The 57671-nt window shown below is 44.8% G+C and carries 51 protein-coding genes and 1 tRNA gene (1 of these 52 running past the window's edge); 10 read left to right on the top strand and 42 right to left on the bottom strand.

Features of this window, described 5'->3' with window-relative positions; all coding sequences use genetic code 11:
- From lpdA to EYO21_04545, 32 genes are all read right to left on the bottom strand, one after another.
- On the bottom strand, positions 1-505 hold the 5' portion of the coding sequence (lpdA, locus tag EYO21_04700; protein ID HIB03109.1) for a dihydrolipoyl dehydrogenase. Its footprint begins 893 nt before the window's first position; 505 of the gene's 1398 nt are visible here — the first part of the coding sequence; the start codon lies at positions 503-505; its stop codon lies beyond the left edge, outside the window.
- Positions 506-507: 2 nt separating this feature from the next.
- The gene (locus tag EYO21_04695; GenBank protein HIB03108.1) at positions 508-1371 is read right to left on the bottom strand and encodes a deoxyribonuclease IV; all 864 of its coding nucleotides are present in this window, start codon (positions 1369-1371) and stop codon (positions 508-510) included.
- Positions 1371-1946, bottom strand: a complete 576-nt coding sequence (gene folE / locus EYO21_04690) for a GTP cyclohydrolase I FolE (GenBank protein ID HIB03107.1) — start codon at positions 1944-1946, stop codon at positions 1371-1373. Before folE ends, EYO21_04695 begins: the two co-directional genes overlap by 1 nt.
- 23 nt (positions 1947-1969) lie before the next feature.
- Positions 1970-2641 (bottom strand): VUT family protein, encoded by a 672-nt coding sequence (locus EYO21_04685; protein ID HIB03106.1) that lies wholly within the window; start codon positions 2639-2641, stop codon positions 1970-1972.
- Positions 2638-3048, bottom strand: a complete 411-nt coding sequence (locus EYO21_04680; protein ID HIB03105.1) for a 6-carboxytetrahydropterin synthase — start codon at positions 3046-3048, stop codon at positions 2638-2640. The genes EYO21_04685 and EYO21_04680 overlap by 4 nt, the downstream gene beginning before the upstream one ends.
- 103 nt (positions 3049-3151) lie before the next feature.
- Positions 3152-3796, bottom strand: a complete 645-nt coding sequence (gene nth / locus EYO21_04675; protein HIB03104.1) for an endonuclease III — start codon at positions 3794-3796, stop codon at positions 3152-3154.
- Positions 3797-3798: 2 nt separating this feature from the next.
- A complete protein-coding gene (locus EYO21_04670; protein HIB03103.1) occupies positions 3799-4137 on the bottom strand; it encodes a hypothetical protein in 339 nt (112 codons plus the stop codon).
- Positions 4134-4988 carry an MBL fold metallo-hydrolase gene (locus EYO21_04665; protein HIB03102.1) on the bottom strand — a complete coding sequence of 285 codons (855 nt, stop codon included), beginning with the start codon at positions 4986-4988 and terminating at the stop codon, positions 4134-4136. The genes EYO21_04670 and EYO21_04665 overlap by 4 nt, the downstream gene beginning before the upstream one ends.
- Positions 4985-6082 carry a hypothetical protein gene (locus tag EYO21_04660; protein ID HIB03101.1) on the bottom strand — a complete coding sequence of 366 codons (1098 nt, stop codon included), beginning with the start codon at positions 6080-6082 and terminating at the stop codon, positions 4985-4987. The genes EYO21_04665 and EYO21_04660 overlap by 4 nt, the downstream gene beginning before the upstream one ends.
- Before the next feature lie 45 nt (positions 6083-6127).
- On the bottom strand, positions 6128-6835 hold the full coding sequence (locus EYO21_04655) for a hypothetical protein (GenBank protein ID HIB03100.1): 708 nt from the start codon (positions 6833-6835) through the stop codon (positions 6128-6130).
- A 17-nt stretch (positions 6836-6852) separates the two neighbouring features.
- A complete protein-coding gene (locus EYO21_04650) occupies positions 6853-7383 on the bottom strand; it encodes a CBS domain-containing protein (protein ID HIB03099.1) in 531 nt (176 codons plus the stop codon).
- Between the two features lie 78 nt (positions 7384-7461).
- The gene (locus tag EYO21_04645) at positions 7462-9735 is read right to left on the bottom strand and encodes a hypothetical protein (GenBank protein HIB03098.1); all 2274 of its coding nucleotides are present in this window, start codon (positions 9733-9735) and stop codon (positions 7462-7464) included.
- 110 nt (positions 9736-9845) lie between these two features.
- Positions 9846-10379, bottom strand: coding sequence for a DUF420 domain-containing protein (locus EYO21_04640; GenBank protein HIB03097.1), 534 nt, complete (start codon positions 10377-10379; stop codon positions 9846-9848).
- The gene (locus EYO21_04635) at positions 10376-10966 is read right to left on the bottom strand and encodes an SCO family protein (protein ID HIB03096.1); all 591 of its coding nucleotides are present in this window, start codon (positions 10964-10966) and stop codon (positions 10376-10378) included. The genes EYO21_04640 and EYO21_04635 overlap by 4 nt, the downstream gene beginning before the upstream one ends.
- 42 nt (positions 10967-11008) lie before the next feature.
- Complete coding sequence (gene cyoE, locus EYO21_04630; GenBank protein ID HIB03095.1) at positions 11009-12946, bottom strand: protoheme IX farnesyltransferase; 1938 nt, start codon at positions 12944-12946, stop codon at positions 11009-11011.
- A 32-nt stretch (positions 12947-12978) separates the two neighbouring features.
- Positions 12979-13923 (bottom strand): hypothetical protein, encoded by a 945-nt coding sequence (locus tag EYO21_04625; protein ID HIB03094.1) that lies wholly within the window; start codon positions 13921-13923, stop codon positions 12979-12981.
- Between the two features lie 428 nt (positions 13924-14351).
- Positions 14352-14684, bottom strand: coding sequence for a hypothetical protein (locus EYO21_04620; protein ID HIB03093.1), 333 nt, complete (start codon positions 14682-14684; stop codon positions 14352-14354).
- An 8-nt stretch (positions 14685-14692) separates the two neighbouring features.
- On the bottom strand, positions 14693-15286 hold the full coding sequence (locus EYO21_04615) for a heme-copper oxidase subunit III (protein ID HIB03092.1): 594 nt from the start codon (positions 15284-15286) through the stop codon (positions 14693-14695).
- A 4-nt stretch (positions 15287-15290) separates the two neighbouring features.
- Complete coding sequence (locus tag EYO21_04610; protein HIB03091.1) at positions 15291-16928, bottom strand: cytochrome C oxidase subunit I; 1638 nt, start codon at positions 16926-16928, stop codon at positions 15291-15293.
- 146 nt (positions 16929-17074) lie between these two features.
- On the bottom strand, positions 17075-17800 hold the full coding sequence (locus tag EYO21_04605) for a hypothetical protein (GenBank protein HIB03090.1): 726 nt from the start codon (positions 17798-17800) through the stop codon (positions 17075-17077).
- A gap of 39 nt (positions 17801-17839) precedes the next feature.
- A complete protein-coding gene (locus tag EYO21_04600) occupies positions 17840-20824 on the bottom strand; it encodes a c-type cytochrome (GenBank protein ID HIB03089.1) in 2985 nt (994 codons plus the stop codon).
- 9 nt (positions 20825-20833) lie between these two features.
- A complete protein-coding gene (locus tag EYO21_04595) occupies positions 20834-21781 on the bottom strand; it encodes a cytochrome C (protein HIB03088.1) in 948 nt (315 codons plus the stop codon).
- 191 nt (positions 21782-21972) lie between these two features.
- Positions 21973-22758 (bottom strand): DUF4405 domain-containing protein, encoded by a 786-nt coding sequence (locus EYO21_04590; GenBank protein HIB03087.1) that lies wholly within the window; start codon positions 22756-22758, stop codon positions 21973-21975.
- Between the two features lie 38 nt (positions 22759-22796).
- Positions 22797-23201 (bottom strand): ubiquinol-cytochrome c reductase iron-sulfur subunit, encoded by a 405-nt coding sequence (locus tag EYO21_04585; GenBank protein HIB03086.1) that lies wholly within the window; start codon positions 23199-23201, stop codon positions 22797-22799.
- 168 nt (positions 23202-23369) lie between these two features.
- Positions 23370-24212 (bottom strand): HEAT repeat domain-containing protein, encoded by an 843-nt coding sequence (locus EYO21_04580; GenBank protein HIB03085.1) that lies wholly within the window; start codon positions 24210-24212, stop codon positions 23370-23372.
- Between the two features lie 179 nt (positions 24213-24391).
- A tRNA-Leu gene (locus EYO21_04575) sits at positions 24392-24475 on the bottom strand.
- Positions 24476-24489: 14 nt separating this feature from the next.
- Entirely contained in the window at positions 24490-27507 is a 3018-nt protein-coding gene (secA, locus tag EYO21_04570) for a preprotein translocase subunit SecA (GenBank protein HIB03084.1), read from the bottom strand.
- A gap of 43 nt (positions 27508-27550) precedes the next feature.
- Complete coding sequence (nusB, locus tag EYO21_04565; protein HIB03083.1) at positions 27551-27985, bottom strand: transcription antitermination factor NusB; 435 nt, start codon at positions 27983-27985, stop codon at positions 27551-27553.
- The gene (locus tag EYO21_04560; protein HIB03082.1) at positions 27985-29025 is read right to left on the bottom strand and encodes a branched-chain amino acid aminotransferase; all 1041 of its coding nucleotides are present in this window, start codon (positions 29023-29025) and stop codon (positions 27985-27987) included. Before EYO21_04560 ends, nusB begins: the two co-directional genes overlap by 1 nt.
- Complete coding sequence (locus tag EYO21_04555) at positions 29022-30167, bottom strand: acyl-CoA dehydrogenase (GenBank protein ID HIB03081.1); 1146 nt, start codon at positions 30165-30167, stop codon at positions 29022-29024. Before EYO21_04555 ends, EYO21_04560 begins: the two co-directional genes overlap by 4 nt.
- A 1-nt stretch (position 30168) precedes the next feature.
- Positions 30169-31356 carry a thiolase family protein gene (locus tag EYO21_04550; protein HIB03080.1) on the bottom strand — a complete coding sequence of 396 codons (1188 nt, stop codon included), beginning with the start codon at positions 31354-31356 and terminating at the stop codon, positions 30169-30171.
- Positions 31346-32494, bottom strand: a complete 1149-nt coding sequence (locus EYO21_04545; GenBank protein HIB03079.1) for a PhoH family protein — start codon at positions 32492-32494, stop codon at positions 31346-31348. Before EYO21_04545 ends, EYO21_04550 begins: the two co-directional genes overlap by 11 nt.
- Here EYO21_04545 and EYO21_04540 point away from each other — a divergent pair.
- The 5 genes from EYO21_04540 to EYO21_04520 all read left to right on the top strand — a co-directional run bounded on the left by EYO21_04540 (position 32493) and on the right by EYO21_04520 (position 39161).
- Positions 32493-33065: a DUF2953 domain-containing protein gene (locus EYO21_04540; GenBank protein ID HIB03078.1), complete on the top strand. Its 573-nt coding sequence runs from the start codon at positions 32493-32495 to the stop codon at positions 33063-33065. The genes EYO21_04545 and EYO21_04540 overlap by 2 nt on opposite strands.
- Positions 33066-33076: 11 nt before the next feature.
- Positions 33077-33478, top strand: coding sequence for a sporulation protein (locus tag EYO21_04535; GenBank protein HIB03077.1), 402 nt, complete (start codon positions 33077-33079; stop codon positions 33476-33478).
- A gap of 115 nt (positions 33479-33593) precedes the next feature.
- Entirely contained in the window at positions 33594-36878 is a 3285-nt protein-coding gene (locus EYO21_04530) for a CPBP family intramembrane metalloprotease (protein ID HIB03076.1), read from the top strand.
- A 386-nt stretch (positions 36879-37264) separates the two neighbouring features.
- Complete coding sequence (locus tag EYO21_04525) at positions 37265-38353, top strand: hypothetical protein (protein ID HIB03075.1); 1089 nt, start codon at positions 37265-37267, stop codon at positions 38351-38353.
- A gap of 133 nt (positions 38354-38486) precedes the next feature.
- Positions 38487-39161 carry a hypothetical protein gene (locus EYO21_04520; protein HIB03074.1) on the top strand — a complete coding sequence of 225 codons (675 nt, stop codon included), beginning with the start codon at positions 38487-38489 and terminating at the stop codon, positions 39159-39161.
- A 286-nt stretch (positions 39162-39447) separates the two neighbouring features.
- Here the strand turns inward: EYO21_04520 and EYO21_04515 are convergent, their stop codons facing one another.
- From EYO21_04515 to EYO21_04500, 4 genes are all read right to left on the bottom strand, one after another.
- Positions 39448-40224 carry an outer membrane lipoprotein-sorting protein gene (locus tag EYO21_04515; protein HIB03073.1) on the bottom strand — a complete coding sequence of 259 codons (777 nt, stop codon included), beginning with the start codon at positions 40222-40224 and terminating at the stop codon, positions 39448-39450.
- Positions 40225-40254: 30 nt separating this feature from the next.
- Positions 40255-41523, bottom strand: coding sequence for a hypothetical protein (locus EYO21_04510; protein ID HIB03072.1), 1269 nt, complete (start codon positions 41521-41523; stop codon positions 40255-40257).
- A gap of 94 nt (positions 41524-41617) precedes the next feature.
- Positions 41618-42370, bottom strand: a complete 753-nt coding sequence (locus tag EYO21_04505; GenBank protein HIB03071.1) for an outer membrane lipoprotein-sorting protein — start codon at positions 42368-42370, stop codon at positions 41618-41620.
- Between the two features lie 4 nt (positions 42371-42374).
- Positions 42375-44798, bottom strand: a complete 2424-nt coding sequence (locus EYO21_04500) for a hypothetical protein (GenBank protein HIB03070.1) — start codon at positions 44796-44798, stop codon at positions 42375-42377.
- 189 nt (positions 44799-44987) lie between these two features.
- On the opposite strand from EYO21_04500, the gene EYO21_04495 reads away from it, so the two are divergent.
- From EYO21_04495 to EYO21_04485, 3 genes are read left to right on the top strand one after another with little or no spacing between them, the layout of a single operon-like run.
- Positions 44988-46814 (top strand): M61 family peptidase, encoded by a 1827-nt coding sequence (locus EYO21_04495; GenBank protein ID HIB03069.1) that lies wholly within the window; start codon positions 44988-44990, stop codon positions 46812-46814.
- Positions 46787-47443: a thiamine diphosphokinase gene (locus EYO21_04490; GenBank protein ID HIB03068.1), complete on the top strand. Its 657-nt coding sequence runs from the start codon at positions 46787-46789 to the stop codon at positions 47441-47443. The genes EYO21_04495 and EYO21_04490 overlap by 28 nt, the downstream gene beginning before the upstream one ends.
- Complete coding sequence (locus tag EYO21_04485; GenBank protein HIB03067.1) at positions 47440-48819, top strand: sodium:solute symporter family protein; 1380 nt, start codon at positions 47440-47442, stop codon at positions 48817-48819. Before EYO21_04490 ends, EYO21_04485 begins: the two co-directional genes overlap by 4 nt.
- Here EYO21_04485 and EYO21_04480 read toward each other — a convergent pair.
- Both EYO21_04480 and EYO21_04475 read right to left on the bottom strand, forming a co-directional pair.
- Positions 48811-49836, bottom strand: a complete 1026-nt coding sequence (locus EYO21_04480; GenBank protein HIB03066.1) for a fructose-bisphosphate aldolase class I — start codon at positions 49834-49836, stop codon at positions 48811-48813. The genes EYO21_04485 and EYO21_04480 overlap by 9 nt on opposite strands.
- Before the next feature lie 23 nt (positions 49837-49859).
- Positions 49860-51068 carry a pyrophosphate--fructose-6-phosphate 1-phosphotransferase gene (locus tag EYO21_04475; protein HIB03065.1) on the bottom strand — a complete coding sequence of 403 codons (1209 nt, stop codon included), beginning with the start codon at positions 51066-51068 and terminating at the stop codon, positions 49860-49862.
- Positions 51069-51218: 150 nt separating this feature from the next.
- Between EYO21_04475 and EYO21_04470 the strand changes: the two genes are divergently transcribed.
- Positions 51219-52463 carry a glutamate dehydrogenase gene (locus tag EYO21_04470; protein HIB03064.1) on the top strand — a complete coding sequence of 415 codons (1245 nt, stop codon included), beginning with the start codon at positions 51219-51221 and terminating at the stop codon, positions 52461-52463.
- On the opposite strand, the gene EYO21_04465 is transcribed toward EYO21_04470, so the two are convergent.
- The gene (locus EYO21_04465; GenBank protein HIB03063.1) at positions 52460-53725 is read right to left on the bottom strand and encodes a citrate synthase; all 1266 of its coding nucleotides are present in this window, start codon (positions 53723-53725) and stop codon (positions 52460-52462) included. The genes EYO21_04470 and EYO21_04465 overlap by 4 nt on opposite strands.
- Positions 53726-53855: 130 nt before the next feature.
- On the opposite strand from EYO21_04465, the gene EYO21_04460 reads away from it, so the two are divergent.
- Positions 53856-54812 (top strand): hypothetical protein, encoded by a 957-nt coding sequence (locus tag EYO21_04460; protein ID HIB03062.1) that lies wholly within the window; start codon positions 53856-53858, stop codon positions 54810-54812.
- Here EYO21_04460 and EYO21_04455 read toward each other — a convergent pair.
- From EYO21_04455 to EYO21_04445, 3 genes are all read right to left on the bottom strand, one after another.
- Entirely contained in the window at positions 54809-55546 is a 738-nt protein-coding gene (locus tag EYO21_04455) for a phosphocholine cytidylyltransferase family protein (GenBank protein HIB03061.1), read from the bottom strand. The genes EYO21_04460 and EYO21_04455 overlap by 4 nt on opposite strands.
- A 34-nt stretch (positions 55547-55580) precedes the next feature.
- On the bottom strand, positions 55581-56591 hold the full coding sequence (gene waaF, locus EYO21_04450) for a lipopolysaccharide heptosyltransferase II (protein ID HIB03060.1): 1011 nt from the start codon (positions 56589-56591) through the stop codon (positions 55581-55583).
- Positions 56588-57671: hypothetical protein (locus tag EYO21_04445; GenBank protein HIB03059.1), on the bottom strand; the 1084-nt coding region annotated here is incomplete at its 5' end. The genes EYO21_04445 and waaF, both read right to left, overlap by 4 nt.

Genomic DNA, 57671 nt, shown 5'->3' with positions numbered 1-57671 from the left:
CCATGGCCTTTTTGGATGAAATCACACGTTTCCCGTCTGGTTCAAGCCCCGGAAGCTCCAGATCGCGAGCCCCTGAAGCGATGATCACATTATCGCTCCGAATAACTGTCTTCTTCTTGCCTTTGGCGCCTGCGACTTCCACTTCTGCGGCCGACTTTAATGATGCTGTCCCGATCATTAATTCAACCTTGTTTTTCTTGAGCAGATATTCGACCCCTTTGGAAAGGCGCTTGGCAGCTCTCCGGCTTCGTTTCACGGAAGTGCCGAAATTGACAGAATAACCGTTAACATTAATGCCGTATTTGTCGGCATTCTTTATTAAATAAAGCACTTCTGAATCTTTAAGCAGGGACTTTGTTGGAATACATCCCCAGTTCAGACAGATGCCACCAAGGGCATCCTTTTCCACCACTGCCACCGATTTACCCAGTTGCGCCGCCCGGATGGCGGCCACATAGCCGCCGGGACCGCCACCCACAACCACGATGTCAAACTTGTTGCTCATAACTACCTTGCCGGCTTCTTCGATCCTTCCAGTTTTCGCAAAAGTTCCAGTTCCACCGCATAGCCAGAAGGATCTTCAACGGGTGTTTCCAAAAGCATGGGTAACGCTGAAAACCTTTCATCGTTAACAAGACACCAAAACGTTTCCATGGTAAGAAGCCCTTTCCCGATATTCTCGTGCCGGTCCACTCGAGAACCAAACTCTTTCTTAGAATCATTAATATGGAACACTTTGAGCCACTCCAAACCCACCGTTTTATCGAATTCCTTAAAGGTCTCTTTCCATCTTTCTTCAGTCCTGATATCATAACCAGAGGCAAAACCGTGCTGAGTATCGAAGCAAACGCCAACACGGTCTTTCAGGTCTACATTTTCTATGATTTCGATGAGGTGTTCAAACCTATAACCAACATTCGTCCCTTGACCAGCAGTATTCTCGATTAGAACAATCACTTTTCCATCGGGTCTTTTACCCATACAGTAATTGAGGCTCTCTGCAATTCGTGAAAGGCATTCCATTTCATCAGTCTTCATGTGAGAACCGGGATGAAAGACTACATATTCAACACCGCAGGCATCGCATCGATTCAGCTCACTGAGGAACGCCTGCCGTGACATATTCAATTTTTTTTCTTCAGGAGAACCCATGTTTAATAGATAAGACGCGTGACTAACAGTCATCTGCGGGCGCTCCTTCTCCATCGCCTGCTGGTACCTTTTTGAGTTCTCTTCATCAGGTTCTTTGGGGAACCACTGGTTCTGATTGGCGGTAAAGATCTGAATAGCGTCAGCATTAATGGCTGTACCTCTTGCTGGTGCGTTTTCAACGCCTCCCGCCGCACTCACATGTGCACCCAGTAGGCCCATCAGGTACTTCCTTTTCCAATGATTGAAAGAAATTCTTCTCGAGTCTTATTGTTTTTGCGAAAGGCACCGCGAACAGCAGATGTAATCATAAATGAAGCCTTCTTTTCCACACCTCTCATTTGCATGCAAAGATGTTCAGCCTCAATAACTACTGCCACACCTTTGGGGCTCAATACATTCTGCAGTGCGTCAGCCACTTGCTGAGTCAATCTTTCCTGAACCTGAAGCCTTCGGGCATAGACGTCCACGATCCGGGGAATTTTTGACAAACCTATAATCTTATCTTTGGGCAGATAGCCCACATGGGCGACCCCTTTGAATGGAAGTAAATGGTGTTCGCAAAGTGAGAAAAAATCGATGTCTTTGACTATGATAATCTCATCACATTTCTCATTGAACACAGCATCACCCACAATTTCTTCAGCTGTCTGATTATAACCTTTTGCAAATGTGACCCACGATTTTGCTACCCTGTGCGGCGTCTTTATAAGCCCTTCACGTTCGGTATTTTCACCTATCTCTTTCAGCAAATCCGAAATGATCGATTCAATTTTTTCCAGATTATCACCTTTCATATGGCTTCCTCACCAAAACGTTTTTAACTCCATACCTCTTCCGGATCTTCATGGACTTTCGGCTTCAAGGCCCAGACCCCAAGGTAAAACAGTGGTGTATCAAAAAGAGCAAAAAAGAACTTGAACAAGTAGGAATAATAGATGAGTGGCAGGAGATCGCCAAGGGTATTTACATTGTTTCCCAAATTATTTGCATAATACAAGATTGTTAGTATTGCGGTAGTATCAACCAGCTGACTGGCCGTCGTGGAAAGATTGTTTCTCAGCCAGAGATGCTTCCCTTTGGTCAATTTTTTCCAAAAATGAAACATATGCACATCCACTGTCTGCGCCACAAGATAAGCGATCATGGAAGCAATCACATTCCCCACCATAAACTGATAAACCGATTCAAAAGTGGACGTAGCACCGGAGACGCCCCCGGCATCTGGAAAAAAATGTCCTAAGGTCATGAGGCCCAGCATGAAAAAGTTCATGGCAAATCCTGTCCAGACAAGTGTCTGGGCACGCTTCTTGCCGTAAAGCTCACAGATGAGATCAGTGGCGAGGAAGGTAAATGGATAGGCCAGTACCCCAGCGGGAACAGTGAGCCCAAAAACGTTTACAAATTTGGTTGTACCGATAACATTACCTAAAATCAGCGCAGTGAGAAATACTCCACTGAGGAATAAAAAAAGTCTCTCTTTAAAACTCATTCAGAGGCGGGGCCGTAGTAATCAGTGTATATGGTAGGTGTTTCCCGAACCCGTATCCGATGAAGTTTCGTATCCTCAAGTTCCGGCTCTATCTGCTCCCACATCCAAATGACCATATGTTCTGTGGAAGGTTGTTTATTCCGAAACCAGGGAATATCTTTTTCGATGGTTGAGTGATCAATAACATCGATCACTTTTTTGTTAACAATTTTCTTTAGTGCAACAAGGTCAGCTAGAAAGCCTGTATCTTCATTGATCTTACCTGTAACGGTCACTTCAAGTTCGTAATTGTGACCATGCAATCGCGCATCTTCCCCGAAAACTTCTCTGTTTTTTTCGTTACTCCAATCAGAATGGCCATATTGGTGAGCAGCGCAATATTTGAATTTTTTTGTCAGGTAGGGCATTGATAACCCGATTTCTATAATTTAATCCTTGAAATATGCTTCCGTGAATTTACAGTCAGCGGCCAGTATGGGGGAAAGAATTCCACGTTAAATAAACGCTAATCTATACCAGTGACGACGGGCAAATATCACTTAAACAACAATCGGAGCACTGAGGCCGTCTGGCTATACAGACATTGCGGCCGTGTTCAATGATAAGATGAGTCAGAATAACCCAATTTTTTTCCTCTGCGATATCAACAATTTCAAACTCAATATTGACAGGATTTTTCTTTTGGGTGAACCCCAGCAGATTCATGATTCTGACCATATGTGTATCAATGACCATGGAAGGGACATTAAACACTGTCCCAAGGACACAGTTGGCTGTTTTGCGCCCCACGCCGGGCAACTGAAGCAAATCTTCCATGGTACTGGGCACCTCACCTTCATACTCCTCCTGGATCATGAGGCTGGTACCTTGAATAGATTTCGCCTTTTGATTGTGATAGCCTGTAGAGCGGATATCTTCAGACAGTTCATTGACGTCGCAGTAAGCAAAGGCCGCCACTGTCTTATATTTTTTGAACAGACCGGGTGTCACCATATTTACTCGCTTGTCTGTGCACTGTGCCGAAAGGATGGTCGACACCAATAACTGGTGGGCATCCCTGTAATCGAGGCTGCACTTGGCTGAAGGATACTCTTTTTTCAATCGGTCAATGACTTGAACCATGCGCTCCCGCTTTGACTGTTGTGATTCTTTCAGCATCAGGCTCCGCTTTCCAGCACTGCAGGTAGGTTCCTCACCAGGGAAGATTTTGGAAACACCCATCGGCACCCGGCCTCTTTCGCTTCATACATTAACCTTTTCGATACTCGGATGGCGCACCCTACCACCGACAATTCAGGCGATTCACCTGTCAGTTTGTAAACCAGATTCAGCGGTTTCAGATCAACATCATCAAGATCGATAATCACCACCCTGGCGTCTTGTGTGTCGTCAGATTCTGCATCGGGGAAAACGCATGCCTCACCTAATAACGTAAGGGTGTCGGCAATTCGTGTCCCCAGTTCAAAGTCCCGGACAAATACAGCTACTTTGCTCACTTTTCTCTACCGCCTAATGTCATTTGTTCAATGTTATGCTTTTCCCCGTCACGATTCACCCGAATACTTTCAGTACTCTGATCATGTGCTAAAATGATCCCCCAATCTTCATCTGCGGCCTGATTCAGAAACAATTTTTTTTCTTCCAGCGTCCTGAGAGGTTCGTTATCAAATGCCATGATACAAGGGATTCGAAAATGGAGTCGTGTTGGAAAAAGATCGCCGCCAAAGAAAATGGTAGTATTTCCGTCCGAAATGAGAGGATGCATCTGCCCGGGAGTGTGACCGTGGGACATTCTAATCTGAATGCCGGCGATAAATTCCTCTTCACCGTCCAGAAAAGTGAACATATCATTTGCGGCTAACACTTCCCAGTTTTCTGAACGGTAGCTACCCTGGTCTTTTTCTGTCGGTGCGTTGGCCCACTCCCAGTTCGAGCGTTGGAGCCAGTAGGTGGCGTTAGGGAAAGCGGGCACAATCTCCTGGCCATCCAACCGCGTGTTCCCGCCGGCGTGATCAAAATGGAGATGAGTACAGATGATGTCAGTAATGTCATCGGGTTTTACAGATAATTCGCTCAAAGCTGCTTGAAGGTTCACTGCGAAAGGATCCGTGGCTAGGATGTCCTTCATTTTTGAATCCCACTTATCGCCATTGCCTGTATCCACCAGAATGGTCTTCCCTTCTCCTTGTAGAAAAAGAGATCGCGTCACCATCGGAACCCTATTTTTTTCATCCGGGGTGATCTCCTTTTCCCACATGCTTTTAGGAATTACTCCGAACATTGAGCCGCCGTCTAGGCCGAAACGGCTAGTTACGAGAGAAGTAACTTTATAGTTTCCTAGTTTCATCTATCACTGATTGTTTCATTCACTTTGAGAAGTCTCACCGCCAGTAAAGGCATAAATTGTTCAGGAACAACTCTGGTAAAAGATTGAAGTGAATCAAGCATCAGAAAATCTGATTCTTCGGTCTCGAATGATTCGATCCACTTTTCAGCCAGATCTGTGGCCCAAGACCAATCATCTGTGGAACGGACCCGGAGAAGAGTGTGAGCCAACTGAGATAGATTATTGCCTTCGATAGCTGTGACCACAGAATCGGCGGGTGAACCTTTCCATGAGACTCCATTATCTTCTGTGAAAGATTTAGGCTTGAACTTCCTGTCAGCCCACACCTTTAGCCCTTTCCGGTAGCCGCTTTGCCGGACGCTGTCCATGTCCCACAGCCGTAAAGCCGTGGAGAAAAGAGAGACAATCCTGTCATCGCCATTTCTCAAAACATCATCCAAAAATGGGTGCAAACTGTCGTATTGAAGTGAATCCGATACTTCCATGGGTCGAGTCCGCTTCGTCACTTCTGTCAGAACTAAATCCAAAAAAGGTTCCAGTTTTTTCCCTCCGCAAAAAACCGCCGAACGGTAGACACCATATACAAAGGCGCCTAGTTCGTCCATATGATGGGCTGTCACTTCCATAACCATTTCCATGACAGCAGAAGGATTGTCCGAAACAACCACTATCTTGGCAGCCTCATGCCTCGCTTTTTCAGTCTCACCTTCAGTCAACGCCCATAGAAAATCCTGGGTGAAGAGCGGCTGTTGCAGCTCTTCTTCTTTCAACTCAGGCTTCACCGGCCTGTCACCACTTCTCTCAAATTGGTGGCAGATCTCTATTGACTTCTCTACGATGGGTCTGGAAGGAGATTCCAGTCTAAGAGCCGCCAAGTTCTTGAGAGAATTGAATGTTCTGAGGGGGTGTGCACTATTATCATCCGGCGCCGTATAAGTGCGGTGATTGGATGCGGAAAATTGAAAAAGATCCAAAAAAAAGTGTTTAAGAGCGGTTTTGCTGGATACAGTTTTATCTATCTCATTTTTCAGCCCGTTTAGGTCGTTGTCTTGGAAGAGTGGACTGAGGGCCGGTTTTTCAGATGTAGTGTTCATTGAGCCAGTTATAATCTAAAACCGGGACGGACGGGGATAAGTCTGCTATTGCTCTTTTTCTTCCGCTTCTTTCTGTGCCTTATAACCCAGAGGGAAAGTGACCCTCAAAGAGAACCCTACCAGACGCGAATGTTGCGTCGGCCAACCGCCAGGAGATACGTGGGGAACATCAAATCTACCATACTTGGCCTTATTCTTATCCTTATTGATATATTCATCCCACGAAGACACATAAATTTTTGAAAGAGGCATACTAGCAAAATCGTGAAAATAGCCAGCCTCTATTCCAAATCTACTCTTCCGATAGAGGCCCATGAGAAAACCTATACGCGTACTCTGACCACTTTCAGCATAGGAACCATCTGGTATGATCATACTCCGAAAAGCCCAGTAGATTGTGTCTCCTTCTTTCTTTCCGTCCCGGAATTTAAAATAGGTGAAGTCATAGCTCGAATTTGGTGATAAACTCCAACCCACATTAAGAACATCTCGTTTCTTACCTTTTTCAAACAGCGTCCTCGAATAATCAATACCTGAACCATAGATGGGCACACCAACGCGAAGACCAAGATCACTCACATCTGAAAGGCCGAAACGATAAAACATTACAGGGAAAATATTTTCCGTCGACAGCGTATAACCATAATACTTCTCACCTTTTTTCAATGTATGGTCTGCGATGGTAGGATGAGCAGCGCATCCTAAATAAAGTGAAACAAGAGTGAGTGAAAGAATAGGCGCGAGACGGCGCAATTTTAGTTAACGGAAGTTTATCCGCCCTCCGCGCTTTTCTGCTCTCTCAGTGGTGTTGGGGGAAGGTTAAGTACATCCGCTGAGAAAAATTCAGCAAGATGGCGCACAATATCTAAAACACTAACAATAGCAACAGGTTTTCCTTCATCATCTATTACTGGAACATGTCGGAAACCACCCTCTGTCATCCTGTTTAAGGCAAAGGCTATAGAGTCACGTCCGCGCAAACTTTCCGGAGAATGTGTCATATAATCGTCAACAATCTCCTTATTGTAGTCAAACCCTTTACCCGCCAGCTTCATAATGACATCTCTCTCAGTAAAAATACCCTGGAGTTTTTCGTCACCAACCAGAACGCAGGTTACCCTCTTTGACTGAAATAGTTCAATGACAGACTGAATCGTAGTTCCACTCTTGGCCAAAACCATTTTTCGGAGACTAAGAGTATTAATCGAATCATGGATTGAGATGCCTTCTCCCAATTCTTTTTCTACTTTAAACTCTTGTTCATCCATTTGCTGAGATTCTTCATCAAGAAATTCACTCATTATTACCTACTCCTCAATAATAGTAATCCATTGTTTTCAAATCTACATCCAGACAATATGATTCCCAAACAGGAGCGGTCATGACCCCAGAACTTTGTCTACTAGCTTGACGATGTCGAGAACATTCAAGAGTGAATCGTGATTCATATCAGCTCTGGACCTTTCATTATCTGATGCGGAACTAGGCCACATCACCAGATCCACCAATTTCAACAAATCAGCAACATCGATGAGGCAATCACCCGTTAGATCACCTGAAGCCACATCAAGAGCAGGATAGGTCAAAAGTTGAAGATCATCAAAATAGAAACCGTCCTCTTCCGTGTATTCGTCAGATCTGAAGACAAAACGGATGAGAACTTCACCGAATCCTTCGATGGCATCAAGATCAATGGATTCTTTGACCCAATCTATCTGCTTTCCGTCATAAACAAAACTACCTTTGGGCTGCCCACTACCTGAACCTGAGGATTTCTTGGTGTATTTACCCGGTAAGGAAATCCAAGGACCGCCATTTGCCTGCACTTCAATGGAGACACCATCGTAATCATCTTCAATGTCCCATTTTGCCCAGAAAACCAGTCGGCTGTTGGAGACGTTAGTCAGATCGATGGGTGAATCGATCACCAGACTCTTGACACTGTTGGCACTGTAGTTACCATCGGGGCTGTCCGTGATGGATGCTGAGCCACTGTATGCCTCATTCGAGGAACCCCACGACGACTGACGCCATTGATTCATATCCGACTCACCATCTTCATTAAAACTGATGTCAGGCGCTCCGATGACAAAACCTATAGTATCAATCTGCACTTCTCTGTTGTCATCAATAAAATGAAAAACCAGTCCACTTGAACAGCCGCGTGGAACGTCGGCGGTCACACTTATTGGCACAGTCGACGTATCAGCTAAAAATTGACGCCTTTCAACAAGACCTAGATTAATGGATATGGCATCGATTCTCACAGCGCTGTCAAGAGGATTGACAGTAGCAGTGACATTGCCCAGACTTTTTCTGAGACCTGCATTTCGGAAGGACACTTTCCTTGACGTCGTCTCACCAGACTGAAAATAGACACCATCTATTCCAATAAGGTTGGCCTGCATAACCGTTCCTGCCATCTTTGCAAAATAGCTGTTTGGCCAGAGATTTTCTTGGCACAATGGGCCAATTCTATTGCTGGACGGCCAAAAACCATCTTCCCAGTCACCTACCTCAGGTGTAAAAGCGACCATCTGTTCTTTCACGTAGGAGTAGTCCACAGCGTCGCCATTAACAGTATAGCCGACTGTCTCAATACCTGTACCCACATGGTATTGATTGAACATTGTCATCTCTCTGCCAAACGCCCTGAACATTGACAGGTCCGGTTCAGGAGGATAAGAGCCGTCGCCGTACGGATGAATCAACAGATTACTGTACGAGTGATAATGAAGTACATTCCTGAATCTCATGGATGCCATGAAATCTCTTAGAACAGACGATTCCGGTTCAGAGAAGGCTTCACTGCCCCGATATGATGGAGAGCACGGATCGGGACTCGATCCTTCGTTGTCGGTGCCCCACCTATAGCTGAAGTTCCGATTCAGGTCAACTCCGCGGGTTGTCCCTTCTCCACAGTTAGTATCCTTTCTGTTTTTTCTGTGCATTCCACCCCCTTCTGGTGCTATAGTCTGGTTATAGACGTAACCATCAGGATTAACGCAAGGTACGAACCATAACTCGCGGTTATTGAGAATATCAGTAGGTAATTTTTCTATACCGTAGTTTTTGCAAAGGTGATGAATAAAATAGATAAGATTCATCATACCTAATGGTTCACGGGCATGGGTAAGTCCCGTGTAAAGAATGCGCGATTCCAACTCCTCGTTGCTGTTTTCATCAAGATCAACGTTATCAGAAACTTTCACGGTCCAGATGTCCCTGCCCTCTACTGATTTTCCGATACTCATCTTCTCGGAGACAAGATTGGGATAGAGAAAATGAAGTGTGTCGAGTTCGGCCTCCATTTCCGCAAAGGTGTAATTCCCACCCATGGATCCCAGTTTGAAATCGTCATAAGCCCGAAATCTTCGGTCAAAACGGGACTGATAGAATTCAAGAAGATTTGGCTCCATCACCTCTACCTCAAAACCTTGCGATTCCAGCCTGGCCACTTCCACCTCACTGGCTGTCAATTCTACGTAAACACCCCTCTTGTGTCGGATATGATCCATGGGAATGCCCGTTTCAGCAATTGTCCTCAACTGTTGAGGTCCAGTATAATAAACTCGCACCAGTTGATAAACATCTTCAGCAAGAGCAATCTGCGGGAAAAATAGAAGTGCGGTGGTAAAGATAAGAGTCTTCATGCAGAGGGAAATTAGTCAACTCCCTACTGAAATCAAATCGAGCCACCTAGTAGAATTGTCACAAAATAGCGAAAGAAATAGATTTCTTAACGTGTGAGCCAGAGCTCAACCTAAAGGTAGAGCATCGAATAGATTATAACGCCTGTAACACTAACGTAGAGCCAGATCGGTAGGGTTATTTTGGCAATCTTACGGTGCTTCCGGACATTCATTGTCCAGCCGCGATACAGAGTAACCATGGCCAGAGGCAAGATAACCGCCGCAAGAATGATGTGCGTAAAAAGGATAAAGAAATATACCGTATGCCACTCTCCGGCATAATGGGCTGGGCCACTCTTGAACCAGTGGTAGATCACATAAGTCACTAGGAAAAGAGCTGAAGTGCCAAAAGCGGTCAACATCGTATTTTTGTGAAGAGAAATCTTTTTCTGCCGGATAAAAACGTAGGCTACCACCAGGAGAACTGTCGTTGTCAGATTCAAAATAGCATTGATTGTAGGAAGCCCGGAAACATCAACGGCCGCTTCCATACCATCCGGCCGCGGCCCGAGAATGAGGAAAGCGACTGCAAAAGCGAGAACGGCTGAAAAGATGTAGATAATCCTGAGCCAAAACTTCTCGCCGAGAACGGGAAGTGTTGTCAAGGTGTTACTACCGCCAGAAGTTCAACATCGCGCCATAACTGTTGCATCTCCTCAAGCTCTGAACTGATGTAATAACCTCTGATCCTCGCTTTGTCATCGAGAAGGATGAATCGGGTGCTGTGAAAGATGGGATCCTCAACCGAACCAACTTTGAATCCGTCAACAGCAAGTTCGTGTATTGCTTCTCTGTCCCCTGTGAGGAAACGCCACTTGTTGTAGTTTGCTCCGTACCGGCCGCCGTATTCACGGAGGATCTCCGGTGAATCATAATCTGGATTCACAGAAATCGATAGAAGATTTAAATCTGGTGCATTTGAAAACCGTGACTGAAGCTCGGCGAACTGGCCTGACATAACGGGGCACGGCCCAGCACAGGTGGTGAAGATGAAGTCAGCCACCCAAACTTTCCCTAATAAATCTTCCTTACTGAAAATCTCTCCATTTTGATCCGTCAATTGGAAATCAATGAGCTTTCCAAGAATGGGCAACTCACTCTTTTTGCTGTCTTGGCGTCTCAGACTCACCACAAGGATAATGACACCAAAAGTGACGAAAAGCCAGAAACGTTTATCTTTCAATAAAGACATGTCATTCCTCCTAAACTCCAAAGAAGCACATTGGATCTTCCATTACAATAAACTTTGGTCAATTACCATGATTACGAGTAAAAGCGGGAGATAGATGATGGATCCCGCCAGAAGGCGGCGTGCTCTCACCTCTGTCCACCCTCTGGAAGCATCTATGGCTAGCGCAAGAAAGGTGAAGCCAAGCAATAGCGATCCCCACATAAAAACCTTGCCGGCACTACCATTCAAATGCAATAATGTTGTACAAAGAATCAATAGTACGCAGAATAAAACAGAAAAAGCGGACGTTTTTCTCATTGAAGGATCTACCGAAGGAAGCATTTTAAAACCGACCCGCCCGTAGTCATGTCTGTATAACCAGGCAATGGCAAAAAAATGGGGTATCTGCCAAAGGAAAAGAATCCCGAAAAGAATCCATCCGCCAGTTTCAAGACTCCCACTGGCAGCAAGCCAACCACCCAGAGTTGGCAATGCGCCGGGAATGGCACCTATTAACGTGTTCCAAGTGGTCTTCATTTTCAGTGGCGTATAAATGATTAAATAGAGAAAAAGTGTGAGAAAGGCCACAGCTGCCGTAGGGATATTGACGACTGAAAACAGATAGATAATTCCCATAACAGATATGTAAATCCCGAACCTCCTTGCTGCATTGGGCTTAACTCTGCCGGAAGGTATGGGCCGTTTCATTGTCCTTTTCATCTGCCTGTCCAGGTCTCGCTCAAGATAATGATTGAGAACACCAGCGCCTCCCGCCACAAAAGCTGTCCCTATTAGAGTATGAATTAACATCCACGGCTCAGTCAAGATCGACTTTCCCGATTCCACGGCACCGAGGTAATACCCAATTACAGTTGACACCAAAACCAATGAAACAATTCTCGGTTTCATCATTTCCCAAAGACTTAAGAGATAACCCTTTAACCCGTTGGATTTTTCTACTGTTAAAGGTTGACGTTGAAAAATCAATTGCAATCTTCCTTCGGGGATGAGTACCCGCAAAGAACGGAGGGTAAGGAAAAATGATGTTCCAAGAAGCAGAGCACCTGTCCAGACGTGGAAGGTGGTAATGATGGGCGCCTTGATGCTCCAAATAACAAAAGCAGCCAGCGCTATTTGAGTCAGCAGTAGAAGATCGAAGAACAGTACAGGCAAAAAGATTTTATCTTCCCCGCGCTGATGTCTTATTGTCTGAACTGTCAGTCCCGCAGCTGTAACCAATACCAAAACCGCCCCTAACCGATGAAGCATATGAACTATAATTTGACCCATTGTGACGGGCTCCAGCCCCAGATCAAAACGAGCATAGTTTATGTTTAAGAGCAGTAGGTCGCTAAGTATTGGGATTACTTTCCCGTTTGCAAAAGGAAAATCAAGCACTGCCAGCCCCGAACCTGTATGGCGCATGAGAGCACCTAAAATCAGCTGAGCATAAATCAACCCTGTCAGAGTTATGCTCCACCAAACAAACGATTCATTTTCAACTCTGGCCAAGGATGAACGAGAGGAGTTCCACTCTTTTGAAAGAGAATAGGCGATAAAGATGGTGATACAGAAAAATGTCTGTGCTAGGATACCGTGTGTCATGGATATGGCCGTGGGGAGTAGAAATAACACTGTAAGTCCACCCAGAATTCCCTGTGCAATGACCGCCCCAAGAGCAAACAAACCGAGCTTTTTCATCCACGGCCGCGGCTCAGTTCTCCAAAGCCAAATTGAAAGAACAAGCGTTAAAAAACCGACAAAAGACGCGAGTAGTCTATGGAGGTGTTCGTAGAATATTCCACCCACCCATTTTGAATAAGGAAAGGTGAAAATGAATTCACCATAAGTATTGGGCCAATCTGGTACGGCGAGTCCCGAACCTGTACTTGTAACCAAACCACCTGCAAAGATGAGCCCTAAAGTGGAAAAGGCGGTGAACTTAGAGTACCGCCTTAACCAAGTCTGTGAGTTTTTAATGTAAGAAAAAGTAGAAGCCACCTTGAAATTGAGGTGGGTGTGTCAGGTAAAAGTTACCACTCTTCTCCCCAATCATCATCTTCGTCGTCCCCAGCTGCCTCCTTCTCTACTTTGGCTTCTTCAGCCTGCGACAATGCTTGTAATGCCAGATCTTCAGCCTGCCCTGCGTTACCTTCCTTTAGAGCATTGATGGCTTTACTTAGTGTGCTTTCCGCTTCAAAAGTATAGTCGTAGTCATCCACATCCCTTACGACGGCCAATGTTTTCATATATGCATCATATCCCTGCTGGGTGTGGACGTGAACATACCCTTTCATTTCATAATGGCTGTTTCCGCAAAGTTGGGCACAGGCAATCTCCCATGAACCTGTTCTTATAGGGGTAAACCATGTTGGGATTCGAATCCCTGGAATGGCATCCTGCTTCACACGCATGACAGGGATAGAAAAGCTGTGGATAACATCTCTTGTAGAAATCTCTATCAGGATATCTTTATTCACAGGCAAGTGAAGATGCCCCTGCGTTGGGATAATGTCATCCTGACCTGCCTCATCTTTTTTATCAAAACCGATAAAGTTCAGTGCCTGATCATCAATAAGATGAGCCGACGTTCGGCCAAAAACACCATCATCACCTGGGTAGTGAATATTCCATTTGAACTGCTGTCCCACAACCCTAATGACTTCTGCCTCAGCTCTGTCAGGCACTTCCTCTACACGGCTTGCCCAAACCGGAAAAGAAAAAATAATGAGAAGGACAATTTCAAACACTGCTACACCGACTTCTGCATACGTGGAATAATGATTTGTAACACCTACTGGATCAGCTTCAGGATTCTTTTTCTGTCGAAATCGGATTAATGTATAGATGAAAAAAGATCCCCATCCGACAAATAAAATTAACATCAGAATGTGACTCCATGAAATGACACTATCCACGGCTGGCGACTGCGCTGAATAACCTTCAGCCAACCCAAGATTGCGGAGCAAATCAAGCATTAATGTGCTCTCCCATTTCCATTATGTGAATCATATATTTCCATGATCTCGCTAAACTTTTTCCCACGACGTGCCAAGAAGATAAAAAAGGTGGAAATTCCACCGAGAACGGTTCCCGTAACACCTATGAGAGCAATGATTGCCAAATTAAGACTTTCAGTCATGGGGTGGTCTGCAGGTGCACCAAAACAGACCGAACATGCTGATGCAATTCCAGGAATCAGACAAAAAATTGAAGCAAAGACAAATGCAAGTCTAGAGATTTTTTTCATAAATAACTTACGTCACGAAACTTTTTCAGAAATTTGACTCCATAAACTATTAAAGCCACTCCGAAAAGGAAAGAGAGCAACCCGTACACAGTAAAGTTTCCACTACCTTCAATGAAGGTCCAAACTCCAAACCCAAAAGTCAGTGCTGTGGAAAGACTAATGAACGCCAGATGAAATGCTTTCAGGGACAATTTTCACTCCAACTTGATCGCCTATTGTTCCAAATGTTATGAACAATAGCGACATCAAAAAAACAAGCGTGATAAAGAGCAATAGATAAATCAATTTTTTTTCGTGAGCCAAATGCATAAAAAAACTTGCTACAAGCGAGCCTTTTACCGTGGCGATCACCATGGCAACAAGTACAGCCAAACCAATACTGAACTTAAGCGAAGCCACAGCTACAGTTACTACCGTCAAAACGGCCAAGGCACCGAACACTTTTATGTAACTATTAATCTCGTTCTTGATATCTTGTGTCGCGTTCATACCTCACCTTATAAGAGATAGATTGTAGGAAAAAGAAAAATCCATACAATGTCAACAAAATGCCAGTAAAGACCAGCAATCTCAATGCGGTTAGTAAACTGCTCCGGGGCTGTCTCCCACATTTTGGCACCTGGGCCCCAGAAATAAGCGTTAACAATGAGGCCTCCAACCACGTGGAGAGCATGAAGACCCGTCAACACAAAGTAGGTAGCATAAAAATTATGGGTACTTGGTATATGATGATGTTCAATTTTTGGCATATACTCAAACATAATCTTTACAACCAGAAAAGTCAGTCCAAGAAGTATGGTGAGACCCATGTAAAGTCTATATTTCTTGAAGTCGTCCATTCTAAGGGAAGCCCACGCCATCACCACAGTTACACTTGAAACAATAAGTACCATTGTATTGAAAGTACCTATAGGAACACTGAGTTCCTCCGATCCCACAAACCAAGTAGTGGCTCCAGTCCGCAAAAGAATGTATGATGAGAACAATGCACCAAATAGCATCACTTCTGATGCCAGGAAAAGCCATATACCGATCTTGGCGTTGTAAAGTCCTGTATCTGGTCGAGCCTTGACAGTGTACGGAATCTGCATCAGTCTAACCCTTTACAGCTTCATGTTGTGGAGTAAAGTCACGATTTTGACCGTTAGCTCCATCCGTGTTGTACTCATAAGGTCCACGGTAGACATCCGGTACTTTCTCAAAGTTGACATGAGGCAGCGGTGGAGATGGCGCAGCAGCCCATTCCAATGTGGTAGCGTCCCATGCATTGCTGGAGACTTTCTCACCCTTAGCAAGACTGATAAACAGATTCGCAATAAAGAAAAACTGGAATAACCCTAGCCCCAATGCTGCCATGGTCATGAATTCATTCCATTGGAGAACAGGTTGAGCATGTAGATAAGTGGTTCCACCATCATACAATCGTCTTGAGACACCAGCCAGACCTTGGATGAACATGGGACTGAAAACTCCATTCATACAGATGAAAGAACCATAGAAGTGGATCTTGCCGAGTCCTTCGTTCATCCGTTTTCCAGTTACCTTTGGGAACCAGTAATAAATTCCGGCAAAGAGAGCAAAGATGGTTCCCGGTGCTACAACATAATGGAAATGGCCAATAACATAATATGTATCATGAAGATGAATATCGGCTGAAGCTAATCCCAAAGGGAGACCCGTCAGTCCGCCTATCCCAAACATGGGCAGAAACCCCAGGGCAAACAACATGGGTGTGTTAAACCTGATGGAACCGCCCCAGAGTGAAATGAAAAATGCCGACAGAATAATGATAGAGGGGATGGAGATAATCATGGTAGTCGTCTGAAAGAATGCAGCCATGGTAGTTCCCATTCCTGTGAGAAACATGTGATGGGCCCAGACAACAAATGACATAAAGCCGAGGAAAATCAACGAATAGACCATGGAACGATAACCCCAAAGAGGCTTCCTGGTGTTATTTGCGAGCACCTCTGCCACTATCCCCATGGCTGGGAGAACCAGAACATAAACCTCGGGATGAGCAAGAAACCAGAAAAGATGTTGCCATAAAAGAGGGCTTCCACCTCCTGCTACATTCAGCACTTCAGTCCCCACGTAGAGCCCCGATGGAAGGAAAAAACTTGTACCAGCCAATCTATCCATCAATTGAAAAACTGCCGCTACCTCCAAAGGAGGGAATGCAAGCAGGAGTAAAAATGCTGTAACAAACTGAGTCCAGACAAAAAAGGGCAGTCTCATCCAAGTAAGACCTTTTGTACGCAACTGGATGACAGTTGCAATAAAATTAACCGAACCTAAAAGGGATGATGTGATCAGAAATATCATGCCAAAGAGCCAGATGGTTTCTCCAGTTTCAGCAATGATCGAAAGGGGTGCATACATAGTCCAGCCGGAGCTCGCAGTGCCCTGAGGCATGAAAAAACTGGCCAGCATGAGTACACCACCCACAAAAAATGACCAATAGCTGGCCATATTAATTTTCGGAAAAGCCATGTCAGGAGCACCAATCTGAAGAGGTAGAACATAGTTACCGAATCCACCCACAGCCAAAGGCACCACACCAAGAAACACCATGATCGTTCCGTGCATAGCACCAAATGAGTTATACCCATCGGGGGTCAGCATTCCCTCTTCAGAAAGAAGTTTGCCAACAATAGGAACAACTTCGCTGGGGTAAGCCAGATTCCATCTCATTATCAACATCAAGCAGAATCCAAACAAAAGGAAAAACATAGCCGTGATAGCGTACTGTAGACCGATTACTTTATGATCAACAGAAAATATATATTTCCGCCAGAAAGGCTCGTGGTGATGATGCTCTGCCACTACACTCTCCTAATCATTAGATCAAATATATTTTAAACACAAATTATTTCAGATTATTCTTTTTTTGGTGGACGCTTAAGAACAAAGTCAGCTGTAGCATCTCCATCAGCCTGAACTGTAACCGTAACGGTCTTCGCTGGTAATCGCTCATGCCAAGCTTCGACAGTATACGTGCCGGGAGGCAAATTTTCTATTTCAAAATTGCCATTTTCATCAGTTACTGAAAAGAAAGGATGATCGAGGACACCAATAAAGGCTCCCATCCATGGATGAACATCACACTTCACTCTTACCATGATTTCGGCTTCATCAAATTTCTTCGTGACTTTCTTACGAGCGCCTGGCATAGCCTCATTAAAAGCAACATTATTTTTTTTCTTGGGCATCGCATGAACATTGTGGAGGGTACCGTCACTATTCAATATCTCTATTTTCTGTCCAACTTGAACACCGAGAATGTGTGGTTTGTAAACACAACCGTTCTGATCGATGGTTGCTACCTTTTCAGGAGCGGCGAATTTTTTGTCGCCAAGCCCTTCTTTCACGTAGACAAAAACGTTCTTTAACTCTCCTTCACTGCCAGCCAGAAGCCATTCTAAACGAGCTGGGCCTTCAGCGTGTTTACCGTCACAAATTGGATCAGCGGCCATCTTGATTGGCTTCATCCTTGGTACTTTACCTTCATACTTTACTGTACCCTTTATGCCACCAGCAGTGAGAATGCTGGAAAATATAAGCCCTGTTGTCAAAATAAATGTTGCTCTTGACCGATAACTCATGAGAGTATCCTCCTTCTTAATTAGAACAATTAAGTGGCTTTAATTTTGCCACTCTTCTTCGTCTTCCCACTCCTCATCATCCCAATCATCAATTTCCTCTAAGTCCTCAAGGAAATCGTAACCATTTTTGCTGAAGAAAGTTGCTATTTCAGACGAAATATCAACCTTTCCAGGAATAGCATAAACATAATCTGTAAGTCCTCTAAGCATGGCCTCATCATCGCCAGAAAGTTTCATTATCTCTGTCCCAAATATTTCTGAAGCATCGGATGAAGTTAATTCCTCAGGCGCCGGGATATATGGCTTCGGCATTTTTGTGCCTGGCATAATTTTTTGAGGATCACGTAACCATTCCATAACCCAGTCAGGTCTTAAACGTTCTTTGGTTAGCGCCATATTTGGAGCCCATGTTTGAGGAGTCTGAAGAGGTTGGGTAGTGCCATAATAATGGCAATTGTTACAAGCACCCATTTCGTGGAGCTTTATACCAGCGCGGTAGCCAACATTGTTTTTTTGAGGTGTATAATCACCTTCATATGGTGTGGTCTGCCCATCCCAATATTGAAAATACTTGATTAGGTTGTTCCATTTTTCATCCCCAAGCTCGAATGAAGGCATGCGAACCAGAAGATTCGGCCTTATTGTTGTAGGGTTATCAAAAAAGGAAAGAAGCCAACCAGGCTGAACTTTTTCGCCTTCCGTATTTAAGTTCGGCGGTCCGTATTCCATGGCAACAAAATTGGATAGAATATCTCCACCCCGTTCTTCAATGATATGACATCCTTGACAATTGTTGTTCCTAACCACCCACTGCCCAGCTTCAACAAATGTTTTGTGGGCTGAATTAGGTTTTTTCTTGGTATCATCTTTATTCAATGCCAAAATAACAGTTACGATTCTTTCGATTTCTTCATCACTTAATCCATAGTCTGGCATCCTTAATCCGTTATAAGGTCCTACCACCTTATTTTTATCGAAGCTTTTGGGATCCTTTACTTTTTGAGTAAACCAGTTGATCTTAGAATGCGGAATGTCCAAATAACCAAAATCCAGCTTATTTAACGGTTTGCTACCTTCGCCATCAAGAGCTACCCCAATACGTTTAGCATCTTCAAAACCAGGAATAAGATGACATCCAGTACATCCATAGTGCTGAATAAGCTTCGAACCATTGTATTCAAGCTTTTCAACCATGTCCATGGAAGCCAATTCAGACCGAGCAACTTTGTCAGAATTCATTTTAGACAAAAACTGGAAAGCTATATCTGATTGCATCTTCTCATCAAAAGAAGGGATTGATGAAGACATAAACTCATCTTCCGAAAGACTAAATAAATAACTTGCCAAATCTGTTGCTTCAACATCCGAAAGTCTAAGGTTTGGCATCCGGCTCTCAGGATGATAGTCTTTAGGATTTTTTAACCAACTATATAGCCATTTTTGTGTGGTCTTTGAACCAAGGCCAATAAGATTCGGCCCATGTTCCTGCCGAAGTGAAGCCAGGGTATAAGGATTATTATCAGGTTCATCCTGAATTTTATGACAACCTTCACATCCGAGATTATTAAATAAGTATTCACCACGGTCCGTATTACCCATTCTTGGCAAAGATGTAAGCGAGAAATTTTCACTGCGACTAAATAAATAGCTTACTATAGCATGTACTTCCTGGCTTGATCTTAATTTTTCCTCATCATCGTTTTCATCTTTTATGTCAAAAAAGTGTGGCATCCAGGTATTGTGCCTGAAACTACGCGGATTTTGGACCCAGCGGTAAGTCCAATCTTTTGTTGTTTTGGAAGAAATATAAGTCAGATTGGGACCCACTCTTTGTGCATAGGTCTCATCGTACCTTTCAATATAATGACAGCTGTTGCAAGACGTCTTTTCAAACAGTGCTAAGCCCATATTCAAATCATCAGCTCCACGAATGAAAGGTTGGTCTACATGGCACTTTAAGCATCCTGCTTCAGTGTATTGGGCCGGATACATTGGAGTGTCCCAGTGATGCATTTCATGCCAGTCATATTTTTCAACCCATTCTTCTTCTTGCTCGTGAGAGCTGGGAGAATGAGATGCTGTGGTAAAATCAGTTCCTCTTCCCCGTCCTGCATGGCAACTGGTACACCCGTATTCTTCAATAGGATGCGGAGAAGAACTTGTTAGGAATAGGTCCAGATTGGGATGAGTTGTGTATGGCTGAGGTACATCTTCAAAACCTGCTTGGTCAATGCCCAAGTGACATGTGGTACATCTGTCAACTTTTGGCATTCTCATAAAATTCAATTCATCCCTGAGCTCAGGAAGAATTATCTGTTTTATCTTTATGTACGGATTTAAAAAATCGATTACGGGCAGGTCGCGCACAGCTGCGGCAACACGATTTGAAATCGTCATGGCACTCGGATCAATATTTCGCAGCTTTCTTTCAAAAAGATCGGCCTGCCGTGAGAACTTCCCGATCTCATCCATGGCATCATCAGCCTGTTTCCTCAATTCATCAATCTCAGCAGACTTAGAAGAAAGGGATGCTGAAGCCTCTTGAACTATCAAATTCTTTTGGGAAACATCAGCCTCAAGTTCATCTAGCTGGCGTTTCAAATTGTCTACTTTTCCATTGCCTCTGGTTACAGCATCTTCATAACGGTAACGTGTGGCATCATAGTCTGACTTTATAAACGATAATTCTTGCTCTGCTTTATAATTGACCGCCTGCAATTTTCTTTCTTGTTTCCCCAATACAGACAAGTCTTCTTTCCTTGAATCAAGGCTACTCTTAGCAAGCTCCAATTCGGCTTCCGCATTTTGATATTCTTCTAACTCTTGAATTCGCTCTCTTTCCGCTGAAAGTAAGTTTTGTGTTTGATCAGATTCCAGTTTTCTGAATTCACGCTGATAATATTTCCAGTTTCTATCATAATCATCTATAAAGGTCCAAACAATGAGGACAAAGAAAAATATACTGGAAATGGCAAAAAGCCGGTTCAGACTGAAAATGTTATAATGTCTCTCTTGCTTATCCATTCCGGTATATCAGATATTGAAGAAAAACTCAGGAATAGCTATTATGTACTTAAGATTAAAAATCCATCGCAAGTACATTTTTATAGGTAGAGACAACATGCTCAAAACAAGAAAAACAAATACACCAAAGCTAAAACTTCCCAGTTTCTCATAGATTCGCTTGAAGATAGTTTTTGCAAATAAAGGAGGGAGAATCAGTAAATATCCAACAACCAGTAGAATACCAAAAATTTCTCTAAGTAGAATATTTTGAGGTAATCCAGTATTAAGGTATTTGATATAAATGATCTCTGAAAGATTGATATTAGTCAAAGGCTCAAGTTTATGCAAATCCCAATATTCAAATGGCCCGAAGAAATTCCAATTTGGGCCTCTTAAGAAAGTTCCGATAACAATCAACATTACCCAGAGAATGATCCAGCCAAATATATATATCGAAATGGCGAATCTTCTATTCTTGAACTGGAAAAAACCAGAACCTTCCGGATTCCTATCCAGATAAGGAATTGCCATTAAGCCAACAACAATTATGGTTGGGTAAACAACACCAGCAAGCCAGGGATCAAAATAGACTAACATCTCCTGAAGCCCAAGGAAGTACCAAGGTGCTTTGGAAGGATTCGGTGTAGAAGCCGGATTGGCCGGTTCTTCAAGGGGAGCATCTAATCCAATGGACCAAACCAGCAATAGACAGGTACATAAGATGAGGCAAATGAATTCAACATAGACAAGGTCAGGCCAAACCAAAACTTTGTCTTCAGGATCATTGTATTCATTTGGTTTATTTCCAGACTGAAGTTGAGCATCATTATCCACAGCCTGTTTCATACTCACCCAAAGAAAGAAATAAACCAGAAAAATAAGGCCTACAATGGGAACATTGTCTGGTTTGAAAACAATAAGACGAAAATCACTGTCTTCCAGGCCCACCAAGAAAAACAAAACCAGGCCCGTCATTACTACGACCAGCCCCCCATTTGACCAGAGCAAATTAAATTTCAACCGCTTGTTCCATTTGTCAAACCAATCATTTACAGGAAAGAAGAATGGAAAGCTGAACATAGCAAATGTGAGCATCAGCGTAGGTCGAGTAATAAAATTGATTAAATCCTTAAAACTATCCATTTGAGTTGCTCTTATTATCGGGACTAAGTGGGCCCCGAGATTCCGCCATCCTTTCTAACTCTCCAGAAGTGAACGGCCATAAGAATCATCACTATGAAAGGAAGACCTATACAGTGCAGAACATAAAACCTCAATAAAGCTGCTTCTCCCACGAACCGTCCGCCGAGCAAAGCAAACTTTGCATCAGCGCCCATGTTTACAAAATTGATGTCACCAATGGACAATAATGATGCACCTGGACCTTCATGTCCAAGGAAAGGAGCAGCTCTTGCCATATTGGAACCAACAGTAATTGCCCACATGGCTAACTGATCCCAAGGCAAAAGATAACCAGTAAAACTTAAAAGGAGTGTAAGAACAAGAAGAATTACCCCAATAGACCAATTGAATTCTCTGGGAGGTTTATAGGATCCCGTCATAAAAACACGGAACATGTGCAGCCATACAGTAATAACCATAGCATGAGCCCCCCAACGGTGAATCTCCCGCATGATGCCGAGAGGCACCTGCTCCCCAAGATCGATCATATCCGTATATGCATACTCTACAGTAGGCCGATAATAAAACATAAGAAGTATGCCAGATATGGTCAAAACCAGAAACAAGAAAAATGTAAGACCTCCCATGCACCATGTGAATTTCAGTTTAACCGCATGTCTGGGTAATCTGACCGGATGAAGATGCAAAAAAACACTATTAAGGACAGACATCATCCTTTGCCTGCGAGTTCTGGGGACACCAGATCGGATAATAGATTTCCATACCTGGGAATCTCCGAACCGTTCAAATATGTTCTTTTTATCGCTCATGAGACAGTTTTTAGTCACTCCTTTTCATGTTAACTATTTTATACAACCAAGAATGACTCAGAGTCCGACCATTGTCCTTTTTCATACTGAAATTTTCTATTTTTATCAATAAGGATCTGTCCATCATCCGCTAGAACAATCCTATAACGCTCGAGAGGCCGGGGAGCAGGCCCTTCAAAATTTATTCCCGACTTTCGGAAGCCGCTACCATGGCATGGGCATTTGAATTTGTTTTCATTTTCCAACCAATTGGGTGTACAGCCAAGATGAGTGCAGGTGGTGGAGAGAGCATAAATATATTCTGTACTCCTAATAATCCATGTTGCGAATTTTTCCTGCCATCGTATATCTACTAAGCCAATTTCATAATCCTCAGGAAAGCCTATTTTGAATGTCTGTGGAGGTTCAAAAAGTACATTGGGAAAGAAAATTCTCAACACCATAGTAAAGAATCCGCCTGTTGCAGCAGCAAAAGCTACCCAAGCTATAGCAAGCCAAGAAATAAATGAACGCCGCTGTACTTTTTCCTTAATAGATCCTTCGCCAACAGATGCTACGGGTTGTTTTTCTTTAATTTTTTCCTTTAGTACTTCTTCCGTCACAAGTCTCTCCTACAATTTCAGTGCCTTTTTTGCCAAATCTCGAAGCTTCAAGTTTTCATCAGTATCGCTGAGAACTCTCAAAACTTCATCAATTTCGGAATCATCCAGCATAGCGGCAGCCTGAATTGCAACCATCATAGCTTGCTCACTTTCGTATCGATCAACCCCTTCAAATCTTGCCAGGTAAGACCTGTCAAGAAGGTTTAACAATACAGTGCGGCCAGATGGATCACCATGTTTTGCCAGGGACACAGCGGCATTCCACCGTACGTTGGGCTCAGGATCAGATAGGAGAGACCGGAGACCCGTGAAGGAATCATCCGCACTCATCGCACCAAGTGCAATAGCCGCCCGATTCCTCACCAAGGCGGATGGGTGATCAGTTTGTTGAACAATAAGTTTGACATTTTCAATTTCGTTGTAATAACTGAGGGAATATATTGCATCAGCCACAACATCTTCATTGTATTCATTCAATGCATTTTGAATTGTTACTACAAAAGAAGGGTTGGCTGTCTGACCCATCGCTCGAATGAGATACTGCCGGACACGTGTATCCGGATCTCGCAATGCATATTCATAAGCTGAGTGCATTTCAGATACAAATCTATCTGAGATTTGCGGCATGTCGGGATTAGCCAACAATCTTGATAACTCAAAAGCAGATTGCCATCTTTTGGTAGCACTGCCGATCTTCACATCAGCCAGGTATTCTTCAGCACCCTTCGGCTCATATGTAAGAAGCCGCCACATGAAAAATATGAGAACTCCAAAAGCAGCAATTAGAAATGGTACAACAAAAAACGAGTGTACGATGACTCGCACTGTTGAATTTTTCTGTTCCGCTTCCATTATTCTAACTATGAAATTGCTGAGAATTCCTAAGAATCCAAGGAGACCAATTTACAATCCTGCCCAAGTTTCCGCCAAAGGGAATTCAATGATTTTGTGACAAAAACTTGGCTCACCAGCTAATTGTAGGCATTAAATGTTCTAATCAGAATTGGAACCAAGTCTAATGATAGAGAAAGTGCCGCGGGCGAGACTCGAACTCGCACCTCCAAGAGGAGACTAGCTCCTAAGGCTAGCGTGTCTACCAATTCCACCACCGCGGCTTAAATAGTCTCCATTATTTACCATGACACTTCTTATATTTTTTTCCGCTGCCGCAGGGACAAGGCTCATTCCTCCCAACCTTCTTACCCACGTGGACAGGTTCTGCCTTACCAGGTGTAGGTGCAGCATTTGGTTGACCATCCTGCCCATTTGTGGGCTGGGCAGCAAAACCCATGCCCACTGCCTCATCATGCTGGACTTTTACGGGCCCACTGGGCTTTCTTTGAGCAAGTGTAGGTGCCTCATCCATTCCGTGAAGTCGGGTTCTGTAAAGACGCTGGACAGTATTCTTGTTTACATCTCGTAAGAACTCCATGAACATGTCAAAACCCTCTGACTTGTACTCCAAAAGAGGATCTTTCTGACCGTAGGCGCGAAGGTTGATTCCTTCCCGAAGCTGATCCATGCTGTAAAGGTGGTCTTTCCACATTTCATCAATCGTTCGGAGGACAACATACCTCTCAAACCCACGCATGACCTCCACCGGAACAAAACTTTCCCGAACAGCATAGATATTTTCTGCTTTCTCAAGGATTTTTCCCTTCAACTGATCCGCTGATTCCAGAGACTTGAATTCATCATCCACTTCGATGGTAAATACGGAAGAGATATCGCTTTCAAATAAATCCCAATTCCAATCGTGACTTTCATCTCCAAATTCAGTTAAATGGTCCACCAACTCATCTGCAAACTCGCCTTGTATGGCGGTGATCTCATCGCGAATATCATCACCGTGAAGGGCCTCATTCCTTCGGGCATACACCACCTCGCGCTGCTGATTCATCACATCATCATACTCAAGAAGCCGCTTCCGGATAGAGAAGTTTCGGGCTTCCACCTTTTTTTGAGCACGCTCAATGGATCGTGTCACCATACCGGCAGTGATAACCTCACCCTCTTCGACACCAAGTTTGTCCATGATTGAGGCAATCCGCTCGCTGTTGAAAAGACGCATAAGATCATCTTCAAGACTGAGGTAAAAGACTGAAGAACCGGGATCTCCCTGACGCCCTGACCGTCCCCTAAGCTGCAGATCAATTCTGCGTGATTCGTGACGTTCTGTTCCAACGATATGGAGACCGCCTAATTCTACAACGCCTTCACCAAGTTTGATATCGGTGCCACGTCCCGCCATGTTTGTGGCAATTGTCACCGCTCCCCTATTCCCGGCCAACGTCACAATCTCTGCCTCGCGCTGATGCTGTTTAGCATTCAGAACATTGTGAGGAATTGCCTTCCTCTTTAGCATCCTGGAAAGAGTCTCTGATACCTCCACAGTAATGGTACCCACAAGCACAGGCTGGCCCCGCTGATGGCAGTCACCGATCTCATCCAGAACAGCGTTAAATTTTTCTCGCCTCGTCTTGTAAACGAGATCATCTCGGTCATCCCTCACAACCTTTTGGTCAGTTGGAATAACTGTTACATCCAGACCGTAAATGGAGTGAAGCTCTTCCGATTCTGTCTCAGCTGTTCCCGTCATACCAGCCAGTTTATTATATAGCCTGAAATAGTTCTGGATGGTGATGGTAGCGAGTGTCTGCGTCTCCCGCTCGATGGTCACATTTTCCTTGGCCTCTAATGCCTGGTGAAGGCCTTCACTGTAGCGTCGCCCCGCAAGGATACGTCCGGTGAACTCATCCACGATGAGCACTTTGCCATCCTGTACTACGTAGTCCACATCCTTCTCATATAAGGAATGGGCCCGAAGGAGCTGTGTTAAATTATGTATCTGTTCGCTCCGGGAGCTGTGTAAAAGGCGCGCCTCCTCAGCCGCCTCACCGCGCTGTTGTACGTCCAATGCAGAATTTGTATCAATATCGTGCAGTATTTCACCAAGATCAGGAATAACAAACATCTCCGGATTCTCCGGAGCCAAAGCTGTCCTGCCTTTTTCAGTAAGATCGATAACGTTACTTTTCTCATCGATAGAAAAATAAAGGTCTTCATCCACTTCATGGAGTCGCTTATCACGCATGTATTCTGACTCTACATCTAGTGCCAGCTTGCGTGTACCTTGTTCTTGAAAAACCTTTTGAAGCCGCCGATTCTTAGGCGCGCCCCTCGATGATTGCAACAGTTTGTAACCGGCATCACTCTCTTTCCCTTCCTCCAACAGTTGCTCCGCTTCACCAACCAGCGAATTAGCAAGGGAAGTCTGTTTCCTGATCAATCTTTGAATAAGGGGCTTAAGCTCTTTGTATTTTGAGTCAGTAGGATGATCTACAGCACCAGAAATAATTAGAGGTGTTCTTGCCTCATCTATGAGAATTGAATCGACCTCATCTATGATGGCATATGCGTGACCCCGCTGAACCTGTTCTTCCTGAGAAAGAGCCATGTTGTCCCGGAGATAGTCAAAACCGTATTCATTATTAGTACCATAGGTTATATCCCGCCGGTAAATCTCACGGCGTTCATCATTATTCATCTGGTTAAGCATAGAACCTACAGTAAGTCCTAACCTTTCATAAATCTTGCCCATCCATTCAGCATCCCGTTGAGCAAGGTAGTCGTTCACTGTAACGATATGAACGCCCCGGCCCGTGAGGGCGTTTAAGTATATTGGCATGGTGGCAACGAGTGTTTTTCCTTCTCCCGTTTTCATTTCAGCCACCTTCCCGGTGTGAAGGACTACAGCACCGATGAGCTGAACATCATACGGTACCATATCCCATGTGATGGACTGGCCAACCACTTTCCACTGCTCACCTGTGAGCCGGCGACATGTCTCCTTTACCATGGCAAAGGCTTCCGGGAGAATTTCTTCCAGAACAGCAACCTCCACTTCGTAAGCCATTTTATCCACCTCTTCCCTTGAGAGGTCTTGCTTCCTCGATTCATCGGCAGCCTGACTGCCAGCGGCACGGACCATCTCCTGGAATTCTCTGGTACGGGTAACCAGTTCCTCATCAGACTTTCCATCAAGGGTTTTGAAGATGGCGTTAATTTTTTCTACAATCGAGTAGAGACTTTTCACCTCTCGCTCAGACTTGGTGCCGAATACCTTTTTTAACAGTCCAGTTGCCATAAATCTTCAGGAAACTCCAATAAGTTTAAAAATTACCTTGATATTACTCACCGGGAACAGACAAATCTTCCAGTGAGTGATAAACTGAATCGAGAATACCATTCACGAAAGAACTGCTCTCATCGGTACTGTACTTTCTGGCTATTTCAACACCTTCCGTGATGGAAACTTTCGGCGGAATATCCTCAAAAAAGACCATTTCGGTCATCATCATCTGGAGCACGTGAAGGTCAATAATGGCCACACGACTGATTTCCCAGTTCTCTAATCGTTCTTCGATTTGCTTTCTAGTCCAATCTTTATGTTTCAAAGTGGTATTGAAAAGCCTCTCAATAAACTCTCTCGTTTCAGCATCGACGTTGTGACGACGCACCAAATCCTCAATTATTTTATTGGGAGAATCTTCGGTCATTTCGGCGGCATAGAGCCCTTGAAGAACCAATTCACGGGCAAAACGCCGCATCTTGACAAGAATCATTAATAAAGATCTAAGGGACGTAACCAATCAAAAACATCTTCACGACGTTCCAGCTGGATGTCCTTCAATATTTTCCGCAATTCCGCTGTTACCGCACCCATTTCAGTACCTATTTCAACTGAATCATCATCAGTGGTAATACGGCCAATGGGACAAATAACGACCGCCGTTCCAGCACAGAATACTTCGTCAGCGGTAAGGAAATCGTTCACGGTAACGTCAATCTCCTGAACATCGAGGCCCAAGATCTGCCGTGCAATCTGAATTGTTGAGTCACGAGTAACACCAGGTAAGAGTGAGCCACTAAGCTTCGGTGTCAGAAGGGTATCCCCCTTTAGAGCAAATACATTTGCCGAACCCAGTTCGTCCACAAAGCTTTCATCCTTAGAATTGAGATACATTACTTCGCTGAAGCCAAGCTTCTTTGCCAGTTCGAGTGGGTAGAGGGATGCGGCATAGTTCCCAATAGCTTTGGCAGAACCGGTGCCTTTTGGGGCAGCTCTATGGTAGAACTTAGTTACCTTAACATTCAGGCATGGAATCCCGCCCTGGAAGTAAGGCCCCACTGGAGAAACAAATATAATAAAAGTATAAGAAGGCGCCGCATGTACCCCAAGTACAGGACCGGTCCCCCAAACGATGGGACGAACATACAAACTTCCTTTTTTAAATGGTGGTATGTAGTCAGCATTATCCCTTACAGTCTGTTCTAAAGCCTCCAGAAACATTTTTTCAGGAATTGGGGGGATACACAGTCTTTCAGCTGATCCTTCCATTCTTCTTGCGTTCATTTCCGGGCGAAACAGAACAACACGTTTCTTGGCCGTCCTGAACACCTTCGTCCCTTCGAACACACCCTGACCGTAATTCAATACTCCGGCAGCCGGGGAAAGTTCTATGTTGCCAAACGGGACAAGAGCCCCTTCCTGCCATTTATGCCCTTCATCGCAGGTAGCCATATACATGCTTCTGGTTGGTGTGTGGCTGAAGGTGAGTTGGTCCCAATTAATCTGAGGTTCTAAGACATCAATATCCTTCATTCTGCCTCCAACATTGATCTTGCTATAACCAGTTTCAGTATTTCTGAAGTTCCCTCGTAAATCTGTGTAATCTTGGCATCCCGCATAAGTCTTTCCACACCGTACTCCTGCATATATCCGTAACCTCCAAATATCTGAACACATTCAGTAGCGGCCGACATTGCCACATCCGACGCATAATATTTCGCCATGGCCGCCTCTTTGGAAAAGGGCTTCTCTTCATCTTTAAGGGTGGCAGCGTAATGGGTTAGGAGCCTTGCGCTAGTTATTTCAGTGGCCATTTTGGCAATTTTCTCTTTTATGGCACCAAAGGTGCTGATCTTTGATCCGAACTGTTTTCTCTCACTGGCGTAATCGATGGAACTGTCTAGAGCCGCTTGTGCGATCCCAAGGGCCTGAGAGGCTATACCGATCCTTCCGCTGTCCAGAACGGACATGGCAATTCTGAATCCGTCCCCCTCTTCGGCAATCCTGTTTTCCTCCGGCACATGGCAATCGTCAAAATAGAGTTCACAGGTGTCTGAGCCCCGAATACCGAGTTTATTCTCTTTCTTCCCCGTGGAAAAACCGTCAATGCCCTTTTCAACAGCAAACACGGTGATCCCCTTATGGCCTAAACCTTTTTTCGTAACAGTAAAAACAAACACAATATTAGAGTTGATACCATTACTGACCCAGTTCTTGGTGCCATTGATGATGTATTTGTCTCCACTTTTTTCTGCGTAGGTGAGCAGATTAGATGCGTCAGATCCCGCTTGGGGTTCGCTGAGTGAAAAGGCGCCGAGCCATTCACCTGTGGCAAGAGTCCGGAGGTATTTATCTTTCAGGTCATCAGTACCGTATTTGTACAGAAGCGCACAAACAAGTGAATTGTTCACAGAAACAGGGACAGCAGCAGATGCGTCCACTTTTGCAATCTCTTCCAGAGCCAGGGAGTAGCTTAAAGTATCTAAGCCTGCTCCGCCCCACTCTTCCGGCACTATCATTCCCATAAACCCCATTTCACCCAGCATCTTAATCTGCTTGGATGGGAACTCCATTTTCTCATCCCGATCGATAACGCCCGGAGCCAAGTGTTCCTCGGCGAATTCCCTAGCTGTTTTCTGAATAAGGAGTTGTTCTTCAGAGTAGTTGAAATCCATTTCAGATAACCTCAACAATTAAGGCCGACGCTTCACCGCCACCAATACAGATGGCCGCCAGACCGCGCTTTGCCTTTTTTAAATTCATGGCGTGCAAAAGCGTCACCAGAATGCGAGCACCACTGGCACCAATGGGGTGGCCCAGCGCCACTGCCCCGCCGTTTACATTGACTATGTCATGGTTCAAGTCAAGTTCCTTCAAGGCTGCCATGGCGACATTTGCAAACGCTTCATTGATCTCAAAAAGATCGATATCACCCATCTCAAGACCGGCCTTTTTCAGCACCTTTTGAATAGCACCTACGGGTGCAGTGGTGAACCACTCCGGCTCCTGGGCCACCGAGGCTTGAGCTACAATTCGCGCAACCGGACTTACTTTCAGTTCAGAAGCTTTTTCCTCATTCATCACTATCATGGCAGCAGCACCGTCGTTTATCTTTGAAGCGTTGGCAGCTGTGACGGTTCCCTCTTTTCCGAATGCCGGTTTGAGCTTTGTTATTTTCCCAAAGTCGGCTCGGCCAGGCTCATCATCTAACGAAACTTCGGAAACATTCCCCTGCCGGTCTTTCACCTCCACCGGAACAATCTCATCAGCAAAATGGCCTTCAGCTTGAGCGCTTTGTGCCCGGGTGTAAGATTCTTTTGCGAAGGCATCCTGGTCCTCTCGGGAAAAGCTGTATTTTTCAGCACACATATCGGCACATTTACCCATGTGCCTGTCGTTGTAGACGTCCCACAGTCCGTCTTTAATCATGGAGTCCACAATATCACCGTGCCCGAGACGATAGCCGTCCCGCGCTTTCGGCAAAAGATAGGGTGCTTGCGTCATGGATTCCATACCGCCGGCCACGATGATACTGGCATCTCCCGTCTGTATGGCCTGTGACGCCAGCATTACAGCCTTCAAGCCCGAACCACACATCTTATTAATGGTGAGACACTCGACTGAATCAGGAAGTCCGGCGTAGATGGCTGCCTGGCGGGCGGGCGCCTGGCCAAGGCCTGCCTGGAGGACATTCCCCATAATCACTTCATCCACACTGTTTGGCACAACATCGGCTGCTTTAAGAGTACTTCGGATGGCGATGGCGCCCAGATGCTGAGCGGAAACAGTTGAGAGACTCCCTTGAAAGGCGCCGACGGGTGTCCGCTTAGGCCCGGCAAGCACAACCGACTCACTACTCCCCATTGTCATTATTATTGTAAGCTTTGATGATATCCTTTACCAATCTGTGCCGCACCACGTCCGACTCATCCAGATAAACAAAGCCGATGCCGTCAATCTTTTTCAGAATTTGTTCCGCCTGAAGCAACCCGGAATCGTTTTTGTCAGGAATGTCCATCTGCGTCTTGTCGCCCGTAATGATGGTTCTGGAGTTTGGCCCTAGCCGAGTGAGAAACATTTTCATCTGCATGGCGGAGCAATTTTGCGCTTCATCCAGGATAACGAAAGCGTTGTTCAACGTCCGGCCCCGCATGTAGGCCAGCGGGATCACCTCCACTGCTCTCTTGGAAAGAAGCGATTTCAGATTGACTGTTGGCAAGAGTTCGTTAAGAGCGTCATAAAGTGGCGTCAGATAAGGATCGATCTTTTCCTTTAAATCACCGGGTAAAAAACCGAGCCTCTCTCCCGCTTCCACTGCAGGCCTTGAAAGGATAATCCGCTTCACTCGGCGACTTTTGAAGGCAGCCACTGCAAACGCCACTGCAAGAAAGGTTTTTCCCGTACCGGCTGGGCCTATAGTGAAAACCATATCATCTTTTTGTACCGCGTCATAGAACAGCCTTTGGCCTTCAGACCGAGGCGTTACAGGTCCTTGCCGGGTGTGCAGAATGACAGGTTCTTCCGATTTTTGTTCAACGTGTTTGCCGTTGGAAATAACAGCCACAAGTGACTTCACATCATTGGCCGTGAGCTGATTTTTACTGCTGTACGTTTTCATCATTTCTGAGAGGGTTTCAGACGCCTGTGCAATCACAGATTTCTCCCCTTCAAGAATGATGGTAGAACCTCGTAAAATAATCTGACAAGGGTAAGATTCTTCGAGAATTTTAATATTCTCGTCAGCCACACCGGCGATACCAATGGGGTCTATATCTTTCAGGTCAATTTTCTTTTTCAAAAAATGAAAGGAGCCTCCGAAGAGGCCCCTCAGGCAAACTAATTTAGTTAAATGAGAAGTCGAATAATTCCTAACTCGAACCCATCTAAAATTATCTTGAAAAGCACGGATAAAAGTACAAACCGACCTTATCTCAGACAAGGTGATTGGAGCTCTTTTGTCTTTCCTTTGCCGGCTTTTTGCCTTTATTTTCCATTGAATCATGACACTCTTACTCTGGACTCTACTCATACTTTTTAGCTCTGTCCTTCTAGTACTCTCCTTGCGATGGAAAGTCTCTCTCTCTGGAAAACTCTACTATGACAAAAATGTGTTTGACTACTCTGTTCGCGCACTGCTGGGTGGCAGAAATCGAGGGGTTGGAGTGAATAGAGATTCAAAACGTTTTACCGTTTTTCTCGGGCGAGCCCACTCCCCGTTTTTCACTTTTTCGCTGGGAGATAAAAAGAAGACCAAAGCAAAACAAAAACCCAAACAAAAGAAGAAGCGATCAACAAATCTTTTGGGAATTATCTCCGCAACAAAGCGCTCAATCCAGTGGGGCAACCTTGAACTTAGAGGTGAGTTCGGCCTTAAGGACCCAAGCCAGACAGGTAAGCTTTTCGGCGGACTCATGGCTGTTGGGAACGGTCTTTTCCCTCACAGGTTTCAGCTGAACATTCAGCCAAATTTCGACCGTCAAATGGCCGATGTTAACTGTGATACCGCGTTTCAATTTCGCCCTACGGCGCTAGCCTGGCGCGTTGGGCAAGCTTATTTCAACATCAACCGATAGGAGGAAAGAATATGGCTGTTTCAGATTTGATAAAAAATGTAATGGATGAACTGGAAAGTGTCATGCAGACCAAAACGGTGGTGGGTGACCCCATCACCGCTGGGGACTACACGGTCATCCCCGTATCAAAAGTGAGCTTTGGTTTTGGTGCCGGTGGTGGCGGGTCAGAAAAGAACAAGAAAGGCACAACTGGTGAAGGGGTAGGAGGCGGCTGGAGCATTGAACCCTTGGCTTTTTTTGTGGTGGGTACTGAAGGCGCACGACTCTATTCATTAAAGCAGGAAGAGACGGTTATGGGTAAGCTCTTCGATCTTGCCCCAAAAGTCGCGGAAACAGTTAAAGATTATGTTGAACAGCGAGGCACCTCAGCTGGCTCGGCTAAGGCTGAATCGGAGGAAAGTTCGGATCATTAACCAAGCACCGGTGTGTCGGGATTAATATAATAGAGTTTTTATTTACTGACTGTATTTAGAATAATTATTTGGGGGAAATGTGATATTTCGTAAACCCGTTTTCTGGATTTCGGCCGTGCTACTGTTTATCGGCGGATTATTTTACAGCGTACAGGTTTTCCCTAAGGCCTTTACCATACTGAATTTGGATTTGAAAATGGATCGAGAAAGTGCTTTTAGTCAATCCAAAATGCTGGCTGAGAAAAATAATTGGGGCCCGGATAATTATAACCAGGTAGCATCATTTACCCATGACACAAGAACACAAAACTTTGTTGAACTGGATGCGGGAGGTGTCGAAAAAGTTTCTTCCTTAATGCAAGATGGTCTATACCATTTTTATACTTGGACAGTAAGGCACTACAGGGAACATGAACCAAATGAAACAAGAATTACCTTCACTCCCGCTGGTGATTTTTACGGTTTCAATGAGACACTGGGAGAAACAGAAAAAGGCGCCGCCCTGGGCACTGGGGAAGCAAGGAAAATCGCCGAAAATTTCCTTCATAATGGAATCGACATTCAGCTTTCCGAATACGAGGCCATAGAAACTTCGGAAGAGTTAATGCCCAGCGAACGGATTGATCACACTTTTGTTTATGAACGTAAAGAAGAACAGATTGGGGATGGGTTTTTTCGGTTAAGACTGGTTGTAAGCGGAGACAAAGTAACCGAACTGAAACACTTTATAAAAGTACCGGAAACATTTAGCAGACGCTTCGAGGAGATGCGTTCAGCAAACAATACGCTGGCAACATCCGCCAGCATGGCCATGTTTTTGCTCTATGGTTTTGGTGGCATTATTCTGGGTCTGTTTTTCATGATGCGCAAACGCTGGGTAATCTGGAAACAAGCGGTATACTGGGGATCTTTCGTTGCCGCATTCGGTACCTTAGGTGAGATCAATTTCTGGCCACTGATGTGGATGTCCTACCCAACAGCCCTATCAGAGCAAAGTTTTTTCCTACAAAATATATTTGCCATGGTCGCTAACACAATTTTTATGACTATTGTTTATTCTCTCTCTTTTATGGCAGCAGAAAGCTTGAGTAGAAGGGCATTCCCCCAACAGATTAATCTCTGGAAGATATGGTCAAAAGGTGCGACTAATTCCATCCAAGTTCTGGGCCGCACTGTAGGCGGCTACCTCATGATCGGCTTTGATCTTGCTTTCGTAATCAGTTTTTACCTGGTAACTAAAAAATTGTTTGGCTGGTGGGATCCTGCTTCTACACTGTTTGATCCTGATGTCATCGCCACTCCCTTCCCCTGGATATCATCGGTCAGTAGAGCATTGGGCGCAGGGTTCTGGGAAGAGTGTCTTTTCCGCGCCGTGCCCATCGCCGGGGCAGCGCTGATCGGGGACAGACTCGGTCGGCGCAAACCATGGATCATAATTGGTTTCGTTGTCCAGTCGCTGATCTTTGCCGCTGCACATGCCAATTATCCATCTCAACCAGCTTATGCACGACTGGTTGAATTGATCATACCATCTATCATTTTCGGTTTGTTGTACTTACAATTCGGTTTGCTGCCCGCAATCATTTCCCATTTCATGTACGATGCCGTACTCATGTCTTTACCTATTTTTACTTCTTCTGCGAGCGGCATGTGGTTTGATCAGCTGATGGTTTTTGTCCTCTGTCTTGTACCAGTGTGGATAATTCTCATGGGTCGCTGGAAAGACAAAAAATGGACTGAACTGGGCAACAACTTTTATAACAGTGCCTTCACTCCTGCACCAGAAAAGAAAACCAAAGAAAAAGTCCCTGCTGTTGATCTACCCGAATATGGTCCAAATAGTAAAAAGATTTTACTTCTTTTTGGTGCCCTGGGCATTATTGCAGTCATTGGGTTCAATCGCACACCCGATGCCCCAGGGCTGGAAGTTAATCGAAAAGAAGCAATTGCAATTGCGGAAAATCATCTGGTTGAAAATGGCATTCAGTTAGGGGATGAATGGAACAGGCTCACATCAGTCAGCCCTAGTGGGCCGGGGCAGCAAAACAGATTCATCTGGCAAACCGCAGGGGAAGATACGTATGGTGACTTAATGGGTAACTACATCGGTACACCCGGCATGGATATACGTTATGCAAAATTCGAAGGCGATTTAAATGAGCGCGCTGAAGAATACCGGGTTGCGTTGGATAATAAGGGTAAGCCATTGAGTATCACCCATAGACTGCCTGAGAATCAAGCTGGAAACGAACTAACGGAAGATGCGGCAAAAGATCTTGTATACGCAACGATTAATAAACATTATGATCTTACACCAGACGACATTGAATTCATTTCAGCTGAACCGTCTAAAAAACCAGCACGAATGGACTGGGAGTTTGTTTTCAAGGATATTGTCAACGCAAAATTACCCGAGGGTGATAAACGAATCCGCGTTACGATAAGTGGTGATGAAATAAGTAGCCATAGTACATTTGTTTTTGTTCCAGAAGAATGGGAACGCAAAGAAAAGGATCAACAAGCCGTATTAGGTGTTGCTTCCAATGCCATGTCCTTTTTACTGATTATTGTAGTTTTGGCAGCAGTTGTTTTAGGAATAATTCACTGGACCAGAAAAAAGATCACTACCAAGTTGGTGGTATATATATTGATTCCCCTCTTCATTTTACGGTTGGTGACTTTCATTAATCAGTTACCATCCATTGTTGCTGGCTTTTCCACAGCACAACCATATAATAATCAGTTAGGGGTACTGATTGCTGGCACGGTGGTTGGCGCCCTATTAATCTCAATGATTCCAGCGGTCTTGGCCGCGGTTGCCCATTATCAAATAAATAATAGTGCACAAAAATCACATGGCCCTGATTTAATCGAAGGAATTGCTATTGGAATCGGTCTGGCAGGTTTTTTTGCTTTTACAAATTCAATGCAGCCAAGCCTGAGTCCTCACTGGCCAGCTATATCGCAAGGAGCGGCAACCATTCCTCTTCTGGGGATTTATATCGACGCTTTAGGTAGTTTTATCACATCGGCAGCGTTCATGACCTTTGTCATTCTTTTTGTTACAGATAAAACAGCATCCTGGACCACCAGAAAAGGATTGTTCACTTTTATATTCATCCTATTGGGTCTAATGACTGCTGGTAGCAATGATGTATCTGGGATAGGTTCCTGGATTTTTAGCGGTCTATTAACTGGTGTTGTATTTTGTTGGCTATACAGTACAGTAATACGTTATAATACTGCGATCACAGTATACGCCGTCAGTGCCCTTGTTGTAACAGAACTCGGTGTCGGGATAATCCATGAACCTTTGCCCGGCGCAAGCGTGGGTTACGTGCTGGCAATATTAACAATAATTGGTGCCAACATTTATTGGTCTAAGTTAGTAGCAAAATAATAACTATAATTTCCCTGCCTCATTATTCTATCCAGCTGGCTTGGCTTTAAGTAAAGATACAGGTTAACTCTTTTAAGTTCGAATAATATTAGATCGAAGCAGACCGCTTAGCTAAAATAATCCTATCAAACTCTTGGGTTGGATCACAACAGTTTCTAAGTTTCGAAGCTATATAAACTTCAATTGATTCAAAGAACTTGGGAGTTCAAAATACTTACTTAGGAACCATCCAGGTTTTCTCTAGTTGATTCGCCTGGACATACCTCTGTTAGAATTTGTCACTTATGAAAAATGGCCTATTTGCATTTTTCTCAGATTTAATTCTTTTTCATTAAATCGTTCGCTTACTATGAATGACATACGATTAGGTTGGTGATCAGAAAAACATGAATACAAAATCCAAGCTAGTTAAAGCACTTACGATCATAGTGGCTACTTATCTATTTTTGCTAAGTATCAATCTGCTAGGGCACTCCTTCAAGCAGTTTAAGAACCTGGCCGAAATCATGATCATGATGACATCTAACCCATTCGCTGGTCTCATTATCGGCATCGTTGCTACGAGTCTCATTCAGAGTTCTTCGACTACCACTTCACTCGTTGTCGGTCTGGTTGCCGGAAACGCTCTCAACCTGAGTAACGCCATTCCAATCATAATGGGGGCGAACATCGGTACAACCATCACCAACACACTTGTGTCGCTCGGTTATATTAATAACAAGGTGGAATTTCGAAGGGCGTTTTCCGCAAGCGTCGTGCACGATTTCTTTAATATCTGCGTTGTTATCGTCTTGTTCCCCATCGAGCTGAAATTTCATATCATATCCAAAACAGCTTCTATCTTAGAAAGAGGATTCTCAGGAGCGGGCGGATTGAAAATGTTCAATCCATTAAAATTCATCATTGATCCTGCGATTAAACTACTCGATTTCCTATTCTCATTTGTCCCTTACGAAAACCTAGTCATGATCATTTTTTCCCTAATCATCATGTTTTCTGCACTGGCATTTCTAATCAAAACAATTCGATCTATAATGCTAACGAGGATAGAAGTGATCATTGATAAGTACCTTTTTCGAAATGATGTACTCGGTTTCATCTTCGGAATTCTGATGACAGCTTTAGTCCAGAGCAGTTCGGTCACAACTTCCCTTATCATACCACTGGCCGGTGCCGGTCTTATTTCTGTTAGACAGATTTTCCCGTATACCCTAGGTGCAAATATCGGAACAACATTCACCGCAATGTTGGCTGCCATGGCGACGCAGAACAGTGTGGCCGTAACTGTTGCCTTTTCTCACCTCTGTTTCAATGTCTTCGGTATTGTTCTATTTTACCCATTTAAGTTCATTCCAATTCGGATGGCTGAATTTGTTGGACTCATGGCGAGCAAGTCGACCAGAAACTTGATTCTATTCATCACTATCTATATTCTTCTGCACTTTGTTCCGGTGGTACTCATTTTCCTCACGTAAATACTGGATAACATGAATACGAGGATCGATAACCGGAACTGGAGATTATCACTGCAAAAGCCTTATACTGTCTGCATCATAAACATTTCATTTCTGAATCTCTTAAGACTAATTTTATTTGTGAGGTAAAATCATGTGGAATCAACTCTTAAAACTGTGGAAATCGGACAATCTGCTTGTACAGGCATGGGACCAATCCTTTGAAATGCTGGAAATCGCCCGGGATATGTGTCTTGAAGCTATGCGAATTCTTCGGGAGAGCGATGACACTATTATAAACAAGGATATCCGCCAGAAGGACAAAAAGGTAAACGAATACGAACAAGAAGTTCGAAGAAAAGTGATGACACACTGTACAGTGCAAGGCCCAAACGAACTTCCTGGTGGAATGGTTCTTGTGAGTATTGTCATCGATATTGAGCGAATTGGGGACTACGCCAAGAACATACTCGATCTTGCCGAAGTACATTCTAATCGTTTAGATATTCCTGAACTTGAGAAAGACCTTCTTCAAATAGAGTCAACTACAAAAGAACGTTTTAAGGAATCTATCCGTATTCTTCGAGAGCAGGACGAAGATAGTGCAAAGCATCAGATGTCAACATTTAAAACGGAACTGTCCTCGATCTGTGACACAATTGTGGACCGTGCTGCAGGGGGAAAGATAACTGGTGTGACACCGGATGAATGTGCCACACTGGCACTTTATGCACGATACCTCAAACGGATCAACTCCCACCTGAATAATATGGTCACGAGTGTCGCAAATCCTTTTGAGAAGATCGGGTTCCGATCTGAAGAAATGTAGACCTAAAAGTTATATTTCATTTTAAAGAATACGTTATCGTTGCCGCTGAACTGACCAAAAGAATCTACCCTTTCCCTTACCACCTACTTTTTACTGAGACCACGCTCCAGGTCACATTTCATATCTAGGGAGATGGTTACTTAGAACTGATCCTGATCGTAACCGAAATCACTCCTGGGTATGTTTAAGATCAGCGTGAAGTTATACTCACCGCCTAACGGTACTCTATTTTGATAGCAGTCCTTTAGGAAGGGCTGAGCTCAACTACTTATATTTTTATAGATGATCACCTGTCGCGCTTAAGAAACCGCTCAGTGAAAAAGCTGTCTTCAATACCGGTGTCGTACTGAACATCGGAAACTTCCAGTATGGTTCTGTGCGGCTTTTGGATATTCTCCATCACCATCTTCAGAATCGTCCAGTAATCCCCATCTTTTCTGACTTCAGGAATAGTCATCACTTTCAGGAGTTGATCTTTTCTATCAAAGAATTCCACTTTTCGAAAGATACTCCGTTCTTTTTCTACCCAGATAATCCGCCGTGAGTATGTTCTCTTTTTCAATGGTATGGCCTCGACCTTGAAACATGTTGAACCGAAAAGTTCATCCTCCTCGAGGATCGTATAGGTGTCATCATCAATATCCCGTCCCTCCATATCCTGGTAAGTAAAATCAGATCCCATGAAGCTCTGATTCCTCTGATTGGAAATAATCCGTTTTGTTTTCTTCAGTGCCGGCAGGTAGAGCCACTGATCACTATCCTTGTTGTTTCCACGATATTCCCACATAAGGAGACTTGTACCTTTCACATCGGCCGGCTTTGTGAAGCGGATGAGGGACTTGGATAGGAAGATTCCCTCTGAAAAGTACTTTTGATATCTTGTGATCTCGCGGCTTCGGTGGCGCTCCTTCACCCCCATTATTTTGGTCAGTGTCAACACTGTTTTAGAAACAACATCTCGTGGATCGGGCTGTGCGTCTACCTTTTGCATGATCTCGAGCCCCGTCACTTGCGGTTGCAGTGTGGAAAGAGTAATGAAAAGGCAACTGGTCAATCTGAGCATGATTATAAAAACTAAGGTAAAGTGTTTCAGTTAGAAACTGAACTTAAAGCCTGCGGAGATATGAGAAAAATCTTCCAGTTGCGTAAAAGGGTTGGTCGGATCTGCCTCATCACCAAAAAACTGAGTTAAGCCAAGCTCAACTTCCCAGTTCTCAAGAGGTGAATAGGCTACTCCAAACCCACCCATCAGCCCCGCCTCCTCAAGGTTCACAAAGGTGGTAGCTCTAAGCTCAAGGCTGTTATCCATCAGGTTACCCGTTGCGGAGAGCATAATACCCTGTTCGGCGAACATGGCGAAAGGGGTTCCCATTCCCGGTACAAAACTGTCTTTCGTCAGTTCAGTTCTGGATGTGTCAGGTTGATTAAAAGTTAGTCCTTCAACCTTCAACACCGTACTGCCTATGAGCTGGCCTGAAAACTGGATGTCGAAAGGTCCTGTCACTTCACCTTGGAGAACGTATTGCTGATATTCCGCTTGCATCGCTAACAGTGCGGCACAACAGTCGTAATCCTCATTTTCAGTCATGAAATAACCCATCTCGCCCCGGAGAGTCAAATCGCCGAAGAAAGTGACAAAGTCACCCCCAAGAACAGACGTCGACCTGTAGCCAAACTGAGGTAACGGCAATACCATATTAACGGATTGGAGTTGGAGATAGTTCATCCCCATGAGGCTAAATCCCCTGTCGTGACCTTCGAAATAAGAAACAGAGAAATCGCTCTCTCCCACCGTCGTCTGAACACGAACACCGTACTCCAGCGGCTCATCTACTTTGATGTATTCTTGCGGCTCGAACGGGGGTTTGATTGGAAAATCCTCCTCGCCAAATGTATAACGATTGGGCTCATGCTCAGGGATAATGATGGCCTCAATCTGCCAGGCCCCAATATAAACCGACGCTGCTGCAGAAATAGAACCTATCTTTCGGTCAGTACCTGGAAGAAACAAATAGTAATAGTCGTAAGCATTGAGATTGTCCGTAGGATTATTTCCGTCAGCGGCACCCCAAGCATGGATCTGCTTCCCAACACTCACCTCTCCAAAGGATGGATACCAGACAGCATAAGCCTCTCGCAGATCAAATTCAGTTTCTCCAGAAGACCAACGGTATTCTAGGGAACTGCTAGTTTTGAAATCGAAGTTACCTAACGTGTAACCCAGCTTCAGTTCCGACATCCGGAAAGGGAGAGAAATCTGAGAGCCATCCGATGAGCGAAACATACCAGCTGGATGAACGGAACCACTATAATTCAGCTGCGCTGATACGGCAACAGGAAGCAGAAACAGCGCAAATCTCATCCTTAATAAGCGTTTTGGTGACAATAGAGCCTTGGCATTACACAAGATCGTTTTTATTAGATACTGGTGGTGCTTCTTGTATTACTTTTGGTTCCTATCGCGGCATCCGCTTAAGATTCTTCTCATGGAAAAGACCCTCCCTTAGGCCGGTATCCAACTGGATTTCATCAAACGTCACTCTCGTGCTGTGCTCTTTCTGAACATCCTTAACAAAAATGCCGGTCATAATATTGTACTTCCCCATCTTGCCGGTGTTAAAAACCTTGGTCTTCTTCAAATATCCTTTTCGGTCGTACGATTCTTCTTTCACCAACAATAGTGTTGCTTTCTCAACCCAGGTCGTATGTTTGGAATAAGTAGACTTGGCTTCAGGTTTCGGCATTACTTCCAACATATAGCACTCTTTTCCGTCCACTACGTCATCATCAAGACGAACGAATTCATTCTCTTCAAGCTCCCTGCTGGTCATATCTTCATAACTGAGATCGGAGCCCATGAAGGAATCTCCCTTCTTTTTTGATGAGATTCGGCGAATCTTATTGAAAGCCGGAAGCCACATGCGCATTTCATCATCCATATCATCATGCTCGATTTTCAAAAAAGCTACTCCCTTATCATCCGCTGGAGCCAGAAACCAAAGGATCTGCTTCTTTCCTCCGCCAACCAATTGGGAGAAAATGGTAGATGTGCGTGTCTTACCTTTGGAATTGGTCAGAACCATTGTCATCTTGGAGGTCATATCTTTGGGCTGTTTACGTTCATTCATCATCTTGGCAATATCATAGCCGGATTGTCCCTGGAGGACTGAAAGCAATAGCAGAATCAAAAGTATTTCCCTCACGATCATTCTACTAAACTTTCATCAATCTTGATTTTAACATTTCTGAAATGACCGCCAATATAGTCAATGTCCCTATGGATGTGGATATCATGGCAAAAATGAGTAACCCACCTATATACTGAACAGGAATAAAAGACGAAAACAACAGAGCGCCAAACCCCATATTGGATGCAGCGTCCAAGATGATAGGATAGCCTACATCTTCCACAACTTCACGCGTGAGTTCATCTGAGGAAATACCGCTTCTTGAAATATTTCGGTACTGCGCAATATAGTGGAGGGCAAAATCGACACCGACACCAATGATGATGGCAGAGAGAATTGCCGTGATATGGGAAAGTTCTACACCGAACAGACCCATCAAACCAAAATTCAAGATAACCGCTGACACAAGGGGTGTGACAGATAGCAACGCCCATAACCCGTTCTTGAAAAAGATCCAGGAAATTAGAAAGATCATAATAATCGAAACTAATATACTGATTATGGATGATCTTATAACTAGGTCTACCAGTTCGCGAAGAATGATTAGAAGTCCCGTTATGGTTGTCTTGATATCATTCTCGGCGATTAACTGAATCTCTTTTTCAGTATCATTGACAAACTCGATAACCATGGTCGTGGAAATACTCCCCAAGAGTGCTGTCATAAGGCCAGTATGATAGTCATAATCAACCAGGGAACTGAAATCATCTGGATCACCAGACATGGAATAAAGCGTAAAAAGGTTATTCACCTTCCCCCTCGTTTCCGGGATGGTCTCAAATGCCCGGTCATCATCCATAACTGTGCGGTGCATCTGCTTGATAACATCCACGATGGAGAATGTTGAGTGTACACTCGGATGCGAATCAACAAACGCCTGAATGGTCTGTACTTTATTTAAAACATCAGGAGACTTCAAATCTCCTTCGAACCTGATATCGATATCCATCACGCCAGCCATTTCCTGGTTCATGAAATCGATACTATCACGTATTTCAGTACCCGGTTTGAAAAACTTGGTAAAATCCACTTCCACTTCCACTAGCAATATCCCAATTGACGCCACTAAAACTATCCCACTTCCAAGCGCCAGAATTACCTTCTGATAGCGGATAACAAGCCTTCCATACACATTTACTATTCTCTCAATGGGACTCAGATGCGTGATCGCCTTAGACTGCAAGTCCCATTCGTGACGTATTATCATGGCTGGGAGAAAAAGGGAAGACAAAAGCCATGCCCAGGTAATACCGAGCGAAATAGTGATACCGTAACCGATGAACTGTTCGATAGGTGCAAAGATCAAAGAGAGGAAAGCAACGATTGTGGTCAGGCTCGTCAGAAAGACTGGTAACAGGAGATTGTCCATGGTTGTGAAGACAGCCTTCTCTACATCCTTTTGCTTCCTCAATTCCCGTAGAAACTTTGTCAGAATGTGGACTCCATCTGCTGCGGCGATTGTCATCAAAATAATCGGCATAGAAGAGTTCACCATAGTGAAATGAAATTTTTCCGAACCGGTCAAAGTCACAATCCAACCCATGAAACCCATCATGGAAACAAGGGAAATGACAATCACTCCCCAGACCAGTTTGACGGCGTTTGCGCTGCGAAAGTTGACAGCTAGGACAGTAATCAGAACCCCGATGCCTAGAATCATCAGTATCAAAACATCTTCCAGAATGAGTGTCGGGAGAGTTCCGAAAAGATAAGGTGTACCACCGTAATGGATTTCGTAATCGCCCAGATACCTTTCTGCAATCTCCACCATGTTGTCCCGCAAGATATTATTTTCTATATCTGTTTTGGGCTTGATAATAATATTTACATAATCACCATGACGCCCCACCATACGCTTCTTCATGCTGGAAAGTTTGTCAAGATATTGCTCAATATCCTGAATCTCCTCTGCAGTCAGATTCCTGGATGGCTGAAGACTGGTGATTTCTAGAAAGCCATCGTCACTGTCCATTCGATCTGCCGTCGATATGGACATAATTTCATCCACCTCCGGAAGTTCTTCCAGGGCGCGGCTTGCATCCCACAGAGACGCGAGCAGTTTCTCATCAAAAATCGATTTCCCTGGTAACCCAAACGCAATAAAACCCATATCGGTACTACCAAACTCATCCCTCACTTTTTCCCAGGTAACACGGGCTTCGGTGGTTTGAGGAAGCATTTTCATCACATCTTCATCAAAAACAAAATGGGGCAGGTTTTCCGCGAAACGATCATAAGATGAGGGGAATACCCAGGCTGCCGTCTCATCAGGTAAAACCCATTCTCCCACCCATTTAAAAACCAAGAGGAGGTTGCCACTCAAGCCCGTAATGAGAACCAGAGATAAAAGTACCATTACCCGGATGGTCCGTTTGGAATTCTTCATACTCTGCCTGATAAACCAACTGCGAAACGGGTGATCGAAAGATTCTGTTCTAGGGTTGTTCATAATATTTCATTAAGGCTTCCTTCCAATGATGAAAAAATTCTCGGAAGCTATTTCCAATTTAAGGTCTTTTCACACTTTAGCTAAATGTTGATCAGCCTTCAGTCGGTAAATCATAAATGCCAATCAATTATTCACCTGTTATCAAAATGGCTGACAGTTTGTATTTTCACAAACATCTTTTAATCAAAAGTGAGCGGTAAAATAAAATCAAAAACCTGGATAATTTATTTTTCGGCTGTAGTCAATATTTTAGGGGCCGAAACGGGTAAGAATGATGCCATGATCCAATACAATCTATCTATGCCTGAACCTCACACTCATTACTATGAAGTGGAAATGACAGTAACCGGCAACACTAAAAAAACTGTTCAGCTGAAAATGCCTGTTTGGACACCTGGATCTTACCTGGTGCGGGAATTTGCCCGCCACATCCCCAGGGTACGCGCATATGCTGGAACACAACAACTGAATGTGGAAAAGATAGACAAAAACACCTGGGAGGTGAAGACAGGCTACTACAAAGAGTTTAGCATCATGTATCGTATATATGCTTATGATCAGTCAGTAAGGACAAGTTATCTGAGTGACTCCAGAGGTTATTTAAACGGGACATCTGTTTTCCTTTATGTGGTCGGTCGTGAAAAGGAGCATGGAGAAGTAAAGGTGACACCCTTCCGGGGTTGGCGGAAAATCTCCACTGGGCTTCCCAAAGTGAAGGGTAAGCGAAATACATTTGCGTTTCCTGATTACGACGTATTGGCTGATTCACCTTTCCTCATTGGTAATCATGATGTGCTCACTTTTAAAGTGAAAGGGATACCTCACGAAATTGCTCTTTACGGGCAAGGTAATGTGGATAAAGATCGGCTGAAAGATGATTTCAATAAAATTGTTAATGCTACTGTAGAAATCTTCGGAAAACTTCCATATGATGGCTACGTTTTCTTCATCCTCATGCTGGACGGCCTGGGGGGCGGTCTTGAACACCTCAACTCCACCACCATTCAGGCAGATAGGTGGATTTTCTCAAATAATAATCGTTACCAGCGTTTTCTCTCCACGGTAGCCCACGAATATTTTCACACATGGAACGTGAAGCGCATTCGCCCCATAGCTCTTGGCCCATTCGATTACGACAATGAAAATTACACTGCAGACCTTTGGATCGCAGAAGGGATAACTAGCTATTACGACAATCTCTTGCTATTGAGATCAGGCATAGTTGACGTTGAAGGCTATTTCAAGTTTGTTGGTCGGGATATCAGGAGTGTAGAAACAGCACCTGGGAGACTGGTCCAATCCGCCGTGGAATCCAGTTTCGATACCTGGATAAAAAATTACCGACGCAATGAAGAATCCCACAATGTGATGATCTCTTACTATTCCAAAGGGGCTGTTACCGGGCTAATACTTGATCTTGCCATCAATACCAATACCAATGGGAAAAATTCTCTGGATCAGGTTTTTCAAGAACTCAACAGGCGGTACGAAAATGATCCGTCTAAAGGCTTTACCTCAAAGGAATTCAGGACTATTTGCGAAAATGTGGCCGACCGAAAATTGGATGATGTTTGGCAATATGTAGATACAACCAAAGAAGTGGACTATAATTCAACACTTGAAACAGTGGGATGTATCCTTGAACGCAAATACGGAGAAGGAGTGACAGATTCAACTTCTTTCTATGGATTTGAGACGAGTGGGGAAAGAAACCCCATTGTAAGCAAAGTCTACGCCGGCACTCCATCTTATACAGGCGGTCTCAATGTGAATGATGAAATTGTGGCTGTAAACGGTACAAGAGTGTCAGCGAAAACACTCACTGATCGCCTCAAAGACATATCAATAGGCAATAAGGCCGAGCTTCTTATATCCCGGGAAGGGCTAATGCAAACAATCACAATGATTGCATCGGGACCGCCTCACGATAGCTTTGTCATCAAAAAGATTGAAACACCCAGTGATGATCAGAAACAACTTTTCGAGGGATGGCTCGGCACGCCGTGGGAGGAATAGAGAACAGTCTCTTTGAACCCGTTGTCGTTCTCGCCAATGGTGAACCTCCCTCTCATCACCATCCCTTATCCATACTCAATAACGCCGGCACACTGATTTGCGCCGATGGCGCCGCCACGGCCGCAGTGAACCTGGGCCGAACCCCAGATGTTGTCATCGGGGATATGGATTCCATGGATGAAGCTCATATTCCACCTGAAAGTGAAATGATTGCCATGACCAGTCAACTCAACACTGACCTGGAGAAAGTGCTGGACTGGTGTGTAGGGAAAAACGTCTCTTCTGCCACACTCCTTGGTCTTTCCGGGATGAGGGAAGATCACATGATGGCGAACTTTGCTACCTTGGCAGACTACAGCAACAGGTTGAAACTGATAGCCGTCACCGATTACGGTACCATCCATCATGTAACAGGAGATGAGAGTTTTGATTGCGAGCCGGGAGCCACTGTCTCTCTCATTGCGGCATCGGAAAAGCCGGTTGTGTCCACTAATGGTTTGATATACCCTCTCATCAGTGAACAGCTGAAAACCAGCGGTCACGGCATCAGCAATCAGGTGGAGAACGGACAGTTGTCCCTGGAGGTGTCAGGCGGCACTCTTTTCCTCTTCATCGGCCACATCGATTGAATCCTTCCCTACATCCCATCGACATCGCTATCATTTTGCTCTACGGGACGGCAGTGCTGGCGCTGGGTCTTTTCAAGAATAGGAAGAAAGCAGGCAATTCACACTACCTTCTGGCCGGCCGGCGGATAACGCTCATCCCCTTCACCGCATCAGTGGTGGCCACATGGTATGGTGGTATACTGGGCGTGGGGGAATTCACCTATCTTCACGGTATTTCAAACTGGGTTGTTCTAGGACTGCCCTATTATATCTTTGCACTCCTCTTTGCCCTTTTTCTGGCGGAAAGAATCAGAGAAGACCATTTTGCCACCATACCCGACAGACTCCGCCAATACTACGGTGAAACAGCCGGCCTTATTGGTGCGGGGCTCATAACGATATTGACCACACCAGCGCCGTACATCCTAAGTTGCGCGCTCCTCCTAACCTATCTCTTTGATATCTCCCTGTTCCCCGCTCTTCTCCTGGCTACAGGAATTAGTCTAATCTATGTTTACAATGGCGGCTTCCGATCGGTGGTAAGAACGGATGTTCTCCAGTTTGGGCTCATGTTTACCGGATTCGCTTTGCTTGTCTTCATCTGTTTTCAGAATTATGGTGGCTTTCAGGCACTACGGGAAGGTCTACCTGAATTGCACCTCACATGGCACGGAGGCAAATCGAAACAGTACATTCTCGTCTGGTTTTTTATCGCACTTTGGACATTCGTGGATCCCGGCTTCTACCAGCGGTGCGCGGCGGCTGAATCTCCGGTCATTGCAAAAAAAGGAATTCTCGTCTCTATTGGGTTTTGGGTGGTATTCGATTTTCTTACTGTCTCAGCTGGGCTCTACAGCCGCTTACTTTTACCTGAAGGATCAGAGGCCGCCTTGGCATTGCCCGCCCTGGGCTTGACTGTCCTTCCGCCCGTTATAAAAGGCCTCTTTTTTGCGGGACTGCTGGCCACTATCATGTCCACTATCGACTCTTTCGGTTTCATCAGCGCTATAACCTTTGGAAGGGATATCCTTTGGCGGCTGAAAAGGTCAGGGAATGAAGTAGCGTGGGTTAAACTGGGACTTCCCTTTACTGCGGCTTTTTCTCTGCTGTTAGCTTGGCTCTTACCATCAGTGATAGAGTTGTGGTATTCTCTCGGGAGCGTGGTAATACCAGGGCTTCTTATCCCTTTTCTTACAACCTTTTGGCAAAAGAAACCGATCCCAGCCGTTCCGGCAATGATGATATTCTCAACCGCTCTAAATTTGGCGTGGTTTCTTTTTTGGTTTAAGGAGAGTAAATACCCCTTGGATATTGAGCCATTTTATCCGGGGCTCATTTTATCTATTCTTTGGCTGCTAACTGCCGGAAAGTTTCCTAAATCAGCTAGGTTAAGCTGAAGCCTCCATCTCCTGATTATAGTCGCCAGTGGTGGCGGCGCCGTTGCACTTGGCGCGATGGAGAAATGCTGCTTTGGCACCTTCAATATTGGCCGGGTCTCCTCCCCACGCCTTCAAGGCTGGCTGCTGCAGAGCACGGCCGTAGGAAAAACTGAGCTTCCACGGCTTCTCTGCATCGAGACGATTCATGGCGCTAAGGTGTTCGGTTGCAAGGATATCGCTCTGTCCCCCTGAGAGAAAACAGATTCCCGGTACCGCCGCCGGAACAAATCGCTGAAAGCAGGAAACTGTGGCCTCCACCACCTCGTCAACAGATGCCTGCTCTGAACATTCATAGCCCGAGAGAACCATATTTGGTTTCAGGATGATTCCCTCCAGATAGACATCCATACGAAAAAGCGCCTCAAAAACAGAACTAAGTACTTCTGAAGTTACCTCGAAACTAGCCTCCATGTTGTGCTCGCCATCCATGAGCACTTCCGGTTCTACGATGGGAACAATGTCTGCTTCCTGGCAGAGTGCCGCATATTGGGCTAGAGCGTGAGCATTGGCATCGATGCAGGCAAATGAGGGTGCATCTTCAGTGATGGTAATGACCGCGCGCCACTTGGCAAACCTTGCACCTAGTTCGTAGTACTCCTTCAGTCGGTCCCGTAAACCGTCCAATCCTTCAGTCACTTTCTCACCCTCAAAGCCTGCCAGTTCCTTGGCACCTTTGTCCACCTTGATACCGGGAATTACACCAAGACCTGAAAGGTGTTTCGGAAAAGGGACATCTCTGTCAACAGTGGATTGGCGGAGAGTCTCATCAAACATGATGACACCGCTAATGTAATCCTCCATTCCTTCAGTGGTGAAGAGCATATCACGGTAAATAAGACGATTTTCTTCCGTTGATTCTGCATTAATCTGATCAAACCTTTTGCCGATGGTTGGTGTACTCTCATCCGCCGCAAGAATGCCCCTCCCCGGTGCTACCATAGCTTTTGCCGTGGATTCTAACTGTTCAAGATTCATGGTACTTAATACTCCTTCTTTCCTTAGGCCTGCCCTGTGTCAGCAAGCATTGCATTAAACCAATCCGCCGTCACATCAAAAGATTTCCCACCTTTGATTCGATCGAAGTCAATGAGACTCAATTCCCCGTCCCTGTCCATGTCAAGTCCAACCACACCGTTGTCACCATTCAGTGCTGATTCGGAGGCCATAGAAGCACTTCTCTTGATCAGCGCTAAATCCTCCTCATTTGGTGCGGCGGATCGGGCAAAATAACCGCTTTTTTGAACAAGAATCTTGTCAGCTTTAAGACGTTCTCCAAACATCTCTGCAAACAATATTCCTGGATTGATGAGATCAAGATTCACATGACCAAAAGCGTCTATGTCAACCATCTCTCCCTTCGCCTCTTTTTCTCTGACAATTGTCTCTACTCCAGCCCCTTCACTGAGAAAAATGTTGACCCCATCTTTTTCATCCATTCTATTAATCAAACGTTCACACTCGGCTGAAAAATCTATGTCTATCTCAGGGACGTAAACCGCATCCACATCCCACCGGTTTTTGGAGATAAGTATTTCAGGGAGGAATGTTTTTTGTTTCAACCGTTTACGGTAGGCGCGGGCCGTTGCAGCGGTTAGCCATCCGCAGTGACGGCCCATTACTTCATGAATAATGAGCTGTCTGCGGCTTGTGGTGTTTTCGTTGGCTATGTTCTCAAAAAATACAGCTCCCTGTTCCGCAGCCGTTGCAGCACCCAAGGTTTGCACAATAGGATAAACATCGTTGTCTACCGTCTTTGGTAAACCCACCACAGTGAGCTCAGCACCCATCTCTTGAAAAATACCAACAAGACTCGCCGCCATGATGTTGGTGTCGTCGCCGCCAATAGTGTGAAGAATGGAAACACCGTCTTCCATTAACTGCTTAGCCGCGACCTGTAAAGGATCCTCTCCTTCTTTGACAAAACCGCGTTTGATGCAATCTTCGACATTCGTGAGCTTCACACGGCTATTTCCTATCGGGCTACCCCCGAAGGACAATAGCAGATCAGCTTTCTCTTGGACGTCTTTAGTGATCTCAATTGACTTACCAACCAACAGGCCTCTGTAACCGTGGAGGTAGCCTATCATGTCACAATCCTGCACTTTGTGGTTATATTCCATCATAAGTGCACCAATAGATGCAGAAAGACAAGGCGCTATACCACCTGCTGTAAGAAAAGCGATTTTCGGTGTTTTCTCTTGACTCATACCAGAGCTAAAAATTAACGTGATTGTCACACTGATAAAAGGTGCATTAATAGAGAAAATTCAGTTAGATAAACTTCTTCACTGGATAATAACCTTTTAAATACCTACTTTTCAATTAACTCAATAACAAAAGGATAGGGAGATTAGAGAATGTCTGATGTGAAGGTGAACAATTTCAAAGCGTGTTGTGATCAGTTTGATAGAGCGGCCGATAAACTGGGACTGGAAGAAAACCTTGCAAATTCACTCATGATGCCCGATCGGGAACTTGCCGTAGAGGTCCCGCTCAAGAGAGACGACGGCTCGCTGGCAATTTTCAAAGGTTTTCGTATTCAACACAATAATGCCCGTGGTCCTTTCAAGGGGGGAATCCGCTATCATCAGGAAGTTGATTTGGACGAGGTTCGGGCCCTGGCCGCTCTCATGACCTACAAGACCGCCGTTGTGGATATCCCTTACGGCGGCGGAAAAGGTGGCATTACTATAGATCCTAGAGAGTTTTCCAAACGGGAACTAGAACAGCTGTCTCGGCGGTTTTTCCGCAGGATCAGCCCCATCATAGGAGTAAACAAGGATATTCCCGCTCCGGACGTTAACACCAACGCCCAGATCATGGCGTGGTTCATGGATGAATACAGTCAAAATCACGGCTACAGCCCGGGGATTGTTACCGGAAAACCCATCGATCTGGGAGGCTCTCTCGGCAGGGAATCCGCCACAGGCCGCGGCGTCTTTTTCACCATTCGTGAAACTGCGGTGGAGTTTGATATGGATCTTTCAGAAGCGACAGCTGTGATCCAGGGATTTGGCAATGTCGGTTCCTTTACTGCCAAATTCCTCCACGAAGCCGGCTGCAAAGTGATTGCTGTCAGTGATGTCACTGGCGGACTTCACGACCCCAGCGGACTTGACATCACTGCGCTGGCAGACTATGTAAAGGAAAATCGAGTCATTGAAGGATTCGATCAAGGCAAAACACTCTCCAATGAGGACCTTCTCACTACTGAATGTGATTTTCTAGTCCCGGCGGCCCTAGGGGGTGTAATTCATAAAATGAACGCTGAAAGCCTCAACTGCGGTTTTGTCATTGAGGCGGCCAACGGCCCCACCACACCTCCCGGTGATGAGATTCTATTTAAGAAAAAGATACCAGTTATCCCGGATATTCTAACCAATGCCGGCGGTGTTACCGTGTCATATTTCGAGTGGGTGCAGAACCTGCAGCAATTCAGATGGGAAGAAGATGAAGTGAACTCCAAACTGGAGAATAAGATGGTGTCGGCCTACAGTGAAGTAAACTCACTCCGCAAAGATAAGGAGGTCTCCTTCAGGACGGCGGCTTTTATGGTTGCGATTGAACGGGTGGCTAGATCGGTAGAACTTAGAGGCTTCTAGCTCCCACCCTTATAATCTCTCAGGGTCACGCCGGTGTAAATCTGTCTGGGCCGGTAGATCCTCCACTTGGGATCTTCTCTTAACTCTTTCCATTGGGCTATCCACCCCGGAAGCCGCCCCAGTGCAAACATAACCGTAAACATTGATGTAGGAACGCCAATGGCCCTGTATATGATGCCTGAGTAAAAGTCCACATTGGGATACAACTTTCTCTCAAGAAAGAACTCATCTTTCAACGCCACCTCTTCCAATTCCTTGGCAATTTCTAAAAGTGGATCATCAACACCCAGTTTTTTCAAAACTCTGTCCGCTGACGCTTTCAGTATCTTTGCCCGCGGATCAAAATTTTTGTAAACCCGGTGACCGAATCCGAACAGCCTAAAGTCAGAATCCCGGTCCTTTGCCATCTCAACATATTTTTTGTAATTGCCATCATCATCATGTATCATTTGTAACATTTCGATGACCTTCTGATTCGCCCCGCCATGCAACCGGCCTGACAGTGCTGCAATTCCGGCAGCGATCGAAATAAACAGGTTGGCACCACTGGATCCGACCATTCTAACCGTAGAAGTTGAGCAGTTTTGTTCATGATCAGCGTGTAAAATCAACAATAGACGTAAAGCGTCTACAAGAACTGGATCTGGCAGATAAGACTCTGATGGTACTGCAAACATTATGTAGAGGAAGTTTTCCTCAAAAGTCAAATCATTCCGGGGATAGATGAACGGTTGACCGGTCGATTTCTTGTAGGAAAAAGCTGCCAAGGTCTTCATCTTGGACAGTAGGCGAATAATATTGAGGTTAAGATCGTGATTCTCCCCCTGTGGATAGAAAGTTGAGAGTGCCGACACTGTCGATGCCAGAACCCCCATGGGATGAGCATTCATGGGGTAACCATCAAAAAATCGTTTGAAGTCTTCATGGATCATAGTGTGGTGAGTAATAGCATCAATAAACTGATTAGCTTCACTCTCAGAGGGTAGTTTTCCGTAAATCAGCAGATAGCAGACCTCAAGGAAGGTAGAATTCTCCGCAAGCTGTTCTATGGGAAAACCGCGATAACGAAGGATTCCCTTCTCACCATCAATAAATGTGATATCGCTGGAGCAAGATCCCGTGTTAACATAACCTGGATCATAAGTGATGTAGCCTGTCTCCTTGCGGAGATGCGTAACATCTACGGCCTTCTCTCCCTCAGATCCTTCAATGATCGGGAGTTCAACAGCTTTACCATCTAATTGTATTTTTACTGAAGACATCTGTCTCTAACCTAAAAGAAACGGTGACCTCATCACCTCAATTGTTCTATTGTTACGGCAATGATAATTTAGAGTTTCCACTCCTAATCGAAAAGGTGTGATGTTGACAATTTTCCCTAAATTCACCTGCATGAAGCAACTTAATAAGGCCATTCCGCTGGTTCTCTTGCTTCACACGGCTGCGGTCTCGGCAGCTGATATTTCATCTCTAGTTTTTTTTGATCTGAACGGTTCAACCCAAAAAGCCATCAATCCCGCATTCAGGGTAGGACGTGCTTACCTTGATTTAAGAGAGAAGTTGACAGACAATATTTCATTCCGCTTGACCACCGATGCACAATCATCTATTGATGGGAAAATAGAGGTATTTTTGAAATATGCCTTTGTGTCGTGGCAAACAAGATTTGGTGAGTTCATGGTGGGCTCCCAACCTACAAACTATTTTGGCCCGTTAAAGCAGACATGGGGCCTACGATTTATAGAAAAATTCCCGGGGAACCTCCACGGATTCGATGACACGGCTGATCTTGGTATTTCACTTCAGCGAGTCGTTGGATCTGATTTACTGTTTCACGCCGCTGTTTTCAACGGTTCGGGATTCAAGAAACCTGAAAATGATGCTTATAAAAGAATGTCTCTCCTTGTGAGTAAAGGGGAACAGAATCTTTCCCGAAATACCGGCCATAACTTTGGATTATTGGGATCTGTTGAGCCTTATGGTGACTGGAAAGATAATGTCTATCTGAAATATAGGTATGGTGGATTTGTAGGCTATGCCAATTCACGGCTGCGTGCTGGCTTTGACCTGCAAATCGAGCAAGACGCCGGTCTCAATCATCAAGAACGGATACTGGCTCTTTACGCCTCACTGAAGAGAACAGAACAACTCACACTTTTTGGCCGAATTGATATTTACGATTCTTCAGTAGATCATCCGGATATGCGGGAACATTTTGTCCTGATGGGAATGACCTACAGCCCGGCCGCTAACTTCCAGATTGCACCAAATATTAAGTACACTTTTTTCGGAACGGATTTGCTGGAACCGTACTGGCAGGGCAGGCTCAGTTTCTATTTCAGATTCTAGCGTTGATCTTTAAATAAGTCTGAAGTCGCAAGTTCTGCGGCTTTATCAAGATCTTCCAAGAAGTCAATTTCTATACAAGGCAGATCAGAAACATCAACATAGTGAACTTCGGTTTCAGCTAAAAGCGGATCAACAGCAGCCTCAAAGTAGTCGGCCTTGCCTCCCGCCTCAATGAGCTGTGAAAGTGAATCCGAAAACTGACTGTTAAATGCCTCGGAAAGTTTTGCTACACCGATGAATTCACCCAATGAATTTTCTTCAATCAGCTCCTTCCCAATGGCCACTATGCGCTGATCGGCACCTTCAATTACCTTTACTTCCTCCTTACCGCACTGTTTTGCTTCTACGGCCAGAACATTATTCCTCTCATCATTGAGGACCCTCTGAAGCAGCTTAACTGGATAAAGAACATCCCCATTCATGAGCAAACATTCGCCATGACGGAGCACATCTTCACACAAATGGAGAGAATAGGAGGTGTTTGTTTCGAAAAAATGCGGATTATAGACAAAGTTGAACTCGAATTCATTGAAACTGGTTTTCAAGTAATCTATAATCATACCCTTGTAATATCCGACCACAACTGTGGCTTCATAAATCCCAACTTGCTCTAGTGCTTTTATCTGGTAATCAATGATCGGTTGACCGGCTACTTCCAGAAGACACTTCGGCTTGTCGAAGGTGAGAGGATAAAGTCGTCGGGCAACGCCGGCTGCAAGAATGATTGCTCTCATAAGGGGACGAAACTACGAGGGCTTTGAGAAACAGTTAACTTTTTTCTGATCCTGACACAACTGAATACGCCTCCCACACCTTCCCTGGATCCACAGCAGTAAGACAAAGAAGTGGCTCATCACTATTGTGACACTGATTCTTTCTACAAGGGCTGCAGTGAACACCTTGAAAAATGATTTCATTACATCTTCCCAATGGTGCCGTGATTTCAGGATCTCCAGCCCCAAAAAGTGAAACAGTTGGCACTCCAAGATTCACTGAAACATGGCCCAACCCTGAATCGGACGCTATCACGCCGCAGCACTGAGAAATGAGTGCAATACTCTCTCGAAGAGAGATTTTACCGCAAACAGACTGCAAGGCTCCATTTGCAAAATGTTCCGTTAGTTCAGTTGCCATAGGAATGTCCCTTTTTCCCCCAATGAGTATGACAGCTACACCACCGTTCAAGGCAAATTCAATGATTCCTTTCCACAGCGTGAACGGTGGTTGTCTTGAGGAAGCCAAACTGCCCGGAAAAACGGCCAATGGAGAAGCCATGTTGAGTGATTGAAAAAGGACTTTTGCAGATGCCACTTCATTATCAGTAACAACGATTGAAGCGGTCAATTCAGCAGTTGTATCATACCCTTTCAATAAGTTGAGGTATCGTTTGGATCGATGCATTTTTTCGGATGGCGAAGTAATAACCTCTGTTAAGAGCGGTGAGCGCCCCTGACCGGTATAGCCGATTCTTTCTTTAGCAGCGGAGAACCAGCCTATGTATGCAGATCTCCAAGATCTTGAAAGAAGATAGAGGCGATCAAATTCCTTTGGTCTCAACTGACGTCCGATTTTACTAGCACCTACTATCCCTTTATCTTCATCAAAACCAATTCTGAACAAATCATTGATGAATGGACTGTTTATCACTACAGGGGCAACCCATTCCCGCGCTATAGCAACAATATGGTCATTTTCGTGAGCATCCCGACAATGTGCAAGGAACGGAAGGGCCATGACCGCATCTCCCACCCAGTTAGGTATGTAGACACCGATATTCATCTTTCTCCTACATCCAATTTTTCTATTATTGCATCTACAAGACGAGCCGACGCCTTACCATCTGTACGGTACAGGTAGCGCTCAGCAGCCTTTAGCCTCACCACAGACATGCTGTTTGGATTTTTCAGTGTTTCACTTACCATCGCCGCCAACTCTTGTGGGTGATCAAGGCGGTAGGTAAAATCGATTTCCGAGGACCGCACCAGATCGAGCCGCTTACGCAAACGGGATTTCAGAATTCGGTGCTTCAGTCGTGGTTTGTAGAAGGTCGTCTGAATAATGGGCCGGTTCAAGGCCAGGTATTCAAAGAGTGTCGAAGAGATATCAGACAGCAGTACGTCCGAAACCGAATAGTAGGGGACAATATTGTAATCTTCCCGGGTAACAAGATAAATCCCTTGCCCGGTAATCTGTTTGGCCTGTTCACTGTGATGCCTGTAACGATGCTGGCTCCAACTGAAACCGTGCAACTTGATGATGACATTCACCTCCTGAGCCAGCCCTGGTAGCTTAGGTAACATCTGTTCCACCGATGAGGGGTAGAATGTTGGCGCATAAAGAAGTGTTGGGCGTTGTGGAGAAAGGTTAAGAGTGTCGAGGAGTTCAGTTTTTTTTTGTGAGTTCATCACAGCCAGAGGATCATTCTTAGTGTAACCAGTGAGGACAAGATTTGCCTCTCCCCTTCTGGTTAATTCATCGTACCTCTCCTGGCTCTCAACGGCTCTGATATTGATCCTTGGTGAATTGTCCCTGTAGTAACTCTCCTTCAATCCAATGCCATGATAAACCATCACCGCCACTGTATTGTCACTCACCACTTTCTCCAGCATACCGGGGATACCAACAATAACCACATCAAACTTTCTGCTTCTGAGTTCTGTTTGTCGCGTCGCTTCATTATTACCATCGATAAATTCTATTCCAAGTGTTTCAACCTCCTCACTAAAATGACGGCGTTCAGGATCGTTAATTGTGTGCGATATAGACGCTGACAGAGCATAACCGCCCCTTCGTTGGAACTCCTCAATGATCGGCAGAAAATTGGGGAGGTAATAAAGGTGGTGGCATTCAAATAGAATG

This window comes from Candidatus Neomarinimicrobiota bacterium, assembly GCA_012964825.1.
Classification (GTDB): domain Bacteria; phylum Fidelibacterota; class Marinisomatia; order Marinisomatales; family S15-B10; genus UBA2125.
The sequence above is the reverse complement of the archived record's forward strand: the minus strand, read 5'-3'. Positions and strand labels throughout refer to the sequence as shown.

Coding starts and splice junctions, on each gene's coding strand:
- EYO21_04695 (HIB03108.1), bottom strand. CDS start 1,371: ATGGGCCTACTGGGTGCACATGTGAGTGCGGCGGGAGGCGTTGAAAAC.
- folE (HIB03107.1), bottom strand. CDS start 1,946: ATGAAAGGTGATAATCTGGAAAAAATTGAATCGATCATTTCGGATTTG.
- EYO21_04685 (HIB03106.1), bottom strand. CDS start 2,641: ATGAGTTTTAAAGAGAGACTTTTTTTATTCCTCAGTGGAGTATTTCTC.
- EYO21_04680 (HIB03105.1), bottom strand. CDS start 3,048: ATGCCCTACCTGACAAAAAAATTCAAATATTGCGCTGCTCACCAATAT.
- EYO21_04665 (HIB03102.1), bottom strand. CDS start 4,988: ATGAAACTAGGAAACTATAAAGTTACTTCTCTCGTAACTAGCCGTTTC.
- EYO21_04660 (HIB03101.1), bottom strand. CDS start 6,082: ATGAACACTACATCTGAAAAACCGGCCCTCAGTCCACTCTTCCAAGAC.
- EYO21_04650 (HIB03099.1), bottom strand. CDS start 7,383: ATGAGTGAATTTCTTGATGAAGAATCTCAGCAAATGGATGAACAAGAG.
- EYO21_04645 (HIB03098.1), bottom strand. CDS start 9,735: ATGAAGACTCTTATCTTTACCACCGCACTTCTATTTTTCCCGCAGATT.
- EYO21_04635 (HIB03096.1), bottom strand. CDS start 10,966: ATGTCTTTATTGAAAGATAAACGTTTCTGGCTTTTCGTCACTTTTGGT.
- EYO21_04625 (HIB03094.1), bottom strand. CDS start 13,923: ATGCTTGATTTGCTCCGCAATCTTGGGTTGGCTGAAGGTTATTCAGCG.
- EYO21_04620 (HIB03093.1), bottom strand. CDS start 14,684: ATGAACGCGACACAAGATATCAAGAACGAGATTAATAGTTACATAAAA.
- EYO21_04615 (HIB03092.1), bottom strand. CDS start 15,286: ATGCAGATTCCGTACACTGTCAAGGCTCGACCAGATACAGGACTTTAC.
- EYO21_04610 (HIB03091.1), bottom strand. CDS start 16,928: ATGTTTTTCCTTTTGTTTGGATTCTGCTTGATGTTGATAATGAGATGG.
- EYO21_04605 (HIB03090.1), bottom strand. CDS start 17,800: ATGAGTTATCGGTCAAGAGCAACATTTATTTTGACAACAGGGCTTATA.
- EYO21_04600 (HIB03089.1), bottom strand. CDS start 20,824: ATGGATAAGCAAGAGAGACATTATAACATTTTCAGTCTGAACCGGCTT.
- EYO21_04595 (HIB03088.1), bottom strand. CDS start 21,781: ATGACGGGCCTGGTTTTGTTTTTCTTGGTGGGCCTGGAAGACAGTGAT.
- EYO21_04590 (HIB03087.1), bottom strand. CDS start 22,758: ATGAGCGATAAAAAGAACATATTTGAACGGTTCGGAGATTCCCAGGTA.
- EYO21_04585 (HIB03086.1), bottom strand. CDS start 23,201: ATGGTGTTGAGAATTTTCTTTCCCAATGTACTTTTTGAACCTCCACAG.
- EYO21_04580 (HIB03085.1), bottom strand. CDS start 24,212: ATGGAAGCGGAACAGAAAAATTCAACAGTGCGAGTCATCGTACACTCG.
- secA (HIB03084.1), bottom strand. CDS start 27,507: ATGGCAACTGGACTGTTAAAAAAGGTATTCGGCACCAAGTCTGAGCGA.
- nusB (HIB03083.1), bottom strand. CDS start 27,985: ATGATTCTTGTCAAGATGCGGCGTTTTGCCCGTGAATTGGTTCTTCAA.
- EYO21_04560 (HIB03082.1), bottom strand. CDS start 29,025: ATGAAGGATATTGATGTCTTAGAACCTCAGATTAATTGGGACCAACTC.
- EYO21_04555 (HIB03081.1), bottom strand. CDS start 30,167: ATGGATTTCAACTACTCTGAAGAACAACTCCTTATTCAGAAAACAGCT.
- EYO21_04550 (HIB03080.1), bottom strand. CDS start 31,356: ATGGGGAGTAGTGAGTCGGTTGTGCTTGCCGGGCCTAAGCGGACACCC.
- EYO21_04540 (HIB03078.1), top strand. CDS start 32,493: ATGACACTCTTACTCTGGACTCTACTCATACTTTTTAGCTCTGTCCTT.
- EYO21_04545 (HIB03079.1), bottom strand. CDS start 32,494: ATGATTCAATGGAAAATAAAGGCAAAAAGCCGGCAAAGGAAAGACAAA.
- EYO21_04535 (HIB03077.1), top strand. CDS start 33,077: ATGGCTGTTTCAGATTTGATAAAAAATGTAATGGATGAACTGGAAAGT.
- EYO21_04525 (HIB03075.1), top strand. CDS start 37,265: ATGAATACAAAATCCAAGCTAGTTAAAGCACTTACGATCATAGTGGCT.
- EYO21_04520 (HIB03074.1), top strand. CDS start 38,487: ATGTGGAATCAACTCTTAAAACTGTGGAAATCGGACAATCTGCTTGTA.
- EYO21_04515 (HIB03073.1), bottom strand. CDS start 40,224: ATGCTCAGATTGACCAGTTGCCTTTTCATTACTCTTTCCACACTGCAA.
- EYO21_04510 (HIB03072.1), bottom strand. CDS start 41,523: ATGAGATTTGCGCTGTTTCTGCTTCCTGTTGCCGTATCAGCGCAGCTG.
- EYO21_04505 (HIB03071.1), bottom strand. CDS start 42,370: ATGATCGTGAGGGAAATACTTTTGATTCTGCTATTGCTTTCAGTCCTC.
- EYO21_04500 (HIB03070.1), bottom strand. CDS start 44,798: ATGAACAACCCTAGAACAGAATCTTTCGATCACCCGTTTCGCAGTTGG.
- EYO21_04490 (HIB03068.1), top strand. CDS start 46,787: ATGGCTCGGCACGCCGTGGGAGGAATAGAGAACAGTCTCTTTGAACCC.
- EYO21_04480 (HIB03066.1), bottom strand. CDS start 49,836: ATGAATCTTGAACAGTTAGAATCCACGGCAAAAGCTATGGTAGCACCG.
- EYO21_04475 (HIB03065.1), bottom strand. CDS start 51,068: ATGAGTCAAGAGAAAACACCGAAAATCGCTTTTCTTACAGCAGGTGGT.
- EYO21_04470 (HIB03064.1), top strand. CDS start 51,219: ATGTCTGATGTGAAGGTGAACAATTTCAAAGCGTGTTGTGATCAGTTT.
- EYO21_04465 (HIB03063.1), bottom strand. CDS start 53,725: ATGTCTTCAGTAAAAATACAATTAGATGGTAAAGCTGTTGAACTCCCG.
- EYO21_04460 (HIB03062.1), top strand. CDS start 53,856: ATGAAGCAACTTAATAAGGCCATTCCGCTGGTTCTCTTGCTTCACACG.
- EYO21_04455 (HIB03061.1), bottom strand. CDS start 55,546: ATGAGAGCAATCATTCTTGCAGCCGGCGTTGCCCGACGACTTTATCCT.
- waaF (HIB03060.1), bottom strand. CDS start 56,591: ATGAATATCGGTGTCTACATACCTAACTGGGTGGGAGATGCGGTCATG.